The organism is Geodermatophilus sp. SYSU D00708 (genome assembly GCF_054050115.1).
In genome coordinates this window covers 1-57671 of the sequence record NZ_JBJGYS010000026.1, presented here as the reverse complement: position 1 = coordinate 57671, position 57671 = coordinate 1, and the positions used below count along the sequence as shown (strand labels likewise).

48 protein-coding genes (1 of these 48 running past the window's edge) are annotated in these 57671 nt (G+C 75.4%); 27 read left to right on the top strand and 21 right to left on the bottom strand.

Going from position 1 to position 57671, the window contains the following annotated elements; all coding sequences use genetic code 11:
• The 4 genes from ACI79D_RS19485 to ACI79D_RS19470 all read left to right on the top strand — a co-directional run.
• Nucleotides 1-554, top strand: the final stretch of a protein-coding gene (locus ACI79D_RS19485; RefSeq protein WP_456920130.1) for a methylmalonyl-CoA mutase subunit beta. The gene continues 1327 nt to the left of window position 1, outside the view; 554 of the gene's 1881 nt are visible here — the last part of the coding sequence; its start codon lies off the left edge, out of view; its stop codon occupies nt 552-554.
• The gene (gene scpA / locus ACI79D_RS19480) at nt 551-2758 is read left to right on the top strand and encodes a methylmalonyl-CoA mutase (protein WP_456920129.1); all 2208 of its coding nucleotides are present in this window, start codon (nt 551-553) and stop codon (nt 2756-2758) included. Before ACI79D_RS19485 ends, scpA begins: the two co-directional genes overlap by 4 nt.
• On the top strand, nt 2758-3759 hold the full coding sequence (meaB, locus tag ACI79D_RS19475; RefSeq protein WP_456920128.1) for a methylmalonyl Co-A mutase-associated GTPase MeaB: 1002 nt from the start codon (nt 2758-2760) through the stop codon (nt 3757-3759). The genes scpA and meaB overlap by 1 nt, the downstream gene beginning before the upstream one ends.
• A gap of 169 nt (nt 3760-3928) precedes the next feature.
• Entirely contained in the window at nt 3929-4834 is a 906-nt protein-coding gene (locus ACI79D_RS19470; RefSeq protein WP_456920127.1) for a hypothetical protein, read from the top strand.
• Between the two features lie 75 nt (nt 4835-4909).
• Here ACI79D_RS19470 and ACI79D_RS19465 read toward each other — a convergent pair whose 3' ends face one another.
• Nucleotides 4910-5398, bottom strand: a complete 489-nt coding sequence (locus ACI79D_RS19465) for a gamma-glutamylcyclotransferase (RefSeq protein ID WP_456920126.1) — start codon at nt 5396-5398, stop codon at nt 4910-4912.
• A 115-nt stretch (nt 5399-5513) separates the two neighbouring features.
• Between ACI79D_RS19465 and ACI79D_RS19460 the strand changes: the two genes are divergently transcribed.
• On the top strand, nt 5514-6917 hold the full coding sequence (locus ACI79D_RS19460) for an NAD(P)H-quinone dehydrogenase (RefSeq protein WP_456920125.1): 1404 nt from the start codon (nt 5514-5516) through the stop codon (nt 6915-6917).
• A gap of 180 nt (nt 6918-7097) precedes the next feature.
• Entirely contained in the window at nt 7098-8771 is a 1674-nt protein-coding gene (locus tag ACI79D_RS19455; RefSeq protein ID WP_456920124.1) for a reprolysin-like metallopeptidase, read from the top strand.
• A gap of 81 nt (nt 8772-8852) precedes the next feature.
• Here the strand turns inward: ACI79D_RS19455 and ACI79D_RS19450 are convergent, their stop codons facing one another.
• Entirely contained in the window at nt 8853-10613 is a 1761-nt protein-coding gene (locus ACI79D_RS19450) for an acetyl/propionyl/methylcrotonyl-CoA carboxylase subunit alpha (protein WP_456920123.1), read from the bottom strand.
• Between the two features lie 127 nt (nt 10614-10740).
• On the opposite strand from ACI79D_RS19450, the gene ACI79D_RS19445 reads away from it, so the two are divergent.
• Complete coding sequence (locus ACI79D_RS19445) at nt 10741-11493, top strand: class I SAM-dependent methyltransferase (protein WP_456920122.1); 753 nt, start codon at nt 10741-10743, stop codon at nt 11491-11493.
• On the opposite strand, the gene ACI79D_RS19440 is transcribed toward ACI79D_RS19445, so the two are convergent.
• Genes ACI79D_RS19440 through ACI79D_RS19430 form a run of 3 tightly spaced genes read right to left on the bottom strand, consistent with a single transcriptional unit; the run spans nt 11471 to nt 13919 of the window.
• Nucleotides 11471-12079, bottom strand: coding sequence for a Maf family protein (locus ACI79D_RS19440; protein WP_456920121.1), 609 nt, complete (start codon nt 12077-12079; stop codon nt 11471-11473). The genes ACI79D_RS19445 and ACI79D_RS19440 overlap by 23 nt on opposite strands.
• Nucleotides 12076-12297 carry an acyl-CoA carboxylase epsilon subunit gene (locus ACI79D_RS19435; protein ID WP_456920120.1) on the bottom strand — a complete coding sequence of 74 codons (222 nt, stop codon included), beginning with the start codon at nt 12295-12297 and terminating at the stop codon, nt 12076-12078. Before ACI79D_RS19435 ends, ACI79D_RS19440 begins: the two co-directional genes overlap by 4 nt.
• Nucleotides 12294-13919 carry an acyl-CoA carboxylase subunit beta gene (locus ACI79D_RS19430; protein WP_456920119.1) on the bottom strand — a complete coding sequence of 542 codons (1626 nt, stop codon included), beginning with the start codon at nt 13917-13919 and terminating at the stop codon, nt 12294-12296. The genes ACI79D_RS19435 and ACI79D_RS19430 overlap by 4 nt, the downstream gene beginning before the upstream one ends.
• A 20-nt stretch (nt 13920-13939) precedes the next feature.
• Between ACI79D_RS19430 and ACI79D_RS19425 the strand changes: the two genes are divergently transcribed.
• The 6 genes from ACI79D_RS19425 (at nt 13940) to ACI79D_RS19400 (ending at nt 22683) form a co-directional block, all read left to right on the top strand.
• Complete coding sequence (locus tag ACI79D_RS19425; RefSeq protein WP_456920118.1) at nt 13940-14779, top strand: biotin--[acetyl-CoA-carboxylase] ligase; 840 nt, start codon at nt 13940-13942, stop codon at nt 14777-14779.
• A gap of 30 nt (nt 14780-14809) precedes the next feature.
• Nucleotides 14810-15367 (top strand): PH domain-containing protein, encoded by a 558-nt coding sequence (locus ACI79D_RS19420; protein WP_456920117.1) that lies wholly within the window; start codon nt 14810-14812, stop codon nt 15365-15367.
• A 143-nt stretch (nt 15368-15510) separates the two neighbouring features.
• Entirely contained in the window at nt 15511-16917 is a 1407-nt protein-coding gene (locus ACI79D_RS19415; RefSeq protein WP_456920116.1) for an acyltransferase family protein, read from the top strand.
• Nucleotides 16918-17186: 269 nt separating this feature from the next.
• Nucleotides 17187-18548, top strand: a complete 1362-nt coding sequence (locus ACI79D_RS19410; RefSeq protein WP_456920115.1) for an acyltransferase family protein — start codon at nt 17187-17189, stop codon at nt 18546-18548.
• Nucleotides 18549-18559: 11 nt separating this feature from the next.
• A complete protein-coding gene (locus ACI79D_RS19405; RefSeq protein ID WP_456920114.1) occupies nt 18560-19711 on the top strand; it encodes an exonuclease SbcCD subunit D in 1152 nt (383 codons plus the stop codon).
• Entirely contained in the window at nt 19708-22683 is a 2976-nt protein-coding gene (locus ACI79D_RS19400) for an AAA family ATPase (protein WP_456920113.1), read from the top strand. The genes ACI79D_RS19405 and ACI79D_RS19400 overlap by 4 nt, the downstream gene beginning before the upstream one ends.
• Here ACI79D_RS19400 and ACI79D_RS19395 read toward each other — a convergent pair.
• Nucleotides 22666-23187: a hypothetical protein gene (locus tag ACI79D_RS19395; RefSeq protein ID WP_456920112.1), complete on the bottom strand. Its 522-nt coding sequence runs from the start codon at nt 23185-23187 to the stop codon at nt 22666-22668. The two genes, ACI79D_RS19400 and ACI79D_RS19395, sit on opposite strands and share 18 nt — an antisense overlap.
• A gap of 43 nt (nt 23188-23230) precedes the next feature.
• A complete protein-coding gene (locus tag ACI79D_RS19390; RefSeq protein WP_456920111.1) occupies nt 23231-23698 on the bottom strand; it encodes a GtrA family protein in 468 nt (155 codons plus the stop codon).
• Nucleotides 23699-23862: 164 nt separating this feature from the next.
• Between ACI79D_RS19390 and ACI79D_RS19385 the strand changes: the two genes are divergently transcribed.
• Genes ACI79D_RS19385 through ACI79D_RS19370 form a run of 4 tightly spaced genes read left to right on the top strand, consistent with a single transcriptional unit; the run spans nt 23863 to nt 28320 of the window.
• Nucleotides 23863-25392 (top strand): SDR family NAD(P)-dependent oxidoreductase, encoded by a 1530-nt coding sequence (locus ACI79D_RS19385; RefSeq protein WP_456920110.1) that lies wholly within the window; start codon nt 23863-23865, stop codon nt 25390-25392.
• Nucleotides 25393-25396: 4 nt separating this feature from the next.
• Complete coding sequence (locus tag ACI79D_RS19380; protein ID WP_456920109.1) at nt 25397-26272, top strand: glycosyltransferase family 2 protein; 876 nt, start codon at nt 25397-25399, stop codon at nt 26270-26272.
• 24 nt (nt 26273-26296) lie between these two features.
• Nucleotides 26297-27517 (top strand): CDP-glycerol glycerophosphotransferase family protein, encoded by a 1221-nt coding sequence (locus ACI79D_RS19375; protein WP_456920108.1) that lies wholly within the window; start codon nt 26297-26299, stop codon nt 27515-27517.
• The gene (locus tag ACI79D_RS19370) at nt 27514-28320 is read left to right on the top strand and encodes a CDP-alcohol phosphatidyltransferase family protein (RefSeq protein WP_456920107.1); all 807 of its coding nucleotides are present in this window, start codon (nt 27514-27516) and stop codon (nt 28318-28320) included. The genes ACI79D_RS19375 and ACI79D_RS19370 overlap by 4 nt, the downstream gene beginning before the upstream one ends.
• Nucleotides 28321-28378: 58 nt before the next feature.
• Here ACI79D_RS19370 and ACI79D_RS19365 read toward each other — a convergent pair whose 3' ends face one another.
• The 7 genes from ACI79D_RS19365 to ACI79D_RS19335 all read right to left on the bottom strand — a co-directional run bounded on the left by ACI79D_RS19365 (nt 28379) and on the right by ACI79D_RS19335 (nt 39571).
• On the bottom strand, nt 28379-30226 hold the full coding sequence (locus ACI79D_RS19365) for a tetratricopeptide repeat protein (protein ID WP_456920106.1): 1848 nt from the start codon (nt 30224-30226) through the stop codon (nt 28379-28381).
• A 74-nt stretch (nt 30227-30300) separates the two neighbouring features.
• The gene (locus tag ACI79D_RS19360; RefSeq protein ID WP_456920105.1) at nt 30301-32136 is read right to left on the bottom strand and encodes a hypothetical protein; all 1836 of its coding nucleotides are present in this window, start codon (nt 32134-32136) and stop codon (nt 30301-30303) included.
• On the bottom strand, nt 32133-35777 hold the full coding sequence (locus ACI79D_RS19355; protein WP_456920104.1) for a bifunctional glycosyltransferase/CDP-glycerol:glycerophosphate glycerophosphotransferase: 3645 nt from the start codon (nt 35775-35777) through the stop codon (nt 32133-32135). Before ACI79D_RS19355 ends, ACI79D_RS19360 begins: the two co-directional genes overlap by 4 nt.
• 9 nt (nt 35778-35786) lie before the next feature.
• Nucleotides 35787-36926 (bottom strand): acyltransferase family protein, encoded by a 1140-nt coding sequence (locus ACI79D_RS19350; RefSeq protein ID WP_456920103.1) that lies wholly within the window; start codon nt 36924-36926, stop codon nt 35787-35789.
• Complete coding sequence (locus tag ACI79D_RS19345) at nt 36923-37666, bottom strand: ABC transporter ATP-binding protein (RefSeq protein ID WP_456920102.1); 744 nt, start codon at nt 37664-37666, stop codon at nt 36923-36925. Before ACI79D_RS19345 ends, ACI79D_RS19350 begins: the two co-directional genes overlap by 4 nt.
• A 4-nt stretch (nt 37667-37670) precedes the next feature.
• On the bottom strand, nt 37671-38522 hold the full coding sequence (locus tag ACI79D_RS19340) for an ABC transporter permease (protein WP_456920101.1): 852 nt from the start codon (nt 38520-38522) through the stop codon (nt 37671-37673).
• A complete protein-coding gene (locus tag ACI79D_RS19335; RefSeq protein WP_456920100.1) occupies nt 38519-39571 on the bottom strand; it encodes a glycosyltransferase family 2 protein in 1053 nt (350 codons plus the stop codon). Before ACI79D_RS19335 ends, ACI79D_RS19340 begins: the two co-directional genes overlap by 4 nt.
• Nucleotides 39572-39702: 131 nt before the next feature.
• On the opposite strand from ACI79D_RS19335, the gene ACI79D_RS19330 reads away from it, so the two are divergent.
• From ACI79D_RS19330 to ACI79D_RS19310, 5 genes are all read left to right on the top strand, one after another.
• The gene (locus ACI79D_RS19330) at nt 39703-40911 is read left to right on the top strand and encodes a 5-(carboxyamino)imidazole ribonucleotide synthase (protein ID WP_456920099.1); all 1209 of its coding nucleotides are present in this window, start codon (nt 39703-39705) and stop codon (nt 40909-40911) included.
• Between the two features lie 10 nt (nt 40912-40921).
• On the top strand, nt 40922-41437 hold the full coding sequence (purE, locus tag ACI79D_RS19325) for a 5-(carboxyamino)imidazole ribonucleotide mutase (protein ID WP_456920098.1): 516 nt from the start codon (nt 40922-40924) through the stop codon (nt 41435-41437).
• A gap of 18 nt (nt 41438-41455) precedes the next feature.
• The gene (locus ACI79D_RS19320; RefSeq protein ID WP_456920097.1) at nt 41456-42613 is read left to right on the top strand and encodes an acyl-CoA dehydrogenase family protein; all 1158 of its coding nucleotides are present in this window, start codon (nt 41456-41458) and stop codon (nt 42611-42613) included.
• A 64-nt stretch (nt 42614-42677) separates the two neighbouring features.
• Complete coding sequence (locus ACI79D_RS19315; RefSeq protein WP_456920096.1) at nt 42678-43046, top strand: ArsR/SmtB family transcription factor; 369 nt, start codon at nt 42678-42680, stop codon at nt 43044-43046.
• Nucleotides 43043-43525, top strand: coding sequence for an SRPBCC family protein (locus tag ACI79D_RS19310; protein WP_456920095.1), 483 nt, complete (start codon nt 43043-43045; stop codon nt 43523-43525). The genes ACI79D_RS19315 and ACI79D_RS19310 overlap by 4 nt, the downstream gene beginning before the upstream one ends.
• On the opposite strand, the gene ACI79D_RS19305 is transcribed toward ACI79D_RS19310, so the two are convergent.
• The gene (locus ACI79D_RS19305) at nt 43509-44834 is read right to left on the bottom strand and encodes an MFS transporter (RefSeq protein ID WP_456920094.1); all 1326 of its coding nucleotides are present in this window, start codon (nt 44832-44834) and stop codon (nt 43509-43511) included. The genes ACI79D_RS19310 and ACI79D_RS19305 overlap by 17 nt on opposite strands.
• Complete coding sequence (locus ACI79D_RS19300) at nt 44831-46183, bottom strand: MBL fold metallo-hydrolase (protein ID WP_456920093.1); 1353 nt, start codon at nt 46181-46183, stop codon at nt 44831-44833. Before ACI79D_RS19300 ends, ACI79D_RS19305 begins: the two co-directional genes overlap by 4 nt.
• A gap of 83 nt (nt 46184-46266) precedes the next feature.
• On the opposite strand from ACI79D_RS19300, the gene ACI79D_RS19295 reads away from it, so the two are divergent.
• Complete coding sequence (locus ACI79D_RS19295; RefSeq protein ID WP_456920092.1) at nt 46267-46935, top strand: ArsR/SmtB family transcription factor; 669 nt, start codon at nt 46267-46269, stop codon at nt 46933-46935.
• Between the two features lie 30 nt (nt 46936-46965).
• Here the strand turns inward: ACI79D_RS19295 and ACI79D_RS19290 are convergent, their stop codons facing one another.
• On the bottom strand, nt 46966-48081 hold the full coding sequence (locus ACI79D_RS19290; RefSeq protein ID WP_456920091.1) for a glycosyltransferase family 4 protein: 1116 nt from the start codon (nt 48079-48081) through the stop codon (nt 46966-46968).
• Nucleotides 48078-49319, bottom strand: coding sequence for a hypothetical protein (locus ACI79D_RS19285; RefSeq protein ID WP_456920090.1), 1242 nt, complete (start codon nt 49317-49319; stop codon nt 48078-48080). Before ACI79D_RS19285 ends, ACI79D_RS19290 begins: the two co-directional genes overlap by 4 nt.
• Nucleotides 49320-49535: 216 nt before the next feature.
• Between ACI79D_RS19285 and ACI79D_RS19280 the strand changes: the two genes are divergently transcribed.
• The 4 genes from ACI79D_RS19280 (at nt 49536) to ACI79D_RS19265 (ending at nt 55819) form a co-directional block, all read left to right on the top strand.
• Complete coding sequence (locus tag ACI79D_RS19280) at nt 49536-52646, top strand: arabinosyltransferase domain-containing protein (protein WP_456920089.1); 3111 nt, start codon at nt 49536-49538, stop codon at nt 52644-52646.
• 90 nt (nt 52647-52736) lie between these two features.
• Nucleotides 52737-53735: a decaprenyl-phosphate phosphoribosyltransferase gene (locus ACI79D_RS19275; RefSeq protein ID WP_456920088.1), complete on the top strand. Its 999-nt coding sequence runs from the start codon at nt 52737-52739 to the stop codon at nt 53733-53735.
• A gap of 33 nt (nt 53736-53768) precedes the next feature.
• Nucleotides 53769-55376 carry a hypothetical protein gene (locus tag ACI79D_RS19270; RefSeq protein ID WP_456920087.1) on the top strand — a complete coding sequence of 536 codons (1608 nt, stop codon included), beginning with the start codon at nt 53769-53771 and terminating at the stop codon, nt 55374-55376.
• Complete coding sequence (locus ACI79D_RS19265; RefSeq protein ID WP_456920086.1) at nt 55373-55819, top strand: DUF6752 domain-containing protein; 447 nt, start codon at nt 55373-55375, stop codon at nt 55817-55819. Before ACI79D_RS19270 ends, ACI79D_RS19265 begins: the two co-directional genes overlap by 4 nt.
• A 16-nt stretch (nt 55820-55835) precedes the next feature.
• Here ACI79D_RS19265 and ACI79D_RS19260 read toward each other — a convergent pair whose 3' ends face one another.
• The 3 genes from ACI79D_RS19260 to ACI79D_RS19250 all read right to left on the bottom strand — a co-directional run.
• Nucleotides 55836-56657, bottom strand: a complete 822-nt coding sequence (locus tag ACI79D_RS19260; protein ID WP_456920085.1) for a DUF1028 domain-containing protein — start codon at nt 56655-56657, stop codon at nt 55836-55838.
• 26 nt (nt 56658-56683) lie between these two features.
• Nucleotides 56684-57352 carry a CoA transferase subunit B gene (locus tag ACI79D_RS19255; RefSeq protein WP_456920084.1) on the bottom strand — a complete coding sequence of 223 codons (669 nt, stop codon included), beginning with the start codon at nt 57350-57352 and terminating at the stop codon, nt 56684-56686.
• 3 nt (nt 57353-57355) lie between these two features.
• Nucleotides 57356-57671: CoA-transferase (locus ACI79D_RS19250; protein ID WP_456920083.1), on the bottom strand; the 316-nt coding region annotated here is incomplete at its 5' end.

Here is a 57671-nt window from a genome sequence, read left to right as displayed (position 1 = left end):
TGGCCGCGGCCTGGGCCACCCGCGCCGAGCGGCTGGCGCACCGCAAGGACCCGATCACCGGCGTCAGCGAGTTCCCCAACCTGGCCGAGCAGCTGCCCGAGCGGCGGCCGGCGGCTCCCGCGCAGCCCTCCGGCGGGCTGCCCCGGCTGCGCGCCGCGCAGGAGTTCGAGGAGCTGCGCGACCGCGCCGACGCGGCGGCGGAGCGGCCGCGGGTCTACCTGGCCACGATCGGCCCGGTGGCCCGGCACACCGCGCGGGCGACCTTCGCGGCCAACCTGTTCCAGGCGGGCGGGCTGGCCACGCCGTCCGGCGACGGGGCGAGCGGCCTCGCCGACGCCGGGACGACGGTGGCCTGCATCTGCGGCACCGACCGCGACTACGGCGAGTCTGCAGCGGCCCTCGCCCAAGAGCTGCACGCGGCCGGTGCCACGCAGGTGTGGCTGGCCGGGAAGCCGTCGCTGGGTGTGGACGGCGTCGACGGGTACGTGTACGCCGGGTGTGACGCGCTCGACGTCCTCCGCACGGTCCACGAGCAGTTGGGAGTTCCGGCATGAGCACGATCCCCGACTTCGGCGGCGTCGACCTGGGGCGCCCGTCGGCCGGCCCCTCGGCGGACGACTGGGCCAAGCGGTTCGAGGAGACCACCGGGCGCAGCGTGGCGGAGGCGACCTGGGAGACGCCCGAGGGCATCGCCGTCCCGCCGCTGTACACGCCGGCCGACCTCGAGGGCCTGGACTTCCTGCAGACCCTGCCCGGGCTGCCGCCGTTCCTGCGCGGCCCCTACCCGACGATGTACACGACCCAGCCGTGGACGATCCGCCAGTACGCCGGCTTCTCCACCGCGGCGGCGTCCAACGCGTTCTACCGGCGCAACCTCGCCGCCGGGCAGAAGGGCCTGTCCATCGCCTTCGACCTGCCCACCCACCGCGGCTACGACTCCGACCACCCGCGCGTGGTCGGCGACGTCGGCATGGCCGGGGTGGCCGTCGACTCGATCCTGGACATGCGGCAGCTGTTCGACGGCATCCCGCTGGACCGGATGAGCGTCTCGATGACCATGAACGGCGCGGTGCTGCCGGTGATGGCGCTCTACATCCTCGCCGCGGAGGAGCAGGGGGTGGCACCCGCGCAGCTGGCCGGGACCATCCAGAACGACATCCTCAAGGAGTTCATGGTCCGCAACACCTACATCTACCCGCCCAAGCCCTCGATGCAGATCGTCAGCGACATCTTCGCGTTCACCTCGCAGCAGATGCCGCGGTTCAACTCGATCTCCATCTCCGGCTACCACATCCAGGAGGCCGGGGCGACGGCCGACCTGGAGCTGGCCTACACGCTGGCCGACGGGGTGGAGTACGTGCAGGCGGGCAAGGGCGCGGGGCTGGACGTCGACGCGTTCGCACCGCGGCTCTCGTTCTTCTGGGCGATCGGCATGAACTTCTTCATGGAGGTCGCCAAGCTGCGGGCCGGCCGGCTGCTGTGGGCCCGGCTCATGAAGGAGGCCGGCGCGGAGAACCCCAAGTCGCTGTCGCTGCGCACCCACTCGCAGACCTCGGGCTGGTCGCTGACCGCGCAGGACGTGTTCAACAACGTCGTCCGCACCTGCCTGGAGGCGATGGCCGCCACCCAGGGGCACACCCAGTCGCTGCACACCAACGCCCTCGACGAGGCGCTCGCGCTGCCGTCGGACTTCTCCGCCCGGATCGCCCGCAACACCCAGCTGCTGCTGCAGCAGGAGTCGGGCACGACGCGGGTCATCGACCCGTGGGGCGGGTCGGCCTACGTGGAGAAGCTCACCTACGACCTGGCGCGGCGCGCCTGGGCGCACATCCAGGAGGTCGCCGAGCACGGCGGCATGGCCCAGGCCATCGACGACGGCATCCCGAAGCTGCGCATCGAGGAGGCCGCGGCCCGCACCCAGGCACGCATCGACTCCGGCCGGCAGCCGGTGATCGGCGTCAACAAGTACCGGGTCGAGGCCGACGAGGCGATCGAGGTGCTGCGGGTCGACAACGCCGACGTCCTGGCCCAGCAGAAGGCCAAGCTCGAGGAGCTGCGGGCCTCCCGGGACGCCGCGGCGGTGCAGGACGCGCTGCGCCGGCTCACCGACGCGGCGCGGGCGGCCGCGGAGGGACGGCGGGGGAGCGAGCTGGACGCGAACCTGCTGAAGCTCGCCGTGGACGCCGCGCGGGCCAAGGCGACCGTCGGGGAGATCTCCGACGCGCTGGAGGAGGTCTACGGGCGGCACGCCGGCCAGGTGCGCACCATCTCGGGTGTGTACCGCGAGGAGGCGGGAGCATCGGGCCCCATGGAGGAGACCCGGCGGATGGCCGAGGCGTTCGCCGAGGCGGAGGGACGCCGTCCCCGCATCCTGGTCGCGAAGATGGGCCAGGACGGCCACGACCGCGGCCAGAAGGTGATCGCGACCGCCTTCGCCGACCTCGGGTTCGACGTCGACGTCGGCCCGCTGTTCCAGACGCCGGAGGAGGTCGCCCGGCAGGCGGTGGAGGCCGACGTCCACGTCGTCGGTGTCTCGTCGCTGGCCGCGGGGCACCTCACGCTGGTGCCGGCGCTCAAGGAGGCGCTCGCCGAGCTCGGCGCGGAGGACGTGGTCATCGTCGTCGGCGGGGTCATCCCGCCCGACGACGTGCCGACGCTGAAGGAGATGGGCGCGGCCGAGGTGTTCCTGCCCGGCACGGTCATCGCCGAGGCGGCGCAGGGGCTGCTGCGGACGCTGTCCTCGCGCCTCGGTCATTGATGTCGGCTCGAGCGGTCGACGTCCCGGCGCTGGTCGAGGGGGTCCTCGCGGGGAACCGCCGGGCCGTGGCGCGGGCGATCACGCTGGTCGAGTCCCAGCGCGCCGACCACCGGGACAGCGCGCAGGAGCTGCTCGTCGAGCTGCTGCCGCACACCGGCTCGGCGCGCCGGGTCGGCATCAGCGGCGTCCCCGGTGTCGGCAAGTCGACCTTCATCGACTCGCTCGGGGTGACGCTCACCGCCGCGGGGTCGCGCGTCGCCGTGCTCGCCGTCGACCCGTCGTCCGCCCGCTCCGGCGGGTCGATCCTCGGGGACAAGACGCGCATGGCCCGGCTGTCGGTCGACCCGGCCGCGTTCATCCGGCCGTCGCCGACGTCCGGCACGCTCGGCGGGGTCGCGGAGGCCACGCGGGAGTCGATGGTGGTCGTGGAGGCCGCCGGATACGACGTCGTCCTGGTGGAGACCGTCGGCGTCGGGCAGTCGGAGGTCACCGTCGCCGAGATGGTCGACTCGTTCCTGTTCCTGACCCTGGCCCGCACCGGCGACCAGCTGCAGGGCATCAAGCGCGGGATCCTCGAGATCGCCGACGTCATCGCGGTGAACAAGGCCGACGGGCCGGGCGCCGTCGACGCGCGGCGGGCGGCGCGGGAGCTGGCCGGGGCGATCCGGATGCTGCGCGGCCACGTCGAGGGCGGCTGGGACGTGCCGGTGCTGACGTGCGCCGGGCTGACCGGCGAGGGGCTGGACGCGGTCTGGGCCAAGCTGGTCGAGCACCAGGAGCGGATGAAGGCCTCCGGCGAGTTCGAGGAGCGCCGCCGCACCCAGCAGGTGCGCTGGACCTGGCACCTCGTCCGCGACGGGCTCGAGCACCGGCTGCGGGCCCACCCCGGCATCCGGTCGGTCGCGCCCGAGCTGGAGAAGGCGGTGCTGGCGGGGGAGCTGACCCCGGCTCTGGCCGCGCAGCAGCTGCTGGAGACCTTCCTCGCCGCCCCGGAGGCGTGACCCCGCCCCGCTTCCCGCGATCATGAAGTCCGGGATGGGACACGCGCGGTCCACTCCGCGTGTCCGTTCCCGGACCTCATGATCGCGGGACGGGTCCACACCCCCGCGACCGTCCACAGATGCGTCGGAACGGGACCGAGGGCATCGGCGTCGCCGGACGCTGCCCGCCGTGGACTTCGCGCTCTACCGGCTCATCGCCGCCCAACACGGCGTCTTCTCCACGTCGCAGGCCCTGGACCACTGCACTGACGCCGAGGTCCGTGCCCTGATCCGCGCCGGCAGATGGCGGCGGAGCCCGTGGCGCGGAGTGCTCCTCGACGGCGAGCTGCCGGACTCCCCGATGCTGCGGCTGCGCGCCGCGGCACTGGCGGTGGGCGGCGACCTCGTGGCCTGCCACTCGACTGCGGCGTCCCTGTGGGGCTTCGACGTCGTGGAGGACCGGACGCTGCACTTCCTCGGCCCGGCCCAGCTGGTCAATCGGAGGCTGCCCGGCGTGCAGGTGCACCCGTCCTCGCTCGGTACGGACGACGCGGTGCTCGTGGACGGCGTCTGGTGCACTCCGCCGGCGCGGACCGCCTGCGACGTCGTCCGCAGCACCGCACCCATCGACGGATTGGCGACGCTGGACGCCGCCCTCAGGACAGGGACGTGCACCCGCGATCAACTCGCGGCGGCGGCTGCGGACCAGGCCGGTCTGCGCCAGGTCATCCGGTTGCGCGAGCTGATCCCGGTCGCCGACGCCGCGGCGGAGTCGCCGATGGAGTCGCGTACCCGATGGCGCTTCCTCCGGGCCGGCCTGCCTGTTCCGCGCGTTCAGATCGACCTGGCCGGCGAGGGGCGGACCTGCTTCCTGGACATGGGCTGGGAGGAGGAGTGCGTGGGGGTGGAGTTCGACGGGCTCGAGGCACACATGACCCGTGAGCAGCTCACCGCGGACCGGGATCGGCACAACTGGGTGACCGAGCGCGGATGGACGTTGCTGCACTTCACTGCGACCGACGTCTACCGCCGGCACCTGGCCATGGTGGCGCGGACGGCGCGCGCGCTCGGCGTCCCCTTCCGGCAGCGATCATGACGTCCGGGATGGGACGCACCGACGGCTGACGGCGTGTCGGATCCCGAACTTCATGATCGCGGGGGAGGGGCGGGGTCAGACGCCGGTGGAGCGGCACTCCCGGGAGCGCAGCTCGGTCAGGTAGTCGTCGGGGGCGCCGGCGGACTCCGCGGCGTCGGCCAGCGCGCCCAGGTAGCGAGCCGAGGGGAGGCCGCCCTCGAACGCGTCGAGGACGTAGACGTAGGCCACCTGGTCGCCGGTCAGGGTGTGCACCCGCAGGTGCAGCTTGCGGTAGAGCCCGAGGTCGGCGCCCTCCCACGCGTCCAGCGCCCGCTCGTCGGCCTCGGTGAGGTCGTAGAGGGCCACGAAGACGCCGGGGGTCAGCGCCTCACCGGGCGGGGCGCCCGGGGGCAGGCTGTCGTCGGGGACGAGGGTCGCCAGCGCGCCGTCCCACCCGTACTCCTCGGCCCCGAAGGTCAGCCGCCAGCCGCGGATCCACCCGGTACCGGTGTGCGGGGAGGAGGGGCAGCGCCGGAGCATCTGTGCGGGGTCCATGTTCGACCCGTACGCGGCGTAGAGGCCCATCGCCTGGCGAGCCTAGTTCGTGTGGCACGCCCCTCCCCGGGGGATGGCGCGCGGCGGCCCCGGCAACGGGGACAATGAGCCCGCACGTGTCCGCCCCGCACCCCTGAGGACCCTCATGACCCGCATCGTGATCATCGGCGGCGGTCCCGCCGGCTACGAGGCCGCGCTGGTCGCCGCATCGCTCGGTGCGCAGGTCACCGTCGTCGAGCGGGACGGCGTCGGCGGGGCCAGCGTGCTCACCGACTGCGTCCCCTCCAAGACCTTCATCGCCTCGGCCGGCGCGATGACCAACGTGCGCGACTCGGCCGCGCTGGGCGTGCAGGGCGCCGAGCTGGCGGCGGTGGGCATCGACCTCGGCGCGGTCAACCAGCGGGTCAAGGGCCTCGCGGTCGCGCAGTCGGCCGACATCAAGGCGCGGCTGGTGGGCGAGGGCGTGCGCGTGGTCCCGGGGGGCGGTCGCATGGCCGACGACGTCCGCGGCCTGGTCGAGCACCGGGTCGAGGTGGTGGACGACGAGGGCGCGGTGAGCGAGACCCTCGAGGCCGACGTCGTCCTCATCGCCACCGGCGCCGACCCGCGCGTGCTGCCCGGCGCCGAGCCCGACCACGAGCGGATCCTCGACTGGCGGGACGTCTACGAGCTGCAGGACATGCCCGAGCACCTGGTCGTCGTCGGCTCGGGGGTCACCGGCGCGGAGTTCGCCTCCGGCTACCTGGAGGCCGGCGTCCCGGTCACCCTGGTCTCCTCCCGCGACCGGGTGCTGCCCGGCGAGGACTCCGACGCCGCCGAGGTGCTCGAGCAGGTGTTCCAGTCCCGCGGCGGGCGGCTGGAGCGCGGCCGGGCCGCCGGCGTGCGGCGCACCGAGAAGGGCGTCTCGGTCGAGCTGACCGACGGCCGCACCGTCGACGGCTCGCACGCGCTGATGACCGTGGGCACCGTGCCCAACACCGCGGGGCTCAACCTCGAGCAGTGCGGGGTGGAGCTGGCGCCCTCCGGTCACGTCGTCGTCGACCGCGTCTCGCGCACCAGCGTGCCCGGCATCTACGCCGCCGGTGACGTCACCGGCGTCTTCCAGCTGGCCTCGGTGGCGGCGATGCAGGGCCGGATCGCCATGTGGCACGCCCTCGGTGAGGCGGTGACCCCGATCCGGCTGAAGACCGTGGCGGCCAACGTCTTCACCCACCCGGAGATCGCCACCGTGGGCGTGCAGGAGAAGTCGCTGCCCGAGGACGCGCAGATCGACGTCGTCCGGCTGCCGCTGGCCACCAACGCGCGGGCCAAGATGGCCGACATGCGCGACGGCTTCGTCAAGCTGTTCGCCCGCCAGGCGACCGGCGTCGTCGTCGGCGGGGTGGTCGTCGCGCCCGGTGCGTCCGAGCTGATCCTGCCGATCGCCCTGGCGGTCACCAAGGGGCTCACGGTCAGCGACCTGGCGCACACCTTCGCGATCTACCCGTCGCTGTCCGGCTCGATCACCGAGGCCGGACGGCGGCTGATGGGCGCCGACGCGCTCGCATGAGGCCGCTGGGGTCGTTGGGGACACGCGAGCGGTCAGCCGGGCGGATGGGACACCCGCGACGGATGTGACAGCGGTTTCGGCTGGATTCTCCGCCGCCGGTGCCGATGGGGGGCGGGGCCGCCGATGGGGTAGGAGATGCACTCCTCCCCGCACCCTCGCCGCCTCCGCGCGCTCGCCGCTGTGGCGACCGCGGCCGTCGTCTCCCTCGCGCTGCCGCTGACGACGGCGCGGGCCGACGAGCCCGGCGACACCGTCGTCGGTGAGCTGGTCCAGGCCTGGCCGGAGACCGACCTGGCCGGTTCCCCCGCGGTGGCCGACGCTGCCGAGGGCCACGCCGCCGAGGCGCCGCTGAGCTGGGTCGAGACCGAGGCCGGCGAGGCCGTGCGCGTGCCGACCGAGGCCGTCGCCGACCTGCCCGTGGGGTCGACCGTCGAGGTGACCGTGGGGGACCGCCTGGCCGACGCCGCCGGTGCGGAGGGCTACGAGGCCGCCCGCGACGTCCTCGACGCCGAGGTGGTCGAGGAGGCGCCCGAGCACGCCGCCGCCCGCAGCGCGTCCCTCACCAACCGGGTCACCGTGGCCCTGGTGGTCCCGGCCGGAGGGACCGAGGACGGGACGACGCCGGCCCAGGTCGCGGCCGCCGTCGACGGGCCGGTCGCGGACTTCTGGGCCGAGCAGACCGACGGCGCCGTCTCCCTCGGGGTCGACGAGACCCACGACTGGATCCGCACGGCCGCGGGCTGCTCGGACCCCACCGCGCTGTGGAACGAGGTCGCCGACCGGATCGGCTTCCGGTCCGGGCCGGGCCGCCACCTGCTGCTCTACGTGAGCAGCCTCCCGCAGCAGCTGCCCGGCTGCTCCTACGCCCTCGGCCAGGTCGGCTCGGGCCCGGGCGCGGGTGGCCGTCTCTACGTCCGCGACGTGCTGCCCTCCGTGATCGCCCACGAGCTGGGTCACAACTTCGGCCTGGGGCACTCCTCCGGCCACCAGTGCGACGCCGCCGTCGAGACCGGCACCTGCCGCACCGCGTCCTACCGGGACTACTACGACGTCATGGGTGCCTCCTGGGCCTCCATGGGCGCCCTGAACGCCCCGCAGGCGGCGCTGCTCGGCGTCCTGCCCGCATCGGCCCAGGCGGCCGTCGCGGCCGGCGCCCCGGCCACCACGGTGACCCTCGCGCCGCTGTCCGGCCGGCAGGGCACCCGCGCCGTCCGGCTGACCGACCCCGAGGGCGCCACGTACTGGCTGGAGTACCGCGCCGCCACGGGGCGCGACGGGTGGCTGGGCACCGCGGAGAACCTGTTCGACCTGCAGTCCGGCGTCCTGCTGCACCGCGCCGGCGGGCTGCCCGACACCGCACTGCTCCTCGACGGCACCCCGGCGGCCGCCGGGAGCTGGGACGACGACCTGCAGGCGGCGTTGCCGGTGGGCGTGCCCGTGCCGGTCTCCGGTGGCGACCTCACGGTCACCGTGGACGCGGTCACCGCGGTCGGCGCCACCGTCACGGTGACCGGCGCGGCCGGGGACGCCGTCGCGACCACCCCGCTGCCGGAGGAGCCGTCCGGGGTGGAGCCCGAGGTGCTGCCGGGCACCCCGGAGCGCGCCGCGGCCCCCGCCGCCGCGGGCCCCGATGCCGATGGCGCCTCCGGCGCCGGGACGCCCGGGACGCTGCTCGGCACCCCCACCTCCGCCGGGACGCCGCTCCTGGCCGACGCGTTGCAGGCGGTCGACGTCGCGACGGCGGCGCAGACCTCGCGCGACGGCGGCTGGCCGCTGCCGGCCCTCGCGGCCGGCGGCCTCGGTGCGATCGCGCTCGCCGGCTGGGCGCTCGCCCGGCTCCGGGCCCGCGGCTGAGCGCACCGGCGACGCGGGGCGACCGACGTCGAGGGCCCGGAACCGGTTGTCCGGTTCCGGGCCCTCGGGGTGTCGCGGGGACTACTCGGCGTCGGCGATCGTGCAGATCGCCGCACCGCTGGTGACGGTGGCGCCCACCTCGGCCGACAGGCCGGTCACCGTGCCGGCCTTGTGGGCGGCGATCGGCTGCTCCATCTTCATCGCCTCGAGGACGACGACGAGGTCGCCCTCGGCCACGGTGTCCCCGTCGGAGACCGCGACCTTGACGATCGTCCCCTGCATCGGGCTGGTGAGGGCGTCGCCGGAGGCGGCCGAGCCGCCGTGCCCGCCGCTGCGCCGGCGGGGCTTGGCGCCCGGCGCCGCGGCGGGGGCACCACCGCCGGCGGCCAGCCCGGCGGGCAGGGAGACCTCGAGCCGGCGTCCGCCGACCTCGACGACGACGGTCTGCCGCTCCTCCGGCTCGCCGTGCTCGGTGGGGGTGGCGGAGTGCGGCGGGACCTGGTTGTCCCACTCGGTCTCGATCCAGCGGGTGTGCACGGTGAACGGCTCGCTGGTGAACGCCTCGTCGCGGACGACGGCCCGGTGGAACGGGATGACCGTCGGCATGCCCTCGACGACCAGCTCGTCCAGGGCGCGGCGGGCGCGCTGGAGCGCCTGCTCACGGGTGGCGCCGGTGACGATGAGCTTGGCCAGCATCGAGTCGAAGGCCCCGGCCACCTCACCGCCGGTCTCCACGCCGGAGTCCCACCGCACGCCCGGGCCCTGCGGGATCTCCAGCCGCTGCACCGGGCCGGGGGCGGGCATGAAGTTGCGCCCGGCGTCCTCGGCGTTGATGCGGAACTCGATGCTGTGCCCGCGCGGGGTGGGGTCCTCGGTGACGTCGAGGGGCAGCCCGTCGGCGATGCGGAACTGTTCGCGGACCAGGTCGATGCCGCTGGTCTCCTCGCTGACCGGGTGCTCCACCTGCAGCCGGGTGTTGACCTCCAGGAAGGAGATCGACCCGTCGGCGCCGACCAGGTACTCGACGGTCCCGGCGCCGTGGTAACCGGCCTCCCGGCAGATCGCCTTGGCCGAGGAGTGGATGCGCGCCCGCTGCTCGTCGGTCAGGAACGGCGCCGGCGCCTCCTCGACCAGCTTCTGGTTGCGGCGCTGCAGCGAGCAGTCGCGGGTGCCGACGACGACCACGTTGCCGTGGGTGTCGGCGAGCACCTGGGCCTCCACGTGCCGCGGCTTGTCCAGGAACCGCTCGACGAAGCACTCGCCGCGGCCGAAGGCGGAGACCGCCTCGCGGACCGCGGAGTCGAACAGCTCGGGGATCTCGTCGGTGGTGCGAGCCACCTTGAGCCCGCGGCCGCCACCGCCGAAGGCGGCCTTGATGGCCACCGGGAGGCCGTGCTCCTCGGCGAAGGCGAGGACCTCGTCGGCGCCGGAGACCGGGTCCTTGGTGCCCGGCACCAGCGGCGCACCGGCCTTGGTGGCGATGTGCCGGGCCTGCACCTTGTCGCCCAGCGCGATGATCGCCTCGGGGGAGGGGCCGATCCAGGTCAGCCCCGCGTCGATGACCGCCCGCGCGAAGTCGGCGTTCTCGGACAGGAAGCCGTACCCGGGGTGGATCGCGTCGGCGCCGGACTGCGCGGCGGCCTGGAGGATCTTGTCGATGACCAGGTACGAGTCGCCGGGCGTCGTCCCGCCGAGGGCGAAGGCCTCGTCGGCCATCCGCACGTGCAGCGCATCGCGGTCGGGCTCGGCGTAGACGGCGACGCTGGTCAGCCCCGCGTCCTTGCACGCGCGCGCGACGCGCACGGCGATCTCGCCGCGGTTGGCGATCAGGACCTTCTGCACGGGTCCTCCTCCTCCGGTTGTCGAGCCGCTCGACTGTAGCCAGCGGGGCGCCGCCGACGCTCCCGCAGGGTGGACCGCCGCGCCCGGACCGGGCCCGGTCGCCGCGCCGGTCGCCTAGCCTGCGGCGATGACCTCCCGAGGGGCCTGGGTGCAGCGACCGCCCGACGACGTCCCCCCGCTGAACGCCGGCTTCGACGGGCGGCCCGACGAGTACGACGACCTGCGCGCCACCGGTCACATGGCGCGGCGGCGGGCCGACCACTTCGACCGGCTGCTCGCCGCGGTCCCGGGCCGGGTGCTGGAGGTCGGCTGCGGCACCGGCACGCTGCTGCGCGAGCTGGCGACCCGTCACCCCGCCCGCACGTTCGTGGGCGTCGAGCCGCTGCCCAACTACGTCGACTACGCCCGGCGGCGCGCGGAGGCGGCCGGGCTGGACAACGTGCGGTTCGTGGTCGGCACGGGGGAGACCCTCACCGACGCCGTCCCCGCCGGCTCCGCGGACCTGGTGATCAGCGTCGACGCCCTGCACCACGTGACCGACCTGGACCGGGTCCTCGCGCAGGTGCGGGCGGTGAGCTCTCCGTCGGCCCGGTGGCGGGCGATGGAGCCCAACCGCGTGCACCCCTACGTCTGGGCCTACCACGTGCTCACGCCCGGGGAGCGGACCTTCCCGGTCCGCGACTTCCTCCGGCGGGCGCGGGCCGGGGGCTGGCAGCCGGCGGGCCGCGAGAACCTCTACCTCTACCCGAGCGGGGTGCGCCGGGTCCCCGCGTGGGCCGAGCGGCTCGAGCGCCGCCTGGAGCGCCTGCGGCCCGTCGCCGGCGCCGTCGTCCTCGACCTGGTCCGGGCCGACCCGGTCAGCGGCGCCAGAGGTCGGTGATCGTCAGCCCGCGCTTGGCCAGCTGGGTGCGCAGGGTCGCCAGGGACAGGCCGACCACGGCCGCGGGGTCGCCGTCCACCCGGCGGACGAACGGTGCGCCCAGCCCGTCGAGGGTGAACGCGCCGGCCACGGCCAGCGGCTCCCCGGTCGCCAGGTAGGCCTCGATCTCCTGCGGCGTCGGCGTGGCGAAGTGGACCGCGGTCGACACGACGGCGACGTCCCGGCTCACCACCCGGCCGTCCTGGACGTCGAACAGCGCCTGCCCGGTGTGCAGCACGCCGCTCTTGCCGCTCATCCGCTGCCAGCGGTCGCGCGCGTCCCGGGCGTCGGCCGGCTTGCCCAGCGCCTGTCCGCGGAACTCCAGCAGTGAGTCGGCGCCGACGACGAGCGCGTCGGTCTCCTGCTTGGCGACCGCGCCGGCCTTGGCGGCGGCCAGGAGCGCGACCTTCTCACCCACCCGCGGAGCCGTCACGGCCGACTCGTCGACGTCGCTGACGACGACCTCGGGGGTGAGGCCGGCCTGCCGCAGCAGCGTCAGCCGCGCCGGGGACGCCGACGCGAGCACCAGCCGACGATCGACACTCATGCGAACCTCCCTGCGGCGCGCCAGCCGCCGGGGCCGGGGCGCAGTGCTGTGCGGTGGGCGTCGCCGAACGCGGCCCAGGCCCCGACCGGGGCGGGCCGGCGGCGGGGCCGTCGCTGCGACAGCGCGGCGACGGCGACGGTGAGGGCGGCGAGCTCCTCGGGACTGGGCTCACCCTTGACGACCCGCAGGAGCGGGCCGGCCGGGGACGACGATGTCACAGCGGGATGTTCCCGTGCTTCTTCGGGGGCAACGTCTGCCGCTTGTTGGCCAGGAGCCGCAGTCCCTTGGTGATCTCGATGCGGGTCTCCGACGGCCGGATCACCTGGTCGACGTACCCACGGTCGGCCGCGATGTACGGGGACAGCAGCGCGTCCTCGTACTCGGTGATCAGTTCGGCCCGGCGGGCGTCGGGGTCGTCGGCCTCGGCCAGCTCGCGCCGGTAGAGGATGTTCACCGCGCCCTGCGCGCCCATCACCGCGATCTGCGCCGTCGGCCAGGCCAGGTTGAGGTCGGCGCCGAGGTGCTTGGAGCCCATGACGTCGTAGGCGCCGCCGTAGGCCTTGCGGGTGATGACGGTGATCTTCGGGACGGTCGCCTCCGCGTAGGCGTAGATCAGCTTCGCGCCGCGGCGGATGATCCCCTCCCACTCCTGGGAGGTGCCGGGCAGGAAGCCGGGGACGTCGACGAAGGTCAGCACCGGGATGTTGAAGGCGTCGCAGGTGCGCACGAACCGCGCCGCCTTCTCGCTGGCGTCGATGTCGAGGGTGCCGGCGAACTGGGTGGGCTGGTTGGCCACGACGCCGACCGGGCGGCCCTCGACCCGGCCGAAGCCGACCACGATGTTCGGGCCGAACAGCGGCTGCACCTCGAGGAACTCGCCGTCGTCGAGGACGTGCTGGACGACGGTGTGCATGTCGTAGGGCGTGTTGGCCGAGTCCGGGATGAAGGTGTCCAGCTCCCGGTCGTCGTCGGTGACGCCGTCGGGGGTGGTGTCGACCGGGGCGACCTCGAGGGCCGGGAGCGGGTCGAGGTTGTTGCTGGGCAGGTAGGACAGCAGCGCCTTGACGTAGTCCAGCGCGTCGGTCTCGTCCTCGGCCAGGTAGTGCGCCACTCCGGACTTGGTGTTGTGCGTGCGGGCGCCGCCGAGCTCCTCGAGCGTGACGTCCTCGCCGGTGACCGTCTTCACCACGTCCGGGCCGGTGATGAACATCTGGCTGGTCTTGTCCACCATCACCACGAAGTCGGTGAGCGCGGGGGAGTAGACGTGCCCGCCGGCGGCGGCGCCCATGACCAGCGAGATCTGCGGGATGACGCCGGAGGCGTGCACGTTGCGGCGGAAGATCTCCGCGTACAGGCCCAGGGAGACCACGCCCTCCTGGATCCGCGCGCCGCCGCCCTCGTTGATGCCGACGACCGGGCAGCCGTTGCGCATGGCCAGGTCGAGCACCTTGACGATCTTCTCGCCGTAGACCTCGCCGAGGCTGCCCCCGAAGACGGTCACGTCCTGGGAGAAGACGCACACCGGCCGGCCGTCGACGGTGCCGTAGCCGGTGACGACGCCGTCCCCGAAGGGACGCCGGTCGTCCATGCCGAAGTTGGTGGAGCGGTGGCGGGCGAACTCGTCGAGCTCGGTGAACGAGCCCGGGTCCAGCAGCGCCTCGATCCGCTCGCGGGCGGTCATCTTGCCCGCGGCGTGCTGCTTCTCCACCGCGCGCGCCGAGCCGGCGTGCGTGGCCTCCTGGACCCGCCGCTCGAAGTCCGCCAGCTTCCCCGCTGTCGTGTGGATGTCGACGTCGCCGGGCAGGTGCTCGCCAGCGTTCTCCAGTTCAGCCGCTGTCACAGGTTCCGTAGCGTAGGGGAGTGCCCGAACCGTCGCCGTCCGCGTCCGTCGACCCCGCGCGGGCGCCCCTGGACGGTCCCGCCGTCGCCGCCGCGCTCACCCCGGACAGCCTGCTGTGGCGGTCGGTCGAGGTGGTCCCCGAGGTCGGCTCCACCAACGCCGTGCTGCTGGCGCGGGCCGCGGACGACGCGCCGGAGGGCAGCGTCCTCGTCGCCGAGTACCAGGCCGCCGGCCGCGGGCGCCTGGACCGGACCTGGGCCTCGCCGCCCGGTGCCGGGCTCACCGTCTCCCTCCTGCTGCGCCCCGACGTGCCCGCGGCGCGGCGCGGGTGGCTGGCGCTGCTGACCGGGATCGCGCTGGCCGAGGCGGTCGGCGAGGTGCCGGGGGTGCGGGCGTCGCTGAAGTGGCCCAACGACCTGCTCGCCGCCGACGGCGCCAAGCTGGCCGGCATCCTCGCCGAGGTGGGCTCGGGCGCCGTCGTCGTCGGGGTCGGCCTGAACGTCTCCACCCGCGCCGAGGAGCTGCCCGAGGGCGGCACCTCGCTGGTCCTGGCCGCGGGCCGGCCGGTGGACCGGACCTCGGTGCTGCTGCAGTTCCTGCGCGGCTTCGAGCGGCGCTACCGGCCGTGGGTCGAGGCGCTGGGCGACCCGGTGGGCAGCGGGCTGGCCCGCGACTACCTGGCCTGGTGCTCCACCGTCGGGACGCCGGTCGTGGTCAGCCTGCCGGACGGCTCCACCCTCGAGGGCACCGCCGAGTCGGTGGACTGGGACGGCCGGCTCGTCGTCCGGACGCCGGAGGGGACCGTCGCGCTCGCCAGCGGTGACGTCCGACACGTCCGGACACACGCCCGGGAGCGCTGAGCGGCGCCGAAGGTCGGTCATCCTGACCGGGTGCCCTACCCGGACAAGCTCCTGGCCGAGGACGAAGAGGTCGTCCGCCACCTGCACCCGCACTGGCTGACGATCTTCTGGCCGATCGTCGCCTTCCTCCTCGTGGTCGGCGGCGCCTCCTACGGCGCGGCCCTCGTCCCCGACGGCCGCCAGCAGGGCGTCGTCCGCCTGGTGATCGCGGGCGTCGCGCTGGTGCTGCTGCTCGTCTTCGTGCTGGTCCCCGTCCTGCGGTGGCGGACGACTCACTACGTGGTCACCACCCACCGGCTGCTCTTCCGAGAGGGCGTCCTCGCCCGCCACGGCCGCGACATCGGGCTGTCCCGGATCACCGACGTGTCCTACCGCCAGACGCTCTGGGAGCGGCTGATCAGCTCCGGCACGCTGACGATCGAGTCGGCCGGTGACGGCGGCCCGACGGTGCTCCGGCAGATCCCCGACAGCGACGGCGTCCAGCAGCTGCTCAACCACATGATCGAGGAGGACGCGGACCGGCGGGCGCAGGAGAGCGCCGGCTACATCCGTGACCAGGACGGCTGGTACCCCACCGCACGGCTGTGACTGCTGATCACGCGTTGTGATGACTTGCCAACGCTGCGCTGCGACTCTGTTCGCGCCTCGCCTCAAGACGGGCCGGGGCCGCCCCTAGCGTCGATCGCGGACGAGGACGGATCGGTCCTCCTCCGGACACGGCGAGGAGCGGTATGCAGACCCACGGCGACACGCGGAGCGCCCCGCAGCGCGACATCAGGGCGCTGACCGGGCTCCGTGCCGTGGCCGCGACCTGGGTGGTGCTCTTCCACCTGCTGGCCTTCTCCGGCCCCTACCTGGCCCCGTTCGGAGCCGTCCAGGCGATCGTGCGGTCGGGCTGGGTGGGCGTCGAGCTGTTCTTCGTGCTCAGCGGCTTCGTCATCGCGCTGGCCTACCTCGACCGGATGGGCCGCCGTCCCCGCCTGCGGGGCACGTGGGACTTCCTGGTCAGCCGCTTCGCGCGGGTGTGGCCGGCGTGGGCGGTCGTCACCGTCGTCATGGGCGCCTTCGTCTACGGGCTGCGGTCCCGGGGGCTGGACGCCGACGTCATCGCGCCGCACCCCGACGCCGACCTGCCCGAGCTGCTGCGGCAGCTGACCATGACGCAGATGTGGGACCGGTCCGCGCTCACCGGCGCGAGCTTCGTGCCGCCGGGCTGGTCGATCAGCGCCGAGTGGACGGCGTACCTGGCCTTCCCGCTGCTGGCGCTGCTGGCCTCCCGCCTGCAGCGGCTGCCCGGCCTCGTCCTGCTGCTGCTCTCCGTCGCCGCCATGGCGCCGCTGAGCGTCACCGCGTTCGTCCTCGGCACCCCCGACCACGACCAGAACTGGGTGCTGCGCATCGCGTGCGGGTTCACCGCCGGGATCCTGGCCGCGCTCGCCGTCCGCCGGCTGCGGGCGGACGCGCGGGCCGAACGGGTCGCGCCGGCCGCGGTCCGGGGCTCGGTGGTGTGCGTCGTCCTCGGGCTGCTGTGGGGCTCCTGGCGGCAGGGCGGCGACTGGAGCGTCGACTACTCCGCGACGGTCGTCGTCGTCTTCCCGGTGCTCATCGCGGCCCTGTCGCTGAGCGAGCGCGGGCTCGCACGCCGGCTGTCCTCCCGGCCGCTGGTCTACGGAGGACGCATCTCGTACTGCCTGTACCTGGTGCACTTCCCGGTGGTCGAGCTGGTCTTCACCCTGCCCTGGCAGGGCCAGGACGAGCGCTGGGTGCTCACGCCGGGGCAGGCGCTGCTGACGCCCGTGCTCGTGGGGTTGTCCTTCCTCGGGGCCGCCGCCCTGCACCACGGGGTGGAGGAGCCGGCCCGCCGGCTCGTGCTCCGGCTGGCCGGGGCGCGGCGCGCTCCGGCGCGGGTCGCGGTGCCCGCGGTCACCGTCGTGCCCGGCGACCCGACCCGCGGCGGCCGGGCGGTGACCCCCCGGGTGCCGGGCGACCGCGGCGTGGTGCCGGCGCCGCGGGCCGCGGCGGGGCCCCGGACGGCCGCGCCCCTGCCGGCGCACGCCGTCCGGAACCGCGCGCTGCGGAGCGTCGCGAGCGATGCGCGAGAGCACCGGCTCTCCGCAACCGTCCGACCCTCCACCTGAGCCGGGCGGGCAGCCCGCCCCGTCGCGGTGCGGCGGACCGGCGCCGCCGGCGGTGACCGGCACCACCCGTCGGCGACCGTCCACGTACCCACCCGGGTCGTGGCTCCGGAGGAGCCGGGGGCACGTGTGACACGAGGTGACGGAGCTTGTCAGCAGGTGCCCAGACCGGCGGCCAGCGTCGTGGAGCTCAGCGGGGCGGCGCGCCCGACGACCCGCCTAGCCTCGACCGGGTGTCGAGGCGGAACGGTTCCGTCCGCCGGTCAGGGGGCATGGTGCGGTTGCGGAGGTCAGCGGGCGAGGCCCGGACGGTCGAGGTCGACGGGCCGCGGAACGAGATCCGGGCCCTGACCGGGCTGCGCTTCGTCGCGGCGCTGTGGGTGGTGCTCTACCACTTCCGGCTCCTGCTCATGCCCCTGCTGGGTCCGGTGGCCTTCCTGAAGCCGGTCCTGGCCGCGGGGTGGTTGGGCGTCGAGCTGTTCTTCGTGCTCAGCGGCTTCGTGATCACCCTGAGCTACGTCGAGGAGTGCGGACGGCGCTTCTCGGTGCCCGTCGCCGCCCGGTTCCTCGTCGCGCGGTTCGCCCGCGTGTGGCCCGCCTGGGCGGTGATGACCGCGCTCAGCTTCACCGCGCTCCTGCTCATCCAGGGCATGGGCTGGGACCCGGACGCGATCGTCCCGCACCCGCCGCTGACGGAGATGCCCCTGCTGCGCCAGCTGACCATGACGCAGATGTGGGGACGCCACAGCCTCAAGGGCTCCAGCTACGACGCCCCCGGCTGGTCGATCAGCGCCGAGTGGCTGGCCTACGCCGTCTTCCCGCTGCTGGCGCTGGGGCTGTGGTTCCTGCGCCGGCTGCCTGCCGCGGTGCTCCTCGCCCTGGCGGTCGGCGCCATGCTCCCGCTGGTCGTGGACGAGTACGTGCACGGGCTCGGCGTCGAGGAGATCTCCTGGTTCGCCCGCCTCGCCTGGAGCTTCCTCGCCGGTGCGCTGGCCGCCCTGGCCGTGCGCCGCTGCCGTCGAGGCCCGTGGTCGGATCGCCTCGGCCTGGTCATGGTCGTGGTCTCGATCACGGCGCTGCTCGTCGTGTGCAACTGGGCCGCCTGGCGTTCCGAGCTCGACGACCGCGTCTACTACGGCGTCGCCGTGGGCGTCTTCCCCCTGCTGGTGGCCGGGCTGGCGCTGACCGGGCGAGGGCCGTCGCGCTGGCTGTCCGGGCCGGTCCTCGGCTACGGCGGCCGGATCTCCTACTGCCTCTACCTGGTCCACTTCCCGCTGCGGGACCAGCTCCTCGCCGTGGTCTGGCGGGACCCGGCCGACCTCGGGGAGATGACCCCCGGCCTGGCGCTGGCCGTGCCCGGCCTGGTCGCCCTGTCGCTGGCGGGCGCCGCGGCCCTCCACCACGGCGTGGAGGTCCCTGCCCGTCGCGCGATCCTCCGGCTGTCCCAGCGGGTGCCGCTGCTCCGCCGGCCGGCGCGACCGGCACCCGCGCCGGCCCAGCCGGTGCTCGGCTCCGTCGGGCTGTTCGGTCAGACGGAGCTGGCCCCGCTGCCGGCCCCGCGGCCGCCGCGTCCCGGGGCGCCGGGTCCGGAGCTGCCGGACCGGGTGCGCGCAACTGTCGGACCCACTCCCTAACGTCGGACGCCATGCGGCTGCTGCACACCTCGGACTGGCACATCGGCCGGTCGCTGCACGGCGCCGACCTGCTCCGCGAACAGGAGGCGGTGCTCGGCGGGCTGGCCGACGTCGTCGTCGCCGAGTCCGTCGACGTCGTCGTGGTCGCCGGGGACGTCTACGACCGGGCGGTGCCGTCGGCGGACGCGACCGCGGTCCTGGACCGGGTGGTCGGCCGGCTCCTGCGCGCCGGCGCGACCGTCGTCCTGACCCCCGGGAACCACGACTCCGCGCGGCGGCTGGGCACGTTCTCCGAGCTGCTGTCGACCGCGGGCCTGCACGTCCGCGCCGCGACGACCCGCCTCGACGAGCCGGTGCTGCTGCGCGACGAGCACGGCGAGGTCGCCCTCTACGGGCTGCCCTACCTGGAGCCGGAGATCGCCCGGCACGAGCTCGGCGTCCCTGGCGCGCGCAACCACGAGGCGGTGCTGACCGAGGCGATGGACCGGGTGCGCGCCGACCTGTTCCTCCGGCCCGGCGCCCGCTCGGTGGTGCTCGCGCACGCCTTCGTCGGCGGTGGCGTGCCCAGCGAGAGCGAGCGCGACATCTGCGTCGGTGGGGTCGACCTGGTGCCCGCCGCCGCCTTCGACGGGGTCGACTACGTCGCCCTGGGCCACCTGCACCGGCCGCAGACCCTCACCCCGCGGCTGCGCTACAGCGGCTCCCCGCTGGCCTACTCCTTCGGCGAGGCCGGCCAGCAGAAGCAGGCCTGGCTCGTGGACCTCGACGCCGGCGGCCTGGCCGAGGTGCGGCCGCTGCCGCTGCCCACCCCCCGCCCGCTCACCGTGCTCACCGGCACGCTCGCCGAGCTGCTCGACGACCCGGCGCACGACGCCGTCGCGGAGCACTTCGTCTCCGCGCGGCTGACCGACGACGTCCGTCCTGCCGACCCGATGCGCCGGTTGCAGACCCGCTTCCCGCACTGCGTGCACCTGGAGTGGACCGGCGGGAGCTCCGGCGGCGACGGGCGCAGCTACCAGGAGCGGCTGCGCGGGCGCAGCGACATGGACGTCGCCGGCGAGTTCGTCACCCACGTCCGCGGTGGGGTCGGCGCGACCCTCGCCGAGCGGGAGCTGCTGGGGCGGGCCCTGGGCGCGGCGGCCCGCGAGGAGCTGACCCGGTGAGGCTGCACTCGCTGTCGCTGTCGGCGTTCGGCCCGTTCGCCGGCACCGAGACCCTCGACGTCGACGCCGTCGCCCGCGACGGGCTGTTCCTCCTGTGGGGCCCCACCGGCGCGGGCAAGACGACGCTGCTCGACGCCGTCGTCTTCGCCCTCTACGGGGTCGTGCCCGGCGCCCGCGGCGAGGAGAAGCGGCTGCGCAGCGACCACGCCGACGCCGGCACGCGCACCGAGGTCTCCCTGGAACTCACCCTCGCCGGGGAGCGGCTGCTCGTCGTCCGCCGGCCCGAGCAGACCCGCCCGAAGAAGCGCGGCACCGGGGAGACCACCGAGCAGGCCAAGCTCCTGGTCCAGCGGCGGGACGGGGACAGCTGGGAGCCGGTCAGCACCCGGATCGACGAGGGGTCGGAGTACCTGCGGGTGCGGCTGGGCCTGTCCGCCGAGCAGTTCTGCCAGGTGGTGCTCCTGCCGCAGGGCGACTTCGCCCGCTTCCTCCGCGCCGAGCCGGAGGACCGCGCCCGGCTGCTGCGCACCCTGTTCGACGTCGGCCGGTTCGCCCGCGCCGAGGAGTGGCTGGCGGGGGAGCGGCGCGCCGCCGAGGAGGCGTTGCGCGCCGACCGGCACCGGATCAGCACGCTGCTGCACCGGGTCGCCCAGATCGCCGACGTCGAGGTGCCCGAGGAGCTGGCCCCCGAGCTGGTCGGCGCGCACCCCGGGACGTCGGTGCGCGCCTGGGTGGCCGGCGTGCGCACCCGGGCCGCCGCCGAGCGGGCCCGCGCCGCCGCGGCCGCCGAGGAGACCGCGGCCCGCAGCGCCCGGCTCGACGCCGAGCTGGCCGAGGCGCGCGCCCTCGCCGACCGGCACGCCCGGCGGGACCGCGCTCGGCAGGAGCTGTCCCGGCTGACCGCGCAGGAGGAGCAGCTGGCTCCGCTGCGCGCCCGTGCCGACGCCGGACGGCGGGCCGAGGCGCTCCGCGACGTCCTGGAGAACGCCGACCGGACCGCCCGCGCCGCCGCGGACGCCGTCTCGGGCCTGGACTCCGCCCGCGCCGCCTGGGCGGAGGTGGCCGCCCGGCTCGACCCGCCCTCCCCGGACGCGGACTCCCTGCTCGCCCGCGAGCTGCGTGACGCCGCGGCCGCGGCCCGCGCGCTGGTGCCCGAGGCCGACCGGGCCGGCGAGCTGGCCCGCGCCACCACCCGGCTCGGCCGGGAGGTCGCCGCCCTGACCGAGCGCTGCGCGGAGGGGGACCGCGCGGCGCGGGACTGGCCGGAGCGGGTCGCCGAGGCCCAGCGCCGGCTGGACGACGCGCTGGCCGCCGCCGCGCGGCTGCCCGGGCTCACCGCGGCCGAGGAGTCCGCCCGCACGGCGCTCGCGGCCGCCCGCCGGGCCGAGCAGGTCGGGGCCGAGCTGGCCGCCGCGCGGGCGCTCGCCGACGCGGCGCGGCTGGCCTGGGTGGAGGCCCGCGAGCGACTGGTGGAGCTGCGCGCCGCCCGGCTCGACGGGATGGCCGCCGAGCTGGCCGCCGGGCTGCGACCCGGTGCCGACTGCCCGGTGTGCGGGGCCACCGAGCACCCCCGGCCGGCCGAGCACGCCGGCCCGGCCGTCTCCGCCGACGACGAGGAGCGCGTCCGGGGCGCGGCCGACGTCGCCGAGGAGCGGGCCACCGCCACCCGGCGCGCCGCCGAGGAGCTGGACCGCGAGTTCGCCGTGCTGCGGGCGCAGGCCGGGGAGCTCCCGCTCGCCGAGCTCGCCACGCGGGCCGAGCAGGCCGGTGCCGAGCTGGCGCAGGTCGCCGGGCTCGCCGGCGCCGCCGACGCGGTCCGCGCCGAGCTGGCCCGGCGGGAGGCCGCCCGGGACGCCGCCGCGGCCACGCTCGCCGCCGACCGCGAGGAGCTGCAGCGGCGCACCGCCGAACGAGCGGCCCGCGAGGAGGCCCTGCACGAGCTGACCGCGCGGCTGGACGCCGCCCGGGGGGAGGACGCCGACCTGCCCGCGCGGGTCCGCCGCCTCACCCGGGCCGCCGAGCGGTGCGAGGCCGTCGTGGCGGCCGAGGCCGAGGAGCTGCGCGCCCGGGCGGCCGCGGACACCGCCCGGGTCACCGCCGCGCAGCGGGCGGCCGCCGCCGGTTTCGCCGACGTCCGGGACGCGGACGCCGCCCTGCTGGGGACCGGCGAGCTGGCCGCGTTGGAGCGCCGGATCCGCGAGCACGACGACGCCCGGTCGGTCGTGGCCGCGACCCTCGCCGACCCCGAGCTCACCGACCTGCTCGACCGGCCCGACGTGGCCGCCCTGCAGCAGCGGTGCGCCGAGCTCACCGCACGGCGTGAGGAGGCGGTCACCGCCCTCGACCAGGCCCGCCGCTGCGCCTCGGCGCTCGACGGGCTGGCCGGCGAGGTGACCGCCGCCGAGGTGGAGCTGGGCGAGCGCGGGGCGTGGGCCGGTCAGGTCGCCGCGCTGGCCGACCTGGTCAACGGCCGGGGCGCCAACACGCTGCGGATGCGGCTGCAGTCGTTCGTCCTCGCTGCCCGGCTGGAGCAGGTCGCCGAGGTGGCCAGCCGGCGGCTCCAGGAGATGTCGGGGGGCCGGTACACGTTCCTGCACAGCGACGCGCAGGCCCGCCACGGCGCCCGCGGCGGCCTGGGGCTGGACGTGTTCGACGAGTACACCGGCACCCGGCGGCCGACCAAGACCCTCTCCGGCGGCGAGAGCTTCATGGCCTCGCTGGCGCTGGCGCTCGGGCTGGCCGACGTCGTCACCGCCGAGGCCGGGGGCGTGCAGATGGACACGCTCTTCGTCGACGAGGGTTTCGGCACCCTCGACGCGCAGGCCCTCGACGCGGTGATGAACGTCCTCGACGAGCTGCGCCGGGGCGGGCGGACCGTCGGCGTCATCAGCCACCTCGAGGAGCTGCGCACCCGCATCCCCACCCGGCTGGAGGTCGTCGCCGGGCGGCACGGCTCACGGCTGGCCGGCTGAGCGCCCCGCCGGGCCCGCGATCCGCAGCGCGGGAGCCAGTTCGGCGATGCGGCGCAGCAGCTCCTCGAGCGGCCGGCCGCACAGGTCGGTGAGCCGGCGGGTGGTCCGCTCGAGCTCGCCGACGGTCAGCGGGTGGTCGGCGACGCCCGCGTTGGACCACACCGGCCGCATCCCCTCGTCGTCGCCGAGCCCGCCGCCCCGGTCGTCGTCGGCGTCGCCCCACACGGTGTGCACCACCGCGGTGCGGATCGCGTAGAGCTTGCGCACCTGGTGGGTCCACTCGAGGACGTCGTCGTTGAGCCGGCGGTCCCGCACGTGCAGGGGCATGAGGTTGCGGATGATGCGCACCAGCGCGTCCAGCTCGAGGGGGAGCAGGTAGGGAGCGCTCTTCGCGTCCATGCCGCTGAGCCCCCGGGCCAGCTGGGCGACCGCCCGCTCCGCGCCGGCGCCCGCACCGACCAGTCGCCCGACGGCGCGGTCCCACGTCGTCGGGTCTGCTGCCACGCCGTCCAGTCTGCCGCGAGGCCGGCGGCCGGCCCGGCGGGGGTCAGGCGGGCGGGACCGGCTGCGGCGTCCCGGCGGTCGGGAAGACCCACCGCCGGTAGCAGAGGAACCGCACGACCGTGCCCAGCGCGATCGAGCCGACGTTGGCCACCTGCAGCACCAGCGCGCTCTCCTGGTCGAGGACGTACCGGACGAACGCGACGATCGCCAGGCCCTGCAGCAGGGTCGCGCCGTTGATGAGGGCGAACAGCAGGTACTCGCGGCGCAGGCCGGTGCGGGCCCGGTGGGAGAACGACCAGTGGCGGTGCCCGAAGTACGCGACGGTCATCGACACGACGGTGGAGATCAGCTTGGCCCCGACGGCGTCCACCCCGAGGGTGGCGTAGAGCAGCTGGAACAGCCCGACGTCGAGGACGAAGCAGGCGGCGCCCACGACCCCGAACGCGCTGACCTCCTTGAGCAGCAGCCGCCACGTCGTCCCGGCCCGGCGGGTCACGGACTCCAGCGGCATGGCAGCCGACTGTACGGGCCGGCCGGCGCTCGGGAGGGACGTTCGCGCGGGCACCCGGGCCCGCCCGGGGACGCGCGCGGCAGATGTGACGGAAGGGTCCGGAAAAGTCGGGTACTCACGCGAGGCGCGTGGATTCGGGGCAACAGCTGGGTAACGTCTCGGTGGTGAGTCGATTGCGGAACGTGGCCGTCGTGCTGGCCGGCGGGACCGGTACCCGGGTGGGTCTGTCGATCCCGAAGCAGCTGATCAAGATCGCGGGGAAGCCCATCATCGAGCACACGCTCGATGCGCTCGGTTCCTCCCCCCTCATCGACGAGATCATCGTCCTGATGGCTCCCGGGCACCTCGACGCCGTCCGTGCCCTGGTGCGGACCGGCGCCCACCCCAAGGTCACCCAGATCCTCGAGGGCGCCGAGACGCGCAACGCCACGACGCAGCGCGCCCTGGACGCCCTCGGCGACCAGGAGTGCAACGTCCTGTTCCACGACGCGGTGCGGCCCCTGGTGAGCCAGCGGATCATCTCCGACTGCGTGGCCGCGCTCGACGAGTACGAGGCGGTCGACACCGCCATCCCCTCCGCGGACACCGTCATCCAGGTCGACGAGGCCACCGGCCGCACCATCGAGGAGGTCCTGCGCCGGCCGCTGCTGCGCCGCGGCCAGACCCCGCAGTGCTTCCGCCTGTCGGTGATCCGGCGCGCCTACGAGCGCGCCGCCCAGGACCCGGCCTTCGAGGCGACCGACGACTGCACCGTGGTCCTCCGGTACGCGCCGGAGGTCCCGATCGCCGTGGTGCCCGGTGAGGACCGCAACATGAAGGTCACCGAGCCCATCGACGTCTACATCGCCGACAAGCTCTTCCAGCTGCAGAGCCACGACGCGCCCGCCGCCCTCTCCGAGTCCGAGTACCGGGCCGCCCTCGAGGGCAAGACCGTCGTCGTCTTCGGCGGCTCGTACGGCATCGGCGCCGACATCGTCCGCTTCGCCGAGGCCCACGGTGCCACCGCGCTGTGCTTCAGCCGGTCGGCCACCCGCACCCACGTCGAGCGGCGCGAGGACATCGTCGCGGCGTGCGAGGCCGCGCTGGAGAAGACCGGCCGGGTCGACTACGTGGTCAACACCGCCGGCGTGCTGCCCCGTGGGGAGCTGGCCGACACCAGCGAGGAGACCATCTACCTCGCCACCGAGGTGAACTACCTGGCGCCGATCCACATCGCGCAGGTCTTCCACCCGCACCTCAAGGCGACCGGTGGCTCGCTGCTGCTGTTCACCTCGAGCTCCTACACCCGCGGCCGCAGCGGCTACAGCCTGTACTCCTCGGCGAAGGCGGCCACGGTGAACCTCACCCAGGCCCTGGCCGACGAGTGGGCCGGCGACGGCGTGCGGGTCAACTGCATCAACCCGGAGCGGACCGCCACCCCCATGCGGACCAAGGCCTTCGGGGAGGAGCCGGCCGGCACCCTGCTCTCGTCCGAGGCGGTGGCCGAGGTGTCCCTGGGCGTCCTGGTCGCCCCGCTGACCGGGCACATCATCGACGTCCGGCGCGAGGACAAGCTGGCCACCCACCTGGACGCGGCCGTGGCGGCCGAGATGATCCACGAGGAGGAGCCCGGCGACGTCGTGCCGCCGGGCGTCGACCCGGGGGTCGTGCTGCCGGAGGCCGACCCGCTGCGTCAGTTCGCGCACCAGCGCTGACCCGGTGGCCACTCCCGGGCCCCGGCTCGGGGCGGTGGTCCTCACCCAGGGCCACCGCCCCGCCGAGCTCGACGCCGCCGTCCGGTCGGTCCTGGCCCAGCGGTCCGTCGACGTCGACCTGGTGGTGGTCGGCAACGGCTGGACGCCGGTGGGTCTGCCGGACGGCGTCCGGTCGGTGGCCCTGCCCGAGAACCTCGGCATCCCGGCCGGCCGGAACGCGGGATTGCCGCACGTCGGCGGCGACCTGCTGCTCTTCCTCGACGACGACGCCCTCCTGCCCGACCCGGATTTCCTCGCCGAGGCGGTCCGGCGGTTCGCCGCGGACCCGGCCCTCGGCCTGCTGCAGCCGCGGGTGGACGTCGCCGGCGGCGGCGAGCCACCCCGACGGTGGACGCCCCGGCTGCGCGTCGGGGACCGGCACCGCTCCGGCCCGGTGTTCTCGGTGTGGGAGGGCGCGGTCGTCGTCCGCCGGGCCGTGCTCGAGGCCGCCGGCGGCTGGCCGGACCCGTTCTTCTACGCCCACGAGGGCATCGAGCTGGCCTGGCGGGTCTGGGACAGCGGCGCCACGGTGCACTACGCCGGGGACCTGGTCGCCGAGCACCCGCTCACCGAGGTGACCCGGCACGCCGACTTCTACTGGCGCAACGCCCGCAACCGCGTCTGGCTGGCCCGGCGCAACCTCCCGTGGGCCCTGGGCGTGCCCTACCTGACCACCTGGACGGCGGTGCAGGTGGTGCGGTCGCGGCGCGCGCCGCGGACTCTGCGACCCTGGTTCCGCGGCTGGGTGGCCGGGTGGCGCGAGTCGCCCGGCCCCCGGCGGCCGTTGAGCTGGCGCACCGTCTGGCGGATGACCCGCCTGGGCCGTCCGCCGGTCGTCTAGTCCCCCCGGGAAGGAGACCCGCCGGTGCGGCCCAAGCTGACCGCCGTCGCGGCTCAGGTGCGTCGGAACGGTGGACGGGTGGTCCGCCGGCTGGGCCTGGTCCCCGGAGGCGAACCCGACGGGCTGGGCGAGGACGACGTGCTGCGGTCGTTCGCGCCCGGGCAGCGGGTCTGGGTGTTCTTCCCCGAGCCCCCGGTGAACGCCTACCAGCTGCTCCAGTGGGCCGACGTGCTGGCCGACCTCGACGCGCGAACCGGCGTCCTCGTGCTCACCCAGGACAGCCGCACCACCCGGGTGCTGCGCGAGCGGACGTCGCTGACGGTCCGGTGCGTGGCCCGGACGACGACCCTGGACGGCCTGCTGCGGCGCGGGCGGGCAGCACTGGCCCTCTACGTCAGCCACCACCCGCGCAACTTCCAGCTGCTGCGCTTCCCCGACCTGGCGCACGTCTACCTCGGGCACGGGGAGAGCGACAAGGCGGTGTCGGTGTCCAACCAGCTCAAGGCCTACGACCGGGCGTTCGTGGCCGGCCAGGCGGCCGTCGACCGGGTCGCCGAGCAGCTGCTGTGGTTCGACGCCGCCGCCCACCTGCAGGTGGTCGGCCGGCCGCAGGTGCCCGCCGTGCGCGAGCGGACCGGCGGGGCACGCACCGTGCTGTACGCGCCGACCTGGGAGGGCGCCCAGGCGTCCATGGCGTACTCCTCGGTGAGCAGCCACGGGGAGGCGCTGGTCGGCTCCCTCCTGGACGCGGGCCTCCGGGTCGTCTACCGGCCGCACCCCCGGACCGGGGCCAACCAGCGGTCGCACCGGGTGGCCGACGCGCGGGTGCGGGAGGCGGTGGCCGCTTCCCCGGGCAGTCGCACGGACACCTCCGCGCCGCTCGCGGAGGCCTTCGCCGAGGCCGACGTCCTGGTCACCGACGTCTCCTCGGTCGCCGTGGACTGGCTGCCGACCGGACGCCCGCTGGTCGTCACCGTCCCGGCCGACCCCGCCGCCGTCGTCCCGCCCTCGCCGCTGCTCGAGGCCGTGCCGCGGCTGCCCGCCGCCGAGGTGGCGGGGGCCGGGGCGCTGGTGGAGCGGCTGCTCGCCGGCGACGACGGCGCGGCCACCCGGGGCGAGCTGGTCCGCTACTACCTGGGCGAGCCGGACCCGGCCGCGGCGCGGGAGCGCTTCCTCGCCGCGTGCGCGAGCCTCGTCGACGAGCGCGACGCCCTGGTGGCCGCGCGCGCCGGAGCGGCCCGGTGACCGCCACCGAGCGGCCCGCGTGGCCGTCGATCGAGCAGCTGCGGGCGGTCACCCAGCCGCCGGCGATCCGCGGCCGCCGCACGGCCGAGCACTGGACCGGCGACCTCTACATGCGGCGCATCTCGCCGTACCTGACGCGGGTCCTCATCCGGGCCGGCCTGAGCGCCAACGCGGTCACCGCGCTGATGATCGTCTCCGGGGCCGCGGCCGGACCGGCCCTGCTGGTGCCGGGTCTGGCGGGAGCGGTGCTGGCCGTCCTGCTCACCCAGCTGCAGATGCTGTGGGACGCCAGCGACGGGGAGGTCGCCCGCTGGCGGGGGACCAGCAGCCCCAAGGGCGTCTTCCTCGACAAGGTCGGGCACTACGCCGCCGAGTCGCTGATCCCGCTGGCCCTCGGCGTCCGGGCGGCCGGCGGCCCCGGCGCGCTCGACGGGCGCTACGGGTGGACGACGCTCGGCGCGCTGCTGGCCCTGGTGATCGTCCTGAACAAGGCGCTCAACGACATGGTGCACGTGGCCCGTGCCTCGGCCGGGCTGGCGCGGGTGACCGACGACGAGGCCACCACCGCGCCGACGTCGGGCGGGCTGGCACGGCTGCGGCGGGCGGCACGCTTCGTGCCGTTCCACCGGCTCTACCACTCGATCGAGCTCAGCCTGCTGGTGCTGGTGGCCGCGGTGGTCGACGTCGTCGTGGGGGACCTGAGCGGCACGCGGACGCTGCTCGTGGTCCTGGTGCCGGCGTCCCTGCTGGCGATCGCCGGGCACCTGCTGGCCATCCTCAGCTCGCGCCGGCTGGCCGCCTGACGGCGCCTGACGGCCGCGCCGCCTGACGGCCCGCCGCCGCGGGCCGTCAGGCGGCGGGTCAGACCCGCAGGGACCGCCGGGCCGCGCGGCGCAACCGGCCCAGCTGGGCGCGGGGCGAGCGCACCTCCGGAGCGGGCGTCTCGGCGGCCGGCTCGGGGAACAGCCGCCCCCGCAGCGACGCGCCGAACTCCGGGTCCACCCGCTCCGCCAGCTCCACGGCCAGCTCGGCCTGCGCGGCGTCCCCACCCCCGCGGGCGAGGAAGTCCTCCAGGGCGGCCCGGGCGTCGGCCCGGCGGCCGAGGGCGAGGTGCGCCTCGGCGTACACCAGCCGGGCGGCGGGCGCCCACGGCCGGTCGGCCTTCGGAGCGCCGCTGGGCCAGATGTCGCTCACCACGGGCTTGGCCACGCCGACGCGGACGTAGCTGGTGGCCATCAGGTACTTCAGCTCCGCGTTGTCCGGCTTCACCGCGCGGGCGGCCTGCAGCAGCGGCACGGCGCGGAAGTACCGGCCGGCGTGCACCAGACAGCGCCCCAGGCGGCGGTCCAGGTCGAACGACTGCGGGCCGAGGTCCCGGACGGTGGCGTAGTCGTCCGACGCCTCCGCCCAGCGACCCAGGCTCTCCAGGGCCCGGCCCCGCCAGTAGAGGGCGTTCTTCTTCTGCGCCGGATTCTGCGATGCGTACTCGAACGGAGCGTCGACGGCGTCCTGCAGGTACGGCAGGGCCTCGGCCGAGCGGCCCTGCTCCTCGAGCGTGCGACCCAGCCACAGCAGCGGCAGGCTGGTGCCGGGCTCGGCGGCGAGGGCGGTCCGGAAGTGGCCCTCGGCGCCGGCGTGGTCCTTGTCCTTGTAGGCGAGCAGGCCGCGGGTCAGGGAGGTGTCGAAGAGTTCCTGCTCCTCGGCCGCCTCGACCATGCGTCGCACCTCGGCGAGGTCGGCCTCCTCGCGCAGGGGGCGGGCGTGGGTGAACAGGGCCCGCGCGCAGCCGAGGCGGGGCCGGTCCAGCCGCGGGTTGCCGGCGCCGGCGCGCAGGTCCTGCTGGACGGCGTCGAAGAAGGCGGGGAAGGCCACCGGTTCGGCGTCGGCGTCGAGCAGCTGGTACTCCGAGCGGACGTTGTAGGCCTCGGTGCGGAACGCCGAGGGCGTGACGTCGGTGTTGCGCGTGACGTGGGTGTGCAGCAGCCCCTCGGCCCAGTACGGGCCGACCTCCTCGCGGGGGAGCGGGTCGGGCACGCCGGCGTAGATCTCGGGCAGCCGGCCGAACAGCGAGGTGACCGCGTCCATCGAGGCCGAGTCGCCGAAGAAGAGCTGGTCGGCGACCTGGTAGGCCGGGTTGATGGTGCGGATGCGGTGGAAGACGGTGCCGGGGGTGTCCCGCCGCCCCTCCGTGGGGTCGGACCCGATCAGCAGGTCCGGGCGGATCCGGATCACCAGGTCGTAGGTGAAGCCCTCCTCCCGCTCCCGCTGCGACTTGAGCTCGTTGCAGCGCTGGACCTTGTAGAACAGGGGCAGCGACCAGCGGCTCTTGGGCTGGGCGGCCAGCAGCCGCTGGGGCACCTGGACGCCGAAGAAGGCGGCCTCGTCCTCCGGGTAGTCCTCGACCACCACGGTGCAGTCGCCGTAGGCGTCCCGGATCCGCTGCTCGGTGACCACCGCGGAGCGTGCGAACAGCCGCTCGTAGGTGGTGGGGAAGTCCGCGCGGAAGGACGCCAGCTCGCCCTGCTTCTTGAGGTAGCTGCGCATCGGGTGGGGGAGCAGCCGGTTGTGGATGTTGTTCGACATCCCCAGGTCCGACCAGGTGTGGACGAAGACGTCAGCGCCCAGGGGGCGGATGACGTGCTCCAGGAGGGCCGGGGCGGCCTGTTCGAAGCCCCGCATCTGACCGGCTATGCAGACTGCCACGCGCACCTGACCGACTGTACCGACGCGGCAGCGATCCGTAATTCCTTCGTCGCACTCCGGGGTCCGGTGGGACGGATGGGTCAGGCGGGGGTCCCAGGCGTCGCAGCGGTCCGTCCACCCAGCCGGGAGACGGCCTCGGCGAACCGGTCGATGGCCGGGACGTCCACCGGGCCCAGCAGCTGCCCGCGTGCCTCGGCGCGGGCGGCGCGCAGCCGGTCGGGAGCCGTGCCGGCGATCGTCGCGAGCAGCTCCTCGACCCCACCGCCGTCCGGCGCGAGCACCAGGCCCCCGCCGGCGGAGGGGAAGAGCCCGACGAAGTCGGCGGCGTCCCGGCCGCCACGCGGGTCGCAGGTGCCGAAGGGCTTGTCCGCGGCCAGGAAGTCGCTGAGCACGCTGGAGACGTCGGTGACCAGTCCCGACGCGGCGTTGAAGCAGCCGGCCAGCGGCAGCGCGCGGGGCCCGACGACGACGTGGGCCTGTGGCGGCAGCGCGGCCAGGCGCTCCTCGCCGCGGACGACGGCTGCCGCCTCGGCGGCGCGGGCCGAGCCGCCCGCCGGGGCCGGGGCGGCCTCGGCCGCCAGCACGGTGGGCCCACCGTGGCCGCGCGCGGCGTTGGCCTCCTCGAGCAGGGCGACCACCCGGCGGTGCGCTGCGGCCACCCGCCGGTCCCGCCGCCCCGTGTACGGGTGGGGCCGGTAGACCAGGCGGATCGGCACCGGGGCGGCGAGGACGGCGCGTACGAGCAGCTCCCCGTGCGTCCGCAGCGAGCAGTAGTCCTGCTCGGCGTTCCAGCCCTCCCACGTCGGGGCGTACAGCAGGGTGGGGACGGTGGGCCGCTCGGGTCCGGCCGGGCGGACGTCGTCCAGCTGGGGGCGGCCGACCTCCCGGATGGCGTCGGCGCGGATGCCGACGTCGGCCCGGAGGTAGCGGTCCCGGCCGGCCGGCCCGGCGACCCAGATCTCGTCGTAGGCCTTGCTGTACGGGTTGGCCGAGGCGCTCTTGTCGCTGTCCCCGTGCCCGATGAAGGTGCTCCGGAGCCCGGGCACGCGCAGCAGGTGGATGTTGTTGCCGATGTTGGAGACGAACAGGGCGACCCGCAGCGGGTCCAGCCGGAGCGCCATCAGGTCGGTGGCGGCCGGCACGCACAGCACGGGCGTCGTGGTCGCCGGCAGCGCCGCCATCGTGGCGCGGTTGCGCAGCAGGACGACCGCCCGCTGGGGGAGTCGCTCCAGCGTCGACAGCCACATCGCGACCTCGTGCACCGACTCCGGGGCGTCGCCGCCGTAGAGCACGACCTCGGGCCGCTGGTCGTCCAGGTACCGCTGCACGGCGGCCAGGCGGGCGCCGCGCTGCCGGCGGACCGCGCGCACCCGCAGCACCCAGGCACCCACGGCCCCCACGGCCACGGCCACGGCGGCGACCACGACCGGCCACACGACGACGGGCCGGTCCGGCAGCAGGCCGGCGGTGACCAGCAGGGCGCCCTCGGGCACCAGGGGCAGCAGGAGCGCACCCGGTCGGCGGGGCAGGGCGTCGCCCAGCCCCGGCACGAGGCGCCCGGTCACCTGCCGGCGCAGGCCCTGGACGGCGTCGTCCACGCCGTCCACCAGCGACAGCAGTCCCAGGGTGGCCGCCCCGGCCAGGACGACCGCCAGCAGCACCGCGGTGGGCCACGTCCCGGCCAGGAGACCGACCAGCACCAGCAGCCGGACGACCAGCCGCAGCCGGCGGTCCAGCACCCGGTGGACGGTCTCGGCGACGCCGCCGGCCGGCGCCCGTACCGCCACGGCGTCCACGGCCGCGGCGAGCACCAGCAGCAGGACCGCGGGGACGCGGCCGCCGAGGGCCCCGGCCACGGCGGCGACCGCGGTGAGCCCGGCGACGGCGCCGACGGGCAGCAGGGCCTTGCGGGTCACGCCATCGGGTCGGTCGGTCCACCGGCCGCGCCACCGGCGGTGAGCGCGGCCTGGGCGACCCGGCCCTCCGGGATCCACGCGTCGATCACCCGCGCGGCCGCCGAGCCGTCGTTGAGCAGGTTGAACCGCTCGTGGAAGGCCCGCCGCGCGTCCGCGTGGTCCTCCCGGACGCGGTCGAGGTCGCGCAGCGCCGTCACCACCTCGTCGGTCGTCCGCAGCCACGGCCCGGGGGCGGTGGGCTCGTAGTCGAAGAGGAACGACCGGTTCTTGACGTAGTCCTCGAGGTCCGGGACGAAGAAGAGCATCGGCCGCCCGGTCAGCGCGTAGTCGAACCGCAGGGAGGAGTAGTCCAGGACGGCGGCGTCCGAGGCCAGGATGAGGTCGTTGATCTCCGGGTGGTCGGTGACGTCGATGACCGTGGCGTGGTCGGTGAAGCGGGCCTGTTCCCCGAGGTTGTGGTTGTGCCCACGGAGCAGGACGACGTGGTCGCTGCCCAGCTCCACCGCCAGCCGGTCGATGTCGAGCGCGTCGAACAGCGGCGCGTTCCAGGTGTCGGCCGAGATGCTCTCCCGCCAGGTCGGCGCGTAGAGCACGGCCTGCTGGTGCGGCGCGATCCCGAGCAGCTCCCGGGTGCGCTGCCGGACGGCTTCGGCCCGTTCGCTCACGAGGACGTCGTCGCGCGGGTAGCCGCTGACCATGATCTCGCCGCCGAAGGCGTACTCCCGGCGGTAGAGCTCCTGGCAGAAGTCGGCCGGCACCAGCGCGACGCTCCAGGCCTGCTCGCGGCGGGCCGTCTCCCGGGCGATGTCCCGCTCGTTGCGGCCCTGCTCGCGCCAGAAGGAGATGCCCATCGACTTGAACGGGTAGCCGTGGAAGGTCTGGACGAACACCTGGTGCTCACGCCGCGTGAACCACTTCGGGAAGTCCACGTTGTTGCTCAGGTAGCGGGCGTCCGCGAGCAGCTCGTACCAGCGCTGCGACTGGATCAGCACCGGCACCGCGCCCTCCGGCAGGCTCACCGAGTGGTCGCGCACGCCCCAGTAGAGGGTCAGCGGGGCCCCGCGCCGGTGCAGCTCCTCGTGCAGCGCCAGCTGGCTGTCGGTGGCGACCTCGCCGCGGTAGCACTGGAACAGGACGGCGTCCTCGGGCTGCGCGGTGCGCTCGCGGTAGGCGCGCTGCAGCCGGCGCTGCGCCGTCCGGCCCCACTCCTCGTCGGTCAGCGGGGGCCGGACGCGGACGGTCAGGACACCGGGGGACTGCCGGCCGTACCGCAGGATGCAGTCGGGGCCGTCGACCTCCTCGGGCAGGTGGTCCAGGAACGGCCACGCCGGCCACGGCCGGCGGGCGCCCTCCTCGGTCTCCACCGACAGCTGGTAGAGGCCGCCGGGCCAGCACCGCGGGTCCCGGCCCCAGCGCGAGAGCCGCAGCGGGAAGCGCAGCTCGGTCCGGTCGCCGTCGGCCCGGAGCTCGGCGGCCGGGACGGTGACCCGGTGGCTGGTGAACGACGCCGCGGTGGGCTCCGGTGCGCCGGCACGGGACACGACGACGACCAGCTGCTCGTCCTCCTGCCGGACGTCGACGACCTCGAAGACCGAGTGGTTGGCGACGACCTCCAGGTGGCCGCGCGGCGTGCCCCGCCACACGAGCTGGCCCGGCGCGGAGGTGCCGAGGGTGCGCAGGCCCGAGCCCACGTCCCAGGCCACCCGGCGGGTCGAGCCGTCGTCGGCGACCGCGCGGACCTGCCAGATCTGGTTCCGGCGACCCAGCCGGCGCTCGGGCACGGTGACCCGCGCCGTGAGCACACCGTCCACGCCGGCGCGGACGGGGACCTCGACCCGGCGCCGCCCGCCGCCGGCCCACAGCCGCAGCCGCTCGACGCGGACGCCCTCGGTGCGCAGCCGCACGGTCACCGTCGTGCCCTCGGCCGCCAGGGCGACGGCGCGCACCGCCGGGCGGCGGACCCGCAGCGTCATCCCGTGCAGCGGCGACATCACCGGCGCGACCAGCAGCCCGTCGACGTCCTTGGCGCGGAGCACGCCGGGGGAGCCGGCCGTGACCAGGTGGCGGACGACGCCGGTGCGGGTGATCCCGGCGACGGACAGGGTCACCTCCAGCCGCCACACCCGCTCGGTCTGGGGGACCTCGCCCAGCAGCGCGTCCGGCTGGGGCCGCAGGCGCGCGGTGAAGCCGCCGGTGTCGTACCGCTGGTAGGAGTCCGAGCCCCAGCGCGTCGCCTGGGCCAGCACCTCGTGCTCGACCTCCATCGGCAGCCGGTCGCCGGTGGTCGCGTCGACCAGTTCCACCGTGAGCTCCGGGACCACCCCGGTCATGTCGACGCCGTGCACCAGCGCCCAACCGGTCAGCTCGAGCACGTCGTCACGCCAGCGGACCCGCTGCAGCATGGCGGCGAGCTCGGTCTCGCTGCGCGCCAGCCGCCGGACGGCGGGCGGGAGGTCCGCCGGCAGCAGCCCCTCGTCGTCGTCCGCCACGTCGGCCAGGACGACGCCGTCGGCCACGTGGGTCGGCGGGGTGCGGCCGTGCAGGCCCAGGTACTCGACAGCCCGCTCGACGTCGTCCCACCGGTCCTCGGCCGCCAGCCAGGCGAGCAGCTTGACCGCGAACCGGACGTCGTCGAGGACGTCGTCGTCGGCGCGCTCCACGAACTCGGCCGCGAGGCCGGCGATGAGGGCGCGGGTGTGCTCGTCGGCGTCGACGCAGGCCCGCAGCCGGGGCTCGAGGTCGACGTCGACGACGCGCGCGGTCCAGGCGGCCCGCATGGTGGGGGAGCCGCCGCGGTCGATCTGCGCGGTGGCGGCGCGGATGTCCGCGACGAAGGCCGCCGCCTCCTCGGCCTCGAGGACCCGGGTGCCCAGCAGGCCGTCACCGGCCGACGGCGCCCAGTGCAGCGTGACCGCGTCGAGGACGTCGAACTGCCGCGCCGACACGTAGGCCGCGGCCAGGGTGGCCCCCGGGTGCGGAGCGGTGTCGGGGAACGACAGGCCGTTGCGCTCCCAGAAGTCACGGCGGAACAGGCGGTCACCGAGCAGCAGGTCGCGCATGGCCAGCGGGAAGGAGTCGAGGTCGGTGCGCAGCCGCTCGACCTCGTGCACCTGCACCGCCCAGTGCGGGTCGGTGAGCTTCCCGCCGGCCGAGCGCTTCGCCCGGCCGACGGCGAAGTCCGAGCCGGTGCGCTGCAGGGTCCGGACCAGGGTGCGGACCGCCGAGCGCGGCAGCACGTCCTCGGCGTCCAGGAAGAGCAGGTACCGGCCGCGGGCCAGCCGGGCTCCGGCGTTGCGTGCGGCACCGACGCCGCGGTCGGGCCGGGCCACCACCCTGATGGAGCGGCGGGAGGTGGCGGCCATCGCACGCACGGCGTCGAGCGTCTGGTCGGCCGACCCGGCGTCGACGACGACGATCTCCAGGCGCGGGTAGCGCTGGCGGGCGACGCTGGACAGGCAGCGCAGCACCCAGCCCTCGGAGTCCTGCGTGGTCACGACCACGGTGACCAGGGGGTTCACCAGTCGCCGGCTGCTGCGCTTCACGAGGCGCACCAACTCGCCACGGACGCGCCAGGGCACGACCTGCCGCCCGACGGTGGTCAGGCGCGAGAGCGCGTGGCGCTGGAGGGTTCTGCGGTTCACGGTGCCTCTTCAGTCGCGGTCGACCCGGTGTCCGGGTCCGGTCGCCGGGGTGGGATCGGGGGCGGGGACGCGCGCGGCCTCGTCCGGCGCGTCCCGGAAGAGCCAGCTCAGGCGCGGTTCGACGACGGGTCGGGAGAACCGCCGTACCGCCCGGGTGCTCAGCACACACGTCCAGGCGACAGCCAGCGCCACCAGCAGTGTGAGCCGTGGGAGGGAGTCGAACCACTCGAAGGCGTCGGTCAGCTCGCGCAGGAGGTAGATCGGGACGAGGTGCAGGAGGTAGACGTACATCGTCGCGCCGCCCCACCCGGTGAGCACCGACCGGCCGCGGGGCACCAGTGCCATGAGGGCGCCCCCCAGCAGCACGGCGAGGAGGAGCTGGACCAGCCGGACCCCGCCGCTCCACCACTGCGCCTCGCCGGTGGCGGTGTAGGGCAGGCTCATCCGCGCCCACTCCTGCAGGTCCAGCGCGCGCACCGTGTCGACCTGGAGGACGCCGACGACCAGCGCGGCGACCAGGACCGCCGCGGCGAGCACCCGGGCCGGTGCCGACGTCAGCGAGGCGAGGGCGTCCCGGCCGAACCGGCCGCCGCCCTCACCCCAGGCCTGTTGCTTGCTGACCCACCCGAGGACGAAGAACGGCAGCATGGCGAAGATGCGGCCGCTGTCGAACACCGCGCCGGCCGACGGCACGTACCCGGCCCCGACCGAGACCAGCACGCTGACCAGCAGCGGGTGGCGAAGCTCGGCCAGGTAGGGCAGCGCGGCCCGCCACACCGCCAGGGCGACGAGGAACCACAGGTGCCAGTACGGCTTGGCCAGGTCCAGGCCGACGTCGCCCTCGACGACCCGGCGCAGGGCGAACCAGGCGAGGCTGAACACCAGGTAGGGCACGACCAGCTGGCTGGTCGTCTTCCGCGCGGTGGCCCGGGTCAGCGGACCGGCCGTGGCGAACCGGCCGCAGACGAAGGCGAACAGCGGCATGTGGAACGCGTAGAGGACCACGACCAGTGCGGCCATCGTGTCCGAGTCCATCCGCTGCTCGGCGACGTGGCCGACCACGACCAGCGTGATGGCGACGAAGCGGAGGTTGTCCCAGTAGGCCTGCCGCGGGCGGGGTGGAGCCGCGCTGGGGAGGCCCGCGGTCACGCGTCCGGCCCCGTCTCCCGCGCGTACTCGGCCAGCACGTCGTCCATGGGGCCGTCGGCGGCGACGCGGCCGGCGCGCAGGTAGATCCCCCGGCGGCAGAACCGCTGCAGGTCCTTCTCGCTGTGCGAGACGAGGAACAGCGTCCGGCCGGCGGCGATGAGCTCGTCGATGCGGGCGTAGCACTTGCGCTTGAACGCCTTGTCGCCGACGGCCAGCACCTCGTCGACGAGGATGACCGGCTCCTCCAGCCGCGAGACCACCGCGAAGGCCACCCGCACCTTCATCCCGCTGGACAGGTGCTTGTAGGGCGTGTCGAGGAAGTCGTCGATCTCGGCGAAGTCGACGATGTGGTCGAAGTGCTCGGCGATGGCCGCCTTGTCCATCCCGTGCAGGCCCGCCGTCAGCGCGATGTTCTCGCGGACGCTGAGATCGCCGACGAAGCCGCCGGTGATCTCGATCAGGGGAGCCACGCCGGCCCGGACGTCGACCGCGCCGCGATCGGGCAGCAGCACGCCGGCGACCAGCTTGAGCAGGGTCGACTTGCCCTGCCCGTTGCGGCCCACCACCCCGATGGTCTCCCCGGGCTGCACGTCGAAGCTGACGCCGTCCAGCGCCCAGAACTCACCCGGGCGCACCCCCGCCTGCTTGCCCATGAGCAGGTCGCGGACGCTGCGGTGCCGGCGGCCGCGGTGGAACCGCACGCCCACGTCGGCGACCGAGATGACCGGTGCGTCGACCACGGCGTCAGATCTCCTTCAGGACGGTGCGCTCCAGGCGGGCGAAGGAGGCCCACCCGACGACGAGCAGGAGCAGGGTCGCGACGACGGACTTGCCGACGTCGCCCCAGTCCAGCTGCCCCGGGAAGAACCCGGCGCGGCACAGCTCGAAGATCCCGGCCAGCGGGTTGAGCGAGAAGAGCAGGTCGAAGGGCTCGGGGACGTCGGAGATCCCGTAGATCACCGGCGTCGCGTAGAAGCCCAGGCGCAGCGCGATCCGGACCAGCCGCTCGAGGTCGCGCACGAGGACCACCATCGGCGCGAGCAGCAGGCCGATGCCCAGGATCAGCAGCGCCTGCAGCACGATCGCCAGCGGGAGGAACACCAGCCGCCAGTTGACGTGCGCCGAGTAGAGGACGGCGAACAGGGCGAGCACCGGCAGGCTCAGGACGAACTCCACGCCCTTGGAGAGCACGACCCGCACCACCCAGATCTCGCGGGGGACGTTGGTCGAGCGGACGAGCTTCGCCTCGCTGCGCAGCGCCTTGGCCGTGTCGCCGACGGCGCTGTTGAACCAGGTCCAGGGCAGCAGCCCGGCGAGGAGGAAGACGATGTAGGGCGTCTCGCCGACGGTCCGCGTGAAGACCTGCGTGAAGATGAACCAGTAGATGCCCGCGAGCAGCAGCGGCTCGAGGATCGACCAGACGTACCCCAGGGCGGAGTCGGCGTAGCGGACCTTGAGGTCGCGTCCGACCAGGAGCCGGATCGCCCGGCGCCGCTGCCACAGCTGGGCCGGCCGCGTCCAGGGACCGTTCCGTCGGGCAGGGCGGGGCGCCGGGGTGGGCTCGGTGGTGACCTGGGTGTCGTCGACCGTGCTCACCGCGCCGTCCGTGCCGTCTGCAGGGTCGGCGACGGGCGCTGGCCGACCAGGAAACCCGCTCCCCAGCTCAGGTGGATGGTGGCGAGGACGACGGGGAACCACGCGCGCGCGCCCAGGCTCATGTGCCGGCTGTCGACGGTGGCCGCCGACACCAGGCCGAAGAGGTAGGCCACCGGGGCCAGCCAGCCCCAACGCAGCGCCGCCACGCGGGTGCGGCGGCCGACCAGCCCGGCGGCCGCGCCGGTGAGGACCAGCGCGGTGGTGACCGGCGGGGCGAGGTAGCGCGGGTTGACCGTGTCGGGGTACTGGCGGATCACCTCGCGACGCCAGCGGCCGGTGTGGAAGAACTGCCGGACCAGCTCGGGCCAGGAGGACCGGGGTCGGTAGGTGACCGACAGGTCGGGGGAGAACCAGACCACCTCGCCGGCCCGCCGGATCCGGAGGTTGAGCTCCCAGTCCTGGGCGCGGTGGTAGTGCTCGTCGAAGCCCCCGAGCCGCTCGAGCACGTCCCGCCGGAACACGCCGAGGTAGACGGAGTCCGCAGGACCCTCGGCGCCGCCGACGTGGAAGCTGCCGCCGCCGAGGCCGATCCACGACCGGTACGCCCGCGCGACGGCCTGCTCGAACGACGTCTGACCGACGGCGAGCATCAGGCCGCCGACGTTCGCCGCGCCGGTGGTCAGCAGGAGGTCCACCGCGCGGGCCAGGTAACCGGGGGAGAGCAGCCCGTGGGCGTCGACCCGGACGACGATGTCGTGGCTGGCCGCGCGCAGCGCCGCGTTCAGGCCCGCCGGGGTCCGCCCGGTCGGGTTCTGCACCAGGCGGATCCGCGGGTCCGACGCGGCGAGCCGGTGCGCGATGTAGTCGGTGTGGTCCTTCGAGGGGCCCAGCGCGAGGATGAGCTCGACGTCGCCCTCGTACGCCTGCGACAGCACCTCGCCGACGCTCTCGGTGAGCGTCTTGGCGCCGTTCAGGACCGGCATGACGACGGAGACGGAGGGCCACTCCCGCGTCGGGGACGCCGGGTCCCAGGCTTCTGCTACGGCCATAACGCAACCGATGCTAGGTCACTTCCGGCCGCCTCCCGGCCACCTCCGCGAAACCCAGTGGTGGGTGTGGCGACTGGTGCGGACGGGGCGGTCCGTCTCCCACCGAGGCCCCCCGCATAGGCTCTCCGGTGATGAGCGACTCGCCCCTGGACCGCCGCACAGGACTCCCCGTCGTGGCCATGGTCGGTGGCGGCCAGCTGGCGCGGATGACGCACCAGGCCGCGATCGCGCTCGGCCAGTCGCTGCGGGTGCTGTCGACCGGCCCCGACGAGTCGGCGGCCCTCGTCGCCGCCGACGTCCGCCTGGGCGACCACCGCGACCTCGACGCCCTGCTGGGGGTGGCCGAGGGCGCCACCGTGGTCACCTTCGACCACGAGCACGTGCCCACCGAGCACCTGCACGCGCTGCGGGACGCCGGGCACCGCGTCGCGCCGGGCCCCGAGGCGCTGGTCCACGCCCAGGACAAGCTGGTCCTCCGGCGGGCGCTGGCCGAGGCCGGGGAGCCGCAGCCCGCCTGGGCCGAGGTCGCCTCCGTCGACGAGATCGCCGCCTTCGGCGACCGGCACGGCTGGCCGGTGGTGCTCAAGACGCCGCGCGGCGGCTACGACGGCAAGGGCGTGTTCGTGGTGGACGACGCCGCCGCGGCCGCCGAGCTCGTCGAGCGGCACGGCACGCTGCTGGCCGAGGAGCGGGTGCCGCTGGTCCGCGAGCTGGCCGCCGTCGTCGCGCGGTCGCCGTTCGGTCAGGTCGCGGTCTGGCCGGTCGTCGAGACGGTGCAGCGCGACGGGATCAACACCGAGGTGCTCGCACCCGCGCCCGGGGTGGACGAGGCCACCGCCACCGCCGCCCAGGAGCTGGCCGTGCGCGTCGCCGACCGGGTCGGGGTCGTGGGCGTGCTCGCCGTCGAGCTGTTCCAGACCCCGGACGCCGTCCTGGTCAACGAGCTGGCCATGCGGCCGCACAACTCCGCCCACTGGACGATCGAGGGCTCGCGCACCAGCCAGTTCGAGCAGCACCTGCGCGCCGTCCTCGACTACCCGCTGGGGGCGACGGCGATGACCGCACCGGTGGTCGTCATGGCCAACGTGCTCGGTGGGAAGGCCGCGGAGGAGGGGTGGTCCGGCTCCGCGATCGACGAGCGGGTGCACCACCTGATGGCGCACTGGCCCGACGTGAAGCTGCACTGGTACGGCAAGGGGCAGCGCCCCGGCCGCAAGCTGGGCCACGTCACCGCGCTGGGGGACGACCTCGCCGAGGTGCGTGCCCGCGCGGTCGCCGCCGCCCGCTACCTGGCCGACGGCGAGGTCGACCCGGCGTTCGCCTTCGCCACCGAGCACTGAAGGAGCCCGCGTGCACCCGGACCCCGGCAGCCCGGTCGTCGGCATCGTCATGGGCAGTGACTCCGACTGGCCGATGATGGAGCCGGCAGCCACCGCGCTGGCCGAGTTCGGGGTCCCGTACGAGGCGCACGTGGTCTCGGCGCACCGCACGCCCCGGCGGATGCTCGAGTACGCCGAGTCGGCTGCGGGACGCGGCCTGCGGGTGATCGTCGCCGGCGCCGGGGGAGCGGCCCACCTGCCGGGGATGGTCGCGGCGGCCACGCCGCTCCCGGTGATCGGCGTCCCCCGCCCGCTCGACCAGCTCGACGGGCTGGACAGCCTGCTGTCGATCGTGCAGATGCCGGCCGGCGTGCCGGTGGCCACGGTCAGCATCGGCGGCGGGCGCAACGCCGGGCTGCTCGCCGTGCGCATCCTGGCCGCGGCCGACGCCGAGCTGCGGTCGGCCGTGGAGCGCTTCCAGTCCGACCTCGCCGACGCCGTGGTGGCCCGTGACGCGGCGCTGCAGGAGCGGTTCCGCTCGACCTGAGGGTCCTACGATCTACCCGTGGGTAACAACGCCGGCGGGCTGTACGCGCTGACCGAGGAGCACGAGGCGATCCGGGAGGCGGTCCGGGACATCTCGGAGCGCGAGATCGCGCCGCACGCGGCCGAGGTGGACGCCGAGTCGCGGTTCCCCGTCGAGGCCCGCAAGGCGCTGACCGCCGCCGGGTTCCACGCCACGCACATCCCCGAGGCCTACGGCGGCGAGGGTGCCGACGCCATCGCCACCTGCATCGTCATCGAGGAGGTCGCCCGCGTCGACGCGAGCGCCTCGCTCATCCCCGCCGTCAACAAGCTCGGCTCGACGCCGATCCTCCTGTCGGCGTCCGAGGAGCTCAAGCAGGCGGTGCTGCCCTCCATCGCGGCGGGCGACTCGATGATCAGCTACGGGCTCTCCGAGCGGGAGGCCGGCTCCGACGCCGCCGCGATGAGGACCCGCGCCCGGCTCGAGGGCGACACCTGGGTGCTCAACGGCACCAAGGCGTGGATCACCAACTCCGGGATCTCCGACTGGTACACGGTCATGGCCGTCACCGACCCGGACGAGGGCGCCAACGGCATCTCCGCGTTCGTCGTGCACCAGGACGACCCGGGCTTCGCCGTCGGGCCCAAGGAACGGAAGATGGGCATCAAGGGCTCGCCGACCTGCGAGCTGTACTTCACCGACTGCACCATCCCGGCCGACCGCATCGTCGGCGAGCCCGGCACCGGCTTCAAGACCGCGCTGCGGACGCTGGACTTCACCCGGCCGACCATCGGCGCGCAGGCCGTCGGCATCGCCCAGGGGGCGCTCGACGCCGCGGTGGCCTACGTCAAGGACCGCAAGCAGTTCGGCACCAGCATCAGCAGCTTCCAGGGCGTGCAGTTCATGCTCGCCGACATGGAGATGAGGATCCAGGCCGCCCGGCACCTGGTCTACGTCGCCGCGGCCGCGGGTGAGCAGGGCCGTCCCGACGTCACCCGCGTGTCGGCCTCGGCCAAGGCCTTCGCCTCCGACGTCGCGATGCAGGTGACCACCGACGCCGTCCAGTTGTTCGGCGGCGCCGGCTACACGCTGGACTTCCCCGTCGAGCGGATGATGCGCGACGCCAAGATCACCCAGATCTACGAGGGCACCAACCAGATCCAGCGCATGGTGATCGCACGGAGCCTCCTGAAGTAGGTCGCCGGCCCGGGTCGTCCTGAGGGGTTGACGCGGCCGAACGGTAAGAGAATTCTTACCGTTCGTGGACGCTTACCGAGACGACGACGGCTGGTCCGCGCTGGGTGACCCCACCCGGCGGGCCATCGTCGCCGCCCTGGCCGAACGGCCGCGCGCGGTCGGCGAGCTCGCCGCCGAGCTCCCGATCAGCCGTCCCGCGGTGTCCCAGGCGCTGAAGGTCCTCAAGGACGCCGGCCTGGTCACCGAACGCCCCGTGGGCACGCGCCGCATCTACCGGCTCAACCCCACGGCGGTGGCCGCCCTGCGAGACCAGTTGGACACCTTCTGGTCCCGCGCGCTGGCCAACTACGGCGACGTCCTCGCTCCGCCGCACGACGCACGGCCGCACGACCCAGGAGAGAACCCCGAGCAACCCCCAGAGGAGAGGCCATGACCCAGGCACCGGCCGCGGTGGTCCGTCGACAGATCGTCGTCGACGCCCCGATCGAGCAGGCGTTCGCCGTGTTCACCGAGCGCTTCGGCGACTTCAAGCCGCGGGAGCACAACCTGCTCGCCGCGCCGATCGCCGAGACCGTCTTCGAGCCGCGGGTCGGCGGCGCCATCTACGACCGCGCCACCGACGGCAGCGAGTGCCGCTGGGCCCGGGTGCTGGCCTACGAGCCGCCGGCCCGGGTGGTGTTCAGCTGGGACATCGGCCCCACCTGGCGGGTCGAGTCCGACCCCGAGAACGCCAGCGAGGTCGAGGTCCGGTTCCACGCCGAGACGCCCGAGCGCACCCGGGTGGAGCTGGAACACCGCAACCTCGACCGGCACGGCCCCGGCTGGGAGGCCGTGGCCGGCGGCGTCGGTGCAGACGACGGCTGGCTGCTGTACCTGGACCGGTACGCCGCGCTGGTCACCGCGGGCGGCTGAGGTCCGGGCGCCGTCGTCCCGGGGCGAGCTGGGGACGCCCGTGCGTCTCGTACATCCGTCCCGCGACGACGGCGCCGGAGGCGGCCGTGAGCGCGGCGACCACCCAGATCGCGACCGCCGGGCCGAACGCGTCGGCGACGACGCCGGCCACCAGGGCGCCGACGGCGAACCCGCCGTCCCGCCACAGCCGGTAGACGCCGACCGCGCGGGCCCGCCAGGCCGGGTGGGCGACGTCGCCGACGACGGCCAGCAGCGTGGGGTAGACCATCGCGGTGCCCGCGCCCAGCAGCACCGCGGCCAGCGCCCAGGCGCCGAAGCTGCTGCCGAGGGCGACCAGGGCCAGCGCGAGCGCCTGGACCTCCATGCCCGTGGCGATGAGCCACTTGCGGCCCAGCCGGTCCGATGCCGCGCCGGTGACCAGTTGGCCGAGGCCCCACACGGCCGGGTACAGCGCCGCGAGCACGCCGATCTGCCCCACCGAGAGGCCGGAGGCGGCGAACAGCAGCGGGAACAGTCCCCAGGCGAGGCCGTCGTTGAGGTTGTTGACCAGGCCCGCCTGGCTGGCGGCCGAGAGCGCCCGCTCCCGGAAAGAGGTGAGGACGGCGACCTGGCGGGTGGACAGCCCGCCGTTGTGCGCGCCGGCGTGCCCGGCGGCCTCGAGCCGGGCGTGGTCGCGGGTCTCCCGCACGGCCAGCCCGGAGGCACCGAGGCCCAGCGCGATCACCGCGGCGCCGAACAGGAACGGTGCCGGGCGCAGCCCGTAGGTGGCGGCCAGCCAGCCGGTCACCAGTGCTGCGACGGCGACCGCGCCGTAGCCGGCGGCCTCGTTCAGGCCCATCGCCAGGCCGCGGCGGGCGGGACCGACCAGGTCGATCTTCATGACCACCGTGGTCGACCAGGTCAGTCCCTGGTTCACGCCCAGCAGCACGTTGGCCGCCACGACCCACCACCAGGTCGGCCCCCAGATGAGCATCGCGGGCACCGGCAGGGCGACCAGCCAGCCGGCCACGAGCACCGGCTTGCGGCCGAACCGGTCCGACAGCGTGCCGGCGAGGAAGTTCGTGGCCGCCTTCACCAGGCCGAAGGCGGCGATGAACGCGAGCCCGGACGCGAAGCCCGGAACGCCGAACGCCTGCTCGGCGAGCAGGGGCACGACCGTGCGCTCCTGACCCAGCGTCGCGCCGACGAGGGCGTTGACGGCGACGAGCAGCACGAACTGGGGCAGGTTCTGCCGCAGCCCGAGCCGGATCGGCGGGGCCGCGGCTCCTCCGGCGGACGGCGCGCCGACGGAGCCGCCGGCCGAGGTCACGCGGTGACCTCCAGCGCGGCGCCGGTGGCCGTCGCCCACTCCTCGGCGCCGGCGAGGAGGACGGCGACGTCGCGGTGCCCGGCCCGTTCCAGGACGCTGGCGGCGGTCATCGCGCGCTCGCCGTGCCCGCACATCGTGACCACCGGTCCGGCCGGCAGGTCGGCGGCGGGCAGCGCGCCGAGTTCCACGTGGCGTGCCGAGGGCAGGTGTCCGCCCGCGTACTCGCGGTCCTGCCGGACGTCGAGGACGCGCGCGGGGTCCACCTGCCCGGGCTGCAGCAGCGGGACCGTGGCGACCGGCTGCCCGGCTGCGGCCCAGGCGGCGACGCCACCGGCCAGCTCGCCGGCGAGGACGTCGTAGCCGACCTTGCGGGCCTGCCAGACCACCTCGTCCGGGTCCTGCTCGGCCCGCCGCACGAACACCAGGGGGGTGGCCGGGTCGGGGACCAGCCAGCCCAGCCAGGTGGCGAACACCGGCCGCAGGCTGATGGCCAACGAGCTGGGGACGTGCCCGGCGGCGTACGTGGTGGGCGGGCGGACGTCGACGACCTCCGCCCCGGCAGCCCGTGCGGCCAGGACCTGGGGGACGGTCAGGCGGGCGAGGCAGGCGTCGGCCGTGAGCGGGGCCGGGCCGCGCCGGTTGACCTCGGCCAGCCGCCGGAAGTGCGCCGGGAACGTGCCGAGGCTGCCCAGCAGCCGGCCGACGAAGGCATCCTCGTCCGCAGTGGCCAGCAGCGGGTTGGTCACCTTCTCACGCCCGATGGTGCTGCTGCGCGCCGCACCGGGCGGGGCCGAGCAGAACGAGCCGGCGCCGTGGGTGGGCCACACCTGGACCTCGTCGGGCAGGGTGGCCAGCCGTCGGAGCGACGCGTACTGGGCCCGGGCCAGCTCCTCGGTGCGGTCGGGGTCGACCAGGTCGGTGCGCGCCGCCGCGCCGACGAGCAGGGAGCCACCGGTGAACACCCCGAGGGGGCGGTCGCCGTCGGCGAGCAGGTAGGCGAGGTGCTCGCCGGTGTGCCCGGGCGTCCCGAGCGCGCGCAGCGTCAGCCCGCCGAGGTCCACCTCGTCGCCGTCGCTCAGGCCGTGGTGGGTGTAGGCCCGGGAGCCCGCGGCGGAGGCGAGCAGCCGTGCACCACCGGCGGCCAGGTCGACCGCGCCGGTGACGAAGTCGGCGTGTAGGTGCGTGTCGGCGGCGAACGCGACGCTCCAGTCGCGCGCCCGGGCCGCCGCGTGCACGGCGCGCAGGTCGCGGCTGGCGTCGACGACCAGTGCCCGGCCGTCGCCGAGCCCGACCAGCCAGGTCGTGTTGCCCAGGCCGTCGTCGACGACCGGTACGAGCTCAGGAGCCATGGCCCCTCCTCGCTCGAGGGAACGCCCGAACGATGTCGCGGTTGTCGTAAGGTGTCAAGAGATCGCTTGAACGAGGAGGTCGAGTGCGGGACCGGCAGGCGAAGGATGCGCTCTACGACGGGCTGGCCTCGGTCGCGAAGGCGCTGGGCAACGGGCGGCGTGCCGAGCTGGTCGACGTCCTCGCGCAGGGGGAGCGCAGCGTGGAGGAGCTCGCCGGTCAGATCGGCCAGTCGATGGCCAACACCAGCCAGCACCTGCAGTTCCTGCTGCGCGCCGGGCTGGTCCGCACCCGCCGCGAGGGGGCCCGGGTGTACTACTCGCTGGCCGGCGAGGCGGTCGGTGCGCTGTGGCGGTCGGTGCGCGCGGTCGCCGGCGCGCACGTCGCCCGGATCGACGAGCTCACCGCCGCCTATCTCGGCGACCGATCACGGCTGGCTCTGATCACCCGCGAGGAGCTGCTGGCGCGGATGCGCGGCGGGGAGGTCGTGGTCCTCGACGTCCGGCCACCGGCCGAGTACGCCGCCGGCCACCTGCCCGGCGCGGTGAACGTCCCACCGGACCAGCTCGAGGCCCGGCTGGCCGACCTGCCCGGCGGCCGGCCTGTCGTCGCCTACTGCCGCGGCCCGCTGTGCGCCTACGCCGACGCCGCCGTGCGCGCGCTCACCGCCGCCGGCCGGCCGGCGCTGCGGCTGGTCGACGGGCTGCCCGAGTGGGCCGCCGCCGGCCTGCCCGTCGTGCGGGCGTCGGCGTGACGGCTCGGCCGGCGCCTGCTGCGGCGGCCGTCAGCGACCGGCGACGGACGTGAACAGCGCCTCGTAGGCGTCCAGCACCGTCGACAGGGCGTAGCGCTCCCGCGCCCGTGCCCGGCCCTGCTCCGGGTCGGGCCGGGCCGCGGCCAGCCGGGCCAGCCCCGCCGCGATCGCGGCGGCGTCCCGCGGGGGGACGACGGCGCCGAAGCCGGTCTCCCGCACCGGCGTGCGGACGCCGGGCAGGTCGCTGGCCAGCACGGGGACCCCGGCCAGCATCGCCTCGACCTGCACGATGCCGAAGGCCTCGAACGCGTTGACCGACGGCAGCGCGAACACGTCGATGGAGGCGTAGAGGTCGGCGATGTCCTCCTCGGGCAGGAAGCCGAGCAGCCGGATGCGCGGGTCGCCGGCGGCCACGGCGCGCACCTCGTCGACGACCGAGCCGCCGGCCACGTCGGTGAAGTCCCCGCCGATGAGCAGCCGGGCGTCCGGGTCGGCGAGCGTGCGGAAGCCCCGCACCAGGTACTGCAGGCCCTTCTCCTCGACGATCCGGCCGAGGAACCCGACGTGCAGGCCGGTGCCGTCCCGGAACCGGGGCACCCCGGCCGGGCGGTCCAGGCAGGGCGGCGGGATGACCGCCGTCCGGCCGGCCATCGCCGGCCACAGCCGGCTGGACCGCGCGTAGTCCTCGCTGGAGACGACGACCCGGTCGCTGCGGCGCAGGGTCTGCCGGCTGGCCAGGTCCACGCCCCACGTCTGGACGCGGTTGCGCGGGCCCGGAGGCAGGCTGACGTCGCAGTGGTAGGTGGCGACGAGGGACGAGCCGAGCCGGGCCAGCAGCGCGGCCTCGGGCATGGGGAGGTGGAGGTTGGTCACCGACGCCGTCCGGGCCGCGGCGCGCACCCGCCGCACCAGGTCGGGGCTGACCACGCCCTTGCCCAGCCGCGCCAGCACCGGGGCCCGCTCGACCTCGACGCCGTTGCGCACCTCCCGGGCCGGCAGCCGCCGGTCGTGCCGGCTGGCGACCACCCGGACCCGGTGACCGCGCTCGACCAGGCCCTCGGCGACGTCGCGGGCGACGTTGGTGAGGCCGCTGACGTAGGGCGCGTAGTAGTCCAGCGCGATCAGCACGTCGAGCCGGTCGGTCACCGGAGGTCCTCCCGTCGGTCGAACGTGGCGTCCCCGCCGGCCCCCGCCGAGCGGAACAGGACCGAACCGGTCCAGGCCAGGGCGGCCGCCGAGCCCCCCGCGAACGCCAGCGCCGCGCGGGCCACGAGGTCCGGCACCACCCAGAAGAGCACGGCCGCGGCCACCAGGCCCACCGCCCACCCGATCGCGCTGTCCCGGTGGCGGCCGCCGGCCACGAGCGCCTGGCTGGTGACCAGCAGCCCGAGGTGGACGACGCTGCCGGCGGCCAGGACGGCGACGTCCGCGCCGGGCAGCACGTAGCGGGGCCCGAACAGCAGGGCGACCACCGGCGGGCCGGCCAGGGCCCCGACGACGGCGGCGACGCCGGCCCCGGCGGCGACCAGCCCGGCCCAGCCGAGCAGCAGCCGCCGCAGCCGGCCGCGGTCGCCGGACACGCCGACGGCGGCCAGCGGCCGGATGAGCGCGCTCTGCAGCGGGACGACGACGAACAGGGGGAGCCGCACCAGGGTGAAGGCGGCGACGAACGCCGCCGCGACGGCCCGCTCGTCGGGCTCGGCCGCCCCGGTCACCAGCACCGGCGCCGCGTTGAGCAGCGCCTGGGCGCACAGCGCCCCGACCACCAGGTGCCCGAGGTCGGCCAGGGCCAGCCGCGGGCGCGGCGCCGCGGTGCCGGCCGCACGCCGGCCGGTCGAGAGCAACCGGGCCAGCAGCGGGAGGTGCGCCAGGGCCAGCGCGGCCACCAGGGTCCAGCCGAAGGCCTCGACCGAGGGCGGGTCGGCCAGGGCGGCCACCGCCGCCGCGCCGGCGACCCGCAGCGCGCCGTCGGCCACCAGGACCGCGCCGTACCGGCCGGCGGCGCCGCGGGCCATCAGCAGCCCGCGCAGCACGAACTGCCCGGCCGAGACGGCGCACACGGCCAGGAGGGCCAGCAGCAGCCCCACCCGGCCGCCCAGCGCCGGGGACAGCAGCGGCCAGGCGGCCAGCAGGACGGCGGCACTCAGCCCGGTCAGCAGCGCGGCGGCGGGCAGCGTCCCGCGGGGCAGCGCACCCCCCGGCGGCCGGTCGTGCAGCAGCCGGGTCAGCTCCACCTCCAACGGGAGGAACACCCCGAAGCCGACGACCAGGGCCAGGGACCAGTAGGCGCCGAAGTCCGCGTACTCCGCGGCCGGCAGGGCCCGGGCCGGCAGCGCGAGGTAGCCGTAGGTGAGCACCCCGGACACCGCCAGGCAGGCCGCCATCCAGCTGAGCGAGGGCAGCAGGCGCCTGCGTCCGGGGGCGGCGGCCGGCGTCCCGCTCCGGCCGGCGGTCAGCGCGCCGGTCCGGCCGGTCGGGGCCGGGTCTCCTGCGCAGTCACGCCCAGGACGGTATCGGGGCCGGGCCGCCCGCGCGGTGCCCGCACCCCGCCAGGGTGTCTACTGATCGTCTGCCCCCGAGGAACCCCAGGAGGATGGCCGGTGGACGTGGTCGACCTCGACCGAGCCGGCGCCGTCCCCGGGGAGGAGCCCGCGCCCCGCCCGGCCCGGCGGCTGCGCGGGGTGGTGCCGCTGCTGCTGGCCCTGCTCGCGGTGCTCTGCGCGGTCGCGCTGCCGCTCGCCCCCGTGGAGATGAGCGTCCCCACGGTGAGCTGGCCGCAGGACCCGCAGCGGCCCGCCGCCACGATCGTCGAGCTCACCAACCAGGAGCCGCTGGCCCTCGACGTCCGGTTCAGCTGCGCGGCGGGGGCCGCCGCGGCGCCCACCCCCGAGGGCGTCGTCGTCTCGACCCTCGTCCCCGGCCACCCCGCCGCGGAGACCGACGGCCTGCTCGTCACCGCCCGGGACGGCACGCTGCGCGTCCTGGCCCGTGGTCAGGAACTGCTGGCCGAGCCGGTCCGCGGCGGGGACTGCGCCTATGGCGTCGAGGCCTCGCGGGCCGGCCTGTCGGTCACGCGCGACGGCCTCCGGCTCGCCTCGTTCCCCGTCGCCGACGGGCCCGACACCCTGCCCGACGTCGACGTGCTGGCCACCAGCGTGCCGCGGCTGCCCACCGTCGACGACCTGCGCGTGCAGGTGACCGTCGACGACCAGTTCAACACCACGCCGACCGCGGTCAAGGGCGTGCTGGTGGCCGTGCTGCTGCTCTCAGCCGCGGGGGCGCTGGTCGCGCTGTGGCGGCGCGAGCGGGGGCTGCCGCGGCCGGCCCCGGCCGACCGGGGGCCCTCCCCGGGGTGGCCGGCCCGCGTCGTGGACGTGCTGGTCGTCGGCACGCTGCTGCTGTGGTGGTTCATCGCGCCGCTGTCGGACGACGACGGCTACTACGCGGCGATGGCCCGCAACGCCTCGGCGGAGGGGTTCGTCGGGAACTACTACCAGATCCTCAACCAGTCGTTCACGCCGTTCACCTGGTTCTACCGGCTGCTCGGCTGGTGGCAGCAGGTCGGCACGAGCCCCGTCCTGCTGCGGGTGCCGGCGCTGCTGGTCGGCCTGGGCACGTGGGTGCTGCTGCGCCGGTTCGTCACCCGCCCGGGCGGCCTGCCGGACGAGTGGGCGGGGCGGCGCGCCGCGCGGCTGGCCGTCGTCGTCGTCCTGGCGGCGACCTTCCTGGCCTGGTGGCTGCCCTACGGCATGGGGGTCCGGCCGGAGGCGGTGGTCGGCCTCCTCGCGCTGGCGACGATGACGGCGGTGGCCGCGGCCCTGCGCACCGGCCGGCTGCTGCCGCTCGCGCTGGGGGTCGGCCTGGCGGCCATGGCGGTCGTGGTCCACCCGACCGGCTTCGTGGCGCTGGCGCCGCTGGTCGCGTCCCTGCCGCGGCTGGTCCCGCTGGTGGCCGGCGGGCAGCCGTGGCGGGAGCGGCTCACCCGCACCGCGCTGGTCGTGGCCCCCGGCGCCCTCGCGAGCGCCGCCGCCTTCGCCGACGGCACCCTCCACGACTTCCTCCGCGGCCAGGCGGTCTTCCTGTCCATCCAGGCGCAGGACGACTGGACCGGTGAGTACCAGCGCTACGGCTTCCTGCTCGCCAGCAACCCGATGGGTGCCTACGGCCGCCGGGCCGCGGTCCTCGTCGGCATCGTGCTGCTGGTCTGGTTCTGGCTGGCCGCGGCGGCCGCGCGGGGGCGCGGGGACCGGCTGCCGGCCCTGCTCACCCTGGCCGGCGGCTCGCTGACCGCGGCGTTCCTGCTGCTCTGGCTGACACCCAGCAAGTGGACCCACCACTTCGGCGCGCTGGCCGGCCTCGGCCCCGCGTTCCTCGCGCTGTTCCTCGTCGCCCTGCCCGTGCTGGTACGGCGGCTCACCGGCGGGCGGACGGCCGGGCCGGCGCTGCCGGTGGTCGCCCTCGGCTCGCTGGCGGTCGCGGCCGCGCTGGCCCTGCACGGGCAGAACGAGTACGCCTACTCGTGGCTGCCCGGGCTGCCCAACCCCCAGGAGGCCCCGCACGTGGGGCCGCTCCGCTTCGACAACCCGCTGCTGTGGGGCGCCGTCGCGGTCGTCCTGGTGCTCCTCGCCCGCCGCCACCTGCGCCGGCGGGGCGGCCGTGGGCCGGCCTGGACGCTGGCCGCGCCGCTGCTGGTCCTGCTGTTCCTGGGGACCTCGCTGGGCTACCTGGTCGGCAGCTTCGGGTTGGCGACGGCCCGGACGCTGGACGGGTACTCCCCGTGGGCCGACGCGCTGACCGACCCGCTCGCCGAGGACTGCGGGGCCGCCGACGCGCTGCGGGTCTTCGACGTCTCCGCGGCCCGCCCCGTGCCGGCCCGCACACCGGCGCCGGAGCCGGGCGCACCGTTCGTCCGCGGCGGCGGGTGGTTCGCGCCCGGCGTCCCCCCGGCCGAGCCGGGGACCGGCGTCGCGACGGAGACCTGGGGGAGCCTGCCGGGCGGGGGCGGGTCCGAGGACCTCACCGGCAGCACGACCACCCCGTGGTTCGACCTGCCGGCCGTGGAGGGCGACGACCTCCTCGCCGTGCTCGCCGCGGGCCGGCTGGACGGCGGCAACCGGCTGGAGGTGCAGTTCGCCGCCGACGGCGGGGGAGACGACCCGCGGGTCGTGCGGACCCAGGAGCTGACCGACGTCGTCGGCTCACCGGTGTGGCGCACCTTCCCCCTCGACGTGGCGGTGGCGCGGGCGGACGGCGCGACGGCGCTGCGGCTGGTGGCGCAGGACGCCAGCGGCGGGCCGGGCGGCTGGCTGGCCTTCACCGGGCCGTCGGTCCTGCCGCTGGTGCCGCTGCGCGACTACCTGCCGGCGGACGCGACCGTCGCCGTGGCGTGGCAGGTCTCCTTCCTCTTCCCGTGCCAGCACCTCCCGGTGATCCGTCACGGGATCACCGAGCCGCCGGAGTACGGGGTCGTCTGGCGCAACGGCGTCACCGGCTACGGCATCACCGAGAGCACCTGGACGGTGCCGCGGGGCGGGCTGTTCGCCCCGGTGCAGCGGACGTCGGGCAGCACCGAGCTGGCCGCGTTCATGCCCTCGGCGCCGAACGTGCGCGACCTGCAGGTCTTCCGGTTCGTCGTCCCGTACCCGACCGACGGCTACGACCTGGTGAGCAGCCGCGTGACCCGAGCGGGGTGGGCCGGGCCACCGGTCTAGCGACACGGGGGCGACCTGGGGTTGTTTGCCCCCGGCTGAGAGGGTGCACTGATACGGACGACCGCAGGACCGCACGAGGGAGGAGGCCGGGTGGAGACCGACGGCACGGCCGCCACGCGCGCCGCCCACGTGCGCTTCGAGGCGAACACCGCCGTGCAGCCGGAGCTGCCGGCCGTCGCCCCGCCGGTTCCGGGTACCGCGCCGCGGCGCACCCCGGTCACCGTCGCCGGCGGGCTGGTGCGGGCCGTGCGCCCGCGGCAGTGGGTCAAGAACGTGCTGGTCTTCGCCGCCCCGCTGGCCTCCGGACAGGTGCTCGACGCCGACGTGCTGGGCCCCACGGTGCTGGCCTTCGCCCTGTTCTGCCTGGCCGCGGGCGGGGTCTACCTGGTCAACGACGTCCGGGACGTCGCCGAGGACCGGCGGCACCCGCGCAAGCGATCCCGGCCGGTGGCCGCCGGCACCGTCCCCGTTCCGGTCGCGCTGGTCGCGGGCGTCGCGTTGCTCGCCGGGTCGCTGGCCGGCGCGCTGCTGCTGACCCGGCCGGCGCTGGCCGGGGTCCTGGGCGCCTACGTCGCGATCTCGCTGGCCTACTCGTTCTGGCTCAAGGACCAGCCGGTCATCGACCTCGCCGCGGTGGCCTCCGGGTTCCTGCTGCGGGGCGTCGCCGGGGGCGCGGCGGCGGGCATCGCGCTGTCCCAGTGGTTCCTGCTCGTGGCCGCCTTCGGCGCGCTGTTCATGGTGGCCGGGAAGCGGTACGCCGAGGCCGAGGCGCTGGGCGACGCCGGGGAGACCCGGCGCTCCCTGCGGTCGTACTCGCCGAGCTACCTGCGCTTCGTATGGAGCCTCTCGGCGGGCGTGACCTGCACCGCGTACAGCCTGTGGGCCTTCGAGATGGTCGAGGCCACCCACGGCTTCCCCTGGCAGACGCTGTCCATCGCGCCGTTCGTACTGGCCTTGCTGCGCTACGCCGTCGACGTCGACCGCGGCAGCGCCGGCGCGCCGGAGGAGATCGTGCTCGGCGACCGCGGGCTGCTGGTGCTCGGCGTCGTCTGGGTGACGATCGTGGCGATCGGGGCCTGGGCGGTCTGAGCCCGGCGCCCCGCGCCGGCAGCGCCCTGAGTCATGCGACGCATCCTCTCGGTCTGGCCCACGGACTCCGGCCTCGTCTACGAGGTCGACGGCGCCGACCCCGCGACCGGGGACGGCGCCGTCGACGTCGACCTCGACGGACGGCGGATCTGGTCGTTCCGTCCCGGGACGACGCCGGTCCCGCCGGAGCTGCGGCCCGAGGGCCCCGCGCCGGAGTCGCTGCGCTTCCAGGAGTGGCCGGCCGCGCTGGTGCCCTGGCTGCGCGGGCGGGCGCGGATCCGGCTGACGCCGAGCGGCGCGACCCACGGCCCCGAGGCGACGGTCGACCTGGGCGGGGGTTCCGGGCCGGTGCACCTCGCCGACCGCCACGGCCGGCCGCTGGTGGTCAACAAGTGGGGCCGGCTCGGGCACGCGCTCGCCGACGCCGACCCCGGCCTGGTCGGGCGGATGCTCGACTCGATGGACCGCATCCGCGACGTCGTCACCGAGCACCTCGGGCCCCGGGTCTACGTCACCGGCGGGACGCTGCTGGGCCCGGTCCGGGAGGGTGGCCGGCTGCTCCCGCACGACGACGACGCCGACCTCGCCTACCTGAGCCGGGCGGCGCACCCGGCCGACGTCGTCCTGGAGTCCTTCGCGCTGGGCCGGGCCCTGCGGGCGGCGGGGTTCCCGGTCGTCCGGCTCTCCGCCGGCCACCTGCAGGTCCTCGTCGAGCACGAGGGCGTGGAGGACCACTACGTCGACGTGTTCACCGGCTTCCGGCTGGAGGGCCGGTGGTACCAGCACTTCGGGATCGGCACGGACGCCGGGGAGGAGCGCCTGCTCCCGCCGGGGACCGTGCAGGTCGAGGGGCGCCCCGAACCGGCGCCCGCGGACCCCGAGTTCATGCTGGAGACCATCTACGGGCCCGGCTGGCGCACCCCCGACCCGGGCTTCACCTTCGACATCCCCCCGGCGACGGCCGACCGCTTCTACGGCTGGTTCGCCGACTACAACGTCGAGCGAGAGCCGTGGGAGGACGAGGTCCTCCTCGCCCCCGTCGCCCCCCGCCCGGCTCCCCGGGCCAGCGCGTTCGCCCGCTGGGTGGACGACCGGACACCGCCGGGGGAGCGGCTGTTGGAGCTCGGCTGCGGCCTGGGCGGCGACGCGCTCGCCCTCGGTGCGGCCGGCCGGACGGTGCACGCGGTCGACTTCTCCCGGCACGCGGTCGCCGTCCTGCGCCAGGCGCTGGCCGGGCGCGACGACCTGGCCGTCACCGCCGACGTGGTCAACCTGCTCGACCTGCGCGCCGTGCTGCGGCTCGCCGCCGAGTGCACGGCCACGCCCGGCCCGTGGACCGTGTTCGGCCGGCGGCTGCTCAACGCGCTCGAGGACCGCGGCCGCGACCACGTCCTCCGGCTGTGCGGCGTGCTGCTGCGCCGCGGCGGCGCCGCGAGCTTCGACCTGGTCGCCGACCGCGGCTACCCGGGGATCGCCCCCCACCGCCACCTGACCCTGGAGCAGGTCGTCGAGGAAGCGGGCCGGCACCGGCTGGTCCTCGACGAGGCCGTCCGGGTCGTCGAGCCGATGACCTGGTTCGGCGCCCCGGAGGAGCGGCTGGTCGAGTCGTGGCGGACGACGTTCCGACGGAGGACCCGATGACCATCCCCGACCCCGCCCCGCGCCGCTCGGCCCTCGCCGGCCCGGCGCGCGTCGTCCGCCGGGTCCTCGCCCCGGCCGGCCTGGAGCTCGAGGGGCAGCTGCGCGGGCTCCAGGAGGAGTTCGCCCGCCTGCGCGAGGAGGACGAGCGGCTCCGCCGGGAGAACACCGAGCTGCGCGAGCAGCTGGCCGAGGCGGTGCGGCGGCTCGACGACCTCGAGCAGCGCGCGGCCCGGACCGAGGAGCGCATCGACGGCCCGCCCGACGCGCGCGACGGCGGGCTGGCCGCGGAGGTCGCCCGGCTGCGGGACGGCCTGCACCAGGAGCGCCGGCTGCACCTGCGGGTGGCCGAGCTGGCCGACGTCGTCACCGAGCTGGTCCTGCCCCTGCACGACCGCGAGGTCGACCCCGCGGCCCTGGCCCGGCTGCGGCCGGACACCCTCTGACGAGCCGGACCGCCGGTCACTCCAGCAGCCGGGACACCCCCGAGAGGCGGGCGTCGCCGGCCATCGCGGCCAGCCAGGCCGACCAGCCCGGCCGGGCCCGCATCGCCTCCAGCGCGGCCCGGGCGCCGGCCCGGTCGCCGCGCTGCGAGGCGGCCAGCGCGGCGTAGAGGTCGCGGGCGCCCTCGGGCGCGAACAGCGCCAGGTGCTCGTAGTCGCGCTCGTCGTAGGCCCGCTGCAGGTTGCGCAGCATGCGCAGCTGCGCCACCGGGTCGCCGGAGTCGTCGACGCGCAGGTCCATCCGCACGCCGTCGTCCTCGTCGGTGGCGGGGTCGCCGCTGACCACGAGGAGCGCCGCGGACTGCCGGCCGCGCAGGTCCCCGCCGGCGTCCTGCCCGGCAGTGAGCGCGGCGAGCAGCCGGTCGGGCAGGTCGCCGCGCGCGGCGGCGAACGCCTGGGCCATCGCCGGCAGCACCTCGGGGGAGGCGAGCATGTTGCCCTGCACGCTGCACTGGTCGCCGACGAGGTGGCCGCTGACCGGGAACGAGCCGCGCCCGGTGTCGGCGGCCACCGCCCCGGACGCGTCCAGGACGGCGATCTGCCGGTCGACGTCCTCGGCGGCGTGGGCGGCGGCCCGCACCAGCCCGTCCGGGCTCTCGCCGCGCTCCAGCCCGCCCAGCAGCGCCGGCCCGAGGCCGCGCCGGCTGCGTGCCTGGACGGCGACGACGCCGACGCCCGGGCGCACGCTGGGCACCGCCCGGCCGACCGCGAGGATGCACGACGAGACCGCGATGCCCAGCTCCCCGGTCGCCGGGTCGCGGGCGACGACCGAGAACGTCACGCGGCCTCGTCCCTGCCGGTCGGGCCTCAGACGGTGGCGGGGAGGGTCATCTCGGTGAGGTCGTCGGCGAGGGTGAGGGGGGCGCCGGTGGCCTGGGCGACCTGTTCGGCGGTCACGCCGGGGGCGGTCTCGCGCAGGGTGAACCCGGCCGGGGTGATGTCGATGACGGCCAGGTCGGTGATGATCCGGTCCACGCAGGCCTTGCCGGTCAGCGGCAGGGTGCACTCGGCGACGAGCTTGGGGGAGCCGTCGCGGGCGGTGTGCTCCATCATGATGATCACTCGGCGGGCGCCGTGGACGAGGTCCATCGCGCCGCCCATGCCGTTGACCATCTTGCCCGGGATCAGCCAGTTGGCCAGGTCTCCGCGCGGGTTGACCTGCATCGCGCCGAGCACCGCGACGTCGAGGTGGCGGCCGCGGATCATCGCGAACGAGGTGGCGGAGTCGAAGAAGGACGCGCCGGGCAGGATGGTGACGGTCTCCTTGCCGGCGTTGATCAGGTCCGGGTCCTCCTCGCCGGCGAACGGATAGGGGCCCACGCCCAGGATGCCGTTCTCCGAGTGCAGCACCACGTGCACGGTCTCGGGCACGTGGTTGGGCACCAGGGTGGGCATGCCGATGCCGAGGTTGACGTACTGGCCGTCCTCGAGCTCGGCGGCGACGCGGGCGGCGAGCTCGTCGCGGGTCAGGGCCATCGGTCAGTTGCCTTCCTGCACGGCCTCGTCCCCGGCGGCGGCCGGCGCGGCGCCGGCGGCGGGGCGGGGGCGGGTGGTGAGCTTCTCGATCTTCTTGTCATCCGGGCGGGCGCGCACCACCCGGTCGACGAACACCCCGGGCAGGTGCACGTCCTCGGGGCGGATCTCGCCGGGCTCGACCAGGGTCTCGATCTCGGCGATGCAGACGCGGGCGGCCATGCCGGCCAGCGGGTTGAAGTTGCGCGCCGACTCGTGGAACACCAGGTTGCCGTGCCGGTCGCCGACGGCGGCGCGGACCAGGCCGAAGTCGGCGGTCAGC

Coding starts and splice junctions, on each gene's coding strand:
- scpA (WP_456920129.1), top strand. CDS start 551: ATGAGCACGATCCCCGACTTCGGCGGCGTCGACCTGGGGCGCCCGTCG.
- meaB (WP_456920128.1), top strand. CDS start 2,758: ATGTCGGCTCGAGCGGTCGACGTCCCGGCGCTGGTCGAGGGGGTCCTC.
- ACI79D_RS19465 (WP_456920126.1), bottom strand. CDS start 5,398: ATGGGCCTCTACGCCGCGTACGGGTCGAACATGGACCCCGCACAGATG.
- ACI79D_RS19460 (WP_456920125.1), top strand. CDS start 5,514: ATGACCCGCATCGTGATCATCGGCGGCGGTCCCGCCGGCTACGAGGCC.
- ACI79D_RS19445 (WP_456920122.1), top strand. CDS start 10,741: ATGACCTCCCGAGGGGCCTGGGTGCAGCGACCGCCCGACGACGTCCCC.
- ACI79D_RS19440 (WP_456920121.1), bottom strand. CDS start 12,079: ATGAGTGTCGATCGTCGGCTGGTGCTCGCGTCGGCGTCCCCGGCGCGG.
- ACI79D_RS19415 (WP_456920116.1), top strand. CDS start 15,511: ATGCAGACCCACGGCGACACGCGGAGCGCCCCGCAGCGCGACATCAGG.
- ACI79D_RS19410 (WP_456920115.1), top strand. CDS start 17,187: ATGGTGCGGTTGCGGAGGTCAGCGGGCGAGGCCCGGACGGTCGAGGTC.
- ACI79D_RS19405 (WP_456920114.1), top strand. CDS start 18,560: ATGCGGCTGCTGCACACCTCGGACTGGCACATCGGCCGGTCGCTGCAC.
- ACI79D_RS19390 (WP_456920111.1), bottom strand. CDS start 23,698: ATGCCGCTGGAGTCCGTGACCCGCCGGGCCGGGACGACGTGGCGGCTG.
- ACI79D_RS19335 (WP_456920100.1), bottom strand. CDS start 39,571: ATGGCCGTAGCAGAAGCCTGGGACCCGGCGTCCCCGACGCGGGAGTGG.
- ACI79D_RS19330 (WP_456920099.1), top strand. CDS start 39,703: ATGAGCGACTCGCCCCTGGACCGCCGCACAGGACTCCCCGTCGTGGCC.
- ACI79D_RS19310 (WP_456920095.1), top strand. CDS start 43,043: ATGACCCAGGCACCGGCCGCGGTGGTCCGTCGACAGATCGTCGTCGAC.
- ACI79D_RS19300 (WP_456920093.1), bottom strand. CDS start 46,183: ATGGCTCCTGAGCTCGTACCGGTCGTCGACGACGGCCTGGGCAACACG.
- ACI79D_RS19285 (WP_456920090.1), bottom strand. CDS start 49,319: ATGGCGGCCTGCCTGGCGGTGTCCGGGGTGCTCACCTACGGCTACCTC.
- ACI79D_RS19270 (WP_456920087.1), top strand. CDS start 53,769: ATGCGACGCATCCTCTCGGTCTGGCCCACGGACTCCGGCCTCGTCTAC.
- ACI79D_RS19265 (WP_456920086.1), top strand. CDS start 55,373: ATGACCATCCCCGACCCCGCCCCGCGCCGCTCGGCCCTCGCCGGCCCG.
- ACI79D_RS19255 (WP_456920084.1), bottom strand. CDS start 57,352: ATGGCCCTGACCCGCGACGAGCTCGCCGCCCGCGTCGCCGCCGAGCTC.